The organism is Bradyrhizobium sp. C9, from assembly GCF_002532045.1.
GTDB lineage: Bacteria > Pseudomonadota > Alphaproteobacteria > Rhizobiales > Xanthobacteraceae > Bradyrhizobium.
In genome coordinates this window covers 169,691-227,361 of sequence record NZ_NWTG01000006.1, presented here as the reverse complement: position 1 = coordinate 227,361, position 57,671 = coordinate 169,691, and the positions used below count along the sequence as shown (strand labels likewise).

Genomic DNA, 57,671 nt, shown 5'->3' with positions numbered 1-57,671 from the left:
CGGGTGCGGTTGCCGTCGCAGCGCGCGAGCGTTTGCAGCACCAGTTCGCGCTCGACTTCATCGACGGTCGCGCCGATCAGCAGTGGGACGATTTCATTTGGAGCCAGCGTCGGCAGCAGAGCTTCCGGCGACGGTACGGTGGACGCGTAAGACATGAACTCCTCCCGATCAACGCCCGCCTCGTCGATGAGGCGCAGACATCGAGAACCAACTACCCCGTAGATCCACGGTGTGCCGGTTTGGTTAACGGTTCCTTAACGCGCGGCTAACTCCCTGCTTTGTAAGCAAAATACCCAGAAATCGCCACGATTGCGGTTCCATCCGTCACAGTGTCCGGTAGCCGCCGTCGACCATCACGATCGATCCCGAGACATAGGCCGACAGGTCCGAGGCAAGGAAGATCGCCGGACCGACGATGTCCTCCGGCTTGCCGGCGCGGCCGAGCGGGGTGTGGTCCATGAAGACCTTCACGAGGTCGGGATTGGAGGCGCGCACCTTCTCGTTCAGCGGCGTCTCGATGAAGCCGGGGCCGATCGCGTTGACGCGCACGCCGTCCTTGCCGAGCTCGGCGGCCAATGCCTTGGTGAAACCGAGCACGCCGTGTTTCGAGGCGGTGTAGGCCGGTGAGCTCGGGGTGCGCAGATGCACGAAGGACTGGATCGAGCCGATATTGACGATCCGTCCCTTGTTCTTGCGCAGCGGCGCGAGGAACGAATGCGTCACGTTGAAGACGCCGGTGAGATTGATCGAGATGATGTCTTCCCAATCCTTGATCACGGCCTCCTCAGTGCCGAGCATGCCGTTGCGGCGCGCGATGCCGGCATTGTTGACCAGGATCGAGACCGGTCCGACCTTGTCGGCGATTTGCTTCGCCATCGCGATACAGGCGTCGAGATTGGTTACGTCGAGCGCAAAGCTCTCCGCCTTGCCGCCGGCGTTCCGGATCTCCTTGGCCGCTTCCGCCGCCGCATCGCCGTTCATGTCGAGCAGCACCACGTGCGCACCCTCGCGGCCGTAGCCCGCGGCGATGGCACGGCCGATGCCCGAGCCTGCACCCGTGATGACGGCGATGTGATTGTCGAGAAGGGCCATGGTGTTTCCTCGTTCTGATTTCTGAGCGTTGCCGACAACACTATTCAAAACTGCGCCAACCGAAACGCCAAGCCGCGTTTGCGCGTTGCTGTTATCCGGATTCGGATGACAGCACGGACCGATCATGGACCCGCAAATCAGACAATGGAAAGTCGCGATCGAGCGCTTCTGCGCGGCGCCTGATCCCGACTATCGCGACATGGCCAGGATGATCGCCGAGATCGCCACCACCGACATCGACGAAACGCTGCGGCATGCGGCCGCACAGGTGCTGCCGATCCTGCGCCAGGCGGCGCTGAAATCGGCCGACCGCCGCACCAGATCGATGGCGCTGCGCCGTCTCGGCATCGTCAGCGATGCGCTGCACATGCTGTCCGCGCCGCAATTCGGCCGGCGCGGCTTGACGCCGAAGACGCTGACGCAGGAAGAGCGCTACCGGCAATTGCTGGGCCTGCCGTTCGGCCGCCGCCTCGCCGCGAACGAGGTCCATCAGGCGTTCAAGCGCGCCGCCAAGACGGTGCATCCCGACGGCGGCGGCAATGGCCCGGCATTCCTCGAGCTCGCCGCCGCGCGTGATGCGCTGATCAAGCATCACTGACGCGCGATCGCGTGCGGCCTGACAGCACGAGGGCGGACGCCGCGCTATTGCTGCGCGTCCACCCTGTGCGTGATCGGGGCGCTCAGAACGAGCAGGTGCCGTTGTTGAGGAGGCCGGTCTTGTAGCTGAACGCGGCGTCGAAGGTCGGCAGCTCCTCGCTGACGACGGCGAAGTTCGCGGGCCACGGCGTGGTCGGAACGCTCTGGTCCCAGATCTGGCAGAAGCCGGTGTCTTGCCAACGGATCAGATGATAGGGCGTGGCGCTGGCCGGGCTTGCCGCAGCAAGCACGGACACAGTGGCGGCCATGGCGGCACAGGCAATTGCAAGACGACGCATGGGAAATCTCCGGTTTGAAAAAGTGAATGCTCCGCGGGAAATCCTGGAGCTCTGGGGCCGGTCGCCCCGGACATGCAGTGAGTGTTACAACCCCGGGAACAGGTTCAACACGGTTCCCGCGAACATTCCCGTCACCAATCGGCGCCGGCTGTGCCAAATTGCGCCGGACGAAGCGCTTGCTACAGTCGGCGCGTTGCGATTCGGGCTCGCGTCGCGACGCGAGCAAATCGACGTGAACTGATCTTGGGGAGACTGCACATGAAATTCTCATCCACCCTTCGCGCCGCGCTGGTCGCGCTGCTGGCCTTCACCGGCCTCGCTGTCTCCACCGCCGCGCGCGCCGACAGCGGCTTCGTGACGCTCACGATCTACAAGGCCGGCTGGTTCATCGGCGGCTCCGGCGGCAGCGGCGTGTTGACGTTCCGCGGCCGCTCCTATCGGCTGTCCACCGGCGGTCTCGACTACGGCCTGGTGTTCGGCGGCTCGAAGACCGTGCTGCGCGGCCGCGTCAGCAACATCAATCGCCCGTCCGACGTCGCTGGCGTCTACGGCGCGGCGGGTGCCGGGCTTGCCGTCGGCCGCGGTGCGCGCGCGATCGTGCTGACCAATCAGAAGGGCGCGGTGCTCGAATTGACCGGCCACCAGGTCGGCCTGATGGCCAACGCCGATCTGAGCGGCCTTGCGATCACGATGCGATAGGGAGACGGGCCTAGAGCATGATCGCCCGTTCCGATTCCATCGGAACGGAAATGGCTCCAGGGCCAGCGTGCGCCTGCGTGATTTCGGAATACTGGAATCGTATCCGTGAGTTGCCCGACGTGTCAAGTCGAGCGCCGGCCACCGCCGGCTACTTTGCATGGGGTTGTTTTCGATATTTTGTCTAGCTGATGGCGCGAGCCGCCTCGGGTCCTGGCCGGGACGGCGCTGCGTTCACCTGAACAGATGCAGCGCTGCGTATTGCAGCAGCATGATGGTCTTGCCGTCGACGATGCGGCCATCACTGATCATGGCGAGCGCGTCGTCGATCGCAAGCTCCAGCACCTCGATGTCCTCGCCCTCGTCGGCGAGCCCGCCGCCGTCGCCGACGCGCATCGCGGCATCGTATTCGGCGACGAAGAAATGCAGCTTCTCGGTGACCGCACCCGGCGTCATGAAGGCCTCGAACACCTTGCGCACATGATTGAGCCGGTAGCCGATCTCTTCCTCGGCCTCGGCACGAATGCGCATCTCCGGCGCGGCATCGTCGAGCATGCCGGCGGCGACCTCGATCAGGAGATCATCATAGCCGTTGGCGAAAGCGGGATAGCGGAACTGTCGCACCAGCACCACGGTGCGGGTTTTCAGATTGTAGGGCAGCAGCGCCGCGCCATTGCCGCGGTCATACACCTCGCGCACCTGGGTCTGCCATTCGCCATTGCTGCGGCGGTAGTCGAAGGTCGTGCTCTTCAGCTCGTAGCGGCGCTTCGACAGCAGCTGGACGTCCTTGACGCGGACGCGGTCGGCGATGCTCATGCGTCGATCCTCAATTCGGTCACGACGTCGCTTCGCGACCGTCGAGCCATTTGGCCAGCATCACCGAGGTCGATTCCTCATAGCCGAGCGATTGGTAGAATGCGCCGGCCTTGGCGTTCTCCCGCCGCACCAGCAATTGCAGTTTCGGCACGCCGGCATTGCGCAGCCAGTCCTCCGCCGCCGCCATGATGGCGCGGCCAAGCCCCTTGCCCTGGCTGCTCGGATCGACGGCGACGTAATAGACCCAGCCGCGATGGCCGTCATGGCCGACCATCGCGGTCGCCACGATCGAGTCCGAGCTGCGGCCGACCAGGATGGCGGAGCTTGGTCCGCGCCGCGCCAGCGCGATGTCGGCAGCCGGATCGTTCCACGGCCGGGTGAGGCCACACGCCTGCCACAGCGCGACGACAGCGGCGACGTCGGCGTCGGTGATCTCTGCAATGGCGAGGGAGGAGGGCATTGTCGCCTGCACGGTCACAGCACCTTGCCCGGGTTCATGATGCCGAGCGGATCGAGCATCGCCTTGACCTGCCGCATCAGCTCGATCGCGACCTTGTCCTTGACGTCGGGCAGCTCGTCGCGCTTGAGCACGCCGATGCCGTGCTCGGCCGAAATCGAGCCGCCCATCCGCAGCACGATCTCGAACACCACGGCGTTGACGTCGTGCCAGCGCGCCAGGAAGTCGGCCGCATTGGCGCCGACCGGCTGGCTGACATTGTAGTGGATGTTGCCGTCGCCGAGATGGCCGAACGGCACCGGCCGCGCGCCCGGGATCAGCTTCACGACCGCAGCATTGGCCTCCGCGATGAAGGCGGGCACCGCTGCGACCGGCACCGAGATGTCGTGCTTGATCGAGCCGCCCTCCGGCTTTTGCGCCGCAGACATTTCGTCGCGCAGCTTCCAGAACGCCTGGCGCTGGCTCAGATTGGCGGCGATGACCGCATCGTCGACGATGCCATCTTCCATGCCCTGGGCGAGGATCGCCTCCAGCGCATCGCGCGCATCGTCGCGCGACGACGACAATTCCATCAGCACGTACCAGGCATGCTTGCTCTCCAGCGGATCGCGGATATCGATGCCGTGGCGGATCGAGAAATCGACTGCGATATCGGCGAGCAATTCGAAGCTGGTCAGGCTGCCGGCCGCCTCGTTGCGCGAGATCGACAGCAGCTTGAGTGCTGCCGCCGGCGACTTCAGGCCGACATAGGCAGTCTCGACCGCGCGCGGCTTCGGAAACAGCTTCAAGGTTGCGGCGGTAATGATGCCGAGCGTGCCTTCGGCACCGATGAAGAGGTTGCGCAGATCGTAGCCGGTATTGTCCTTCTTCAGCTTCGACAGCGCGTTGAGCACGCGGCCATCCGCGAGCACGACCTCGACGCCGAGCGCCATCTCGCGCGCCACGCCATAGGCGAGCGCGCCGGTGCCGCCGGCATTGGTCGAGAGGTTGCCGCCGATGGTACAGCTGCCCTCCGCGCCGAGCGACAGCGGGAACAGCCGGTCGACGTCGGCTGCCTTCTGCTGGGCGATTTGCAGCACCACGCCGGCCTCGCAGGTCATGGTGTTGGATTCGACATCGATGTCGCGGATCTTGTCGAGGCGCCGCAGCGACACCACGACCTCGCCATTGTGCGGCGTCTGGCCGCCGACGAGGCCCGTGTTGCCGCCCTGCGGCACCAGCGCGATCCTGTGCTCGCTGGCAAGCTTGCAGATCGCGGCGACTTCGGCCGTCGAGCCCGGGCGCAGCACCAGCGGCGAGCGGCCGTGAAACAGGTCACGCTCCTCGGTGACGTAAGGCTCGATGTCGGCGGCATCGGTCACGGCGTATTTGTCGCCGACGATGGCGCGGAATTTTGCAAGCAATTCGGGCGGAAGCGGCGGCACCGCTGATTGGACGATGTTCATTTCTTCTTGGTCTTTCGCTCAGTCGGGATCTTTATTCTGGCATGACCTCGGCGCAAACGCGTCGCGTCTGTCGCAGGCGAAACCGGCTCGCAGCTTTCCGGGTCATGCTAGCTACCGCCCAACCGCTGCGCGGCGCAGCCGGTCGTTGATGGCTTCGCCCAGCCCGTCCTCGGGGATGGGCATCACTGCGATAGCATCTGCATTTCTCTTGTCGAGCGTGCGAAGGTAGCCGAACAGATTGGCGGCGGCCTCGGCGAGATCGCCGCGCTCGGACAGGTTCATCTCCACCGAGGCGCATTCGCGCCGTCCGACCTTGACCGGCCCGAACGCCAGCAAGGCTTCGCCGACATGGACGTCGCTGGCATTGAGCCGGACCGGTGTTCGCGGCGCATAATGTGACGCGAGCATGCCCGGGGCGATCGGCTGAGCGTCGCTCTCGGCGTCCTGCGGCGGCGATTTCAGCGGATGGCCGAGCACGCGCTCGATCTCGGCGCGCGTCAGCCCGCCCGGTCGCAGCAGCACGGGATCGGAGAAGCAGCCGACGATGGTGGATTCGACGCCGACCTCGACCGGGCCGCCATCGACGATCATGTCGATCCGGCCCGCCAGGTCGCCGTTCACGTGCTCGGCCGTGGTGGGCGAGACATGGCCGGAGAGATTGGCCGACGGCGCTACCACGGCACCGCCGAACGCCTTGATGATGTCGCGCGCCACCTTGTGGGCCGGAATGCGGATCGCGACCGTATCGAGCCCGGCGGTCGCGAGCTCAGCGACCGGGCAGGACAGCGCCTTTGGCAGCACCAGGGTCAGGGGACCGGGCCAGAACGCTTCCGCCAGTCGCAGCGCCTGACCGTCGAACAGGGCGATCCGGCGTGCGGCGCCGAGATCGGCGACATGGGCGATCAGCGGATTGAAGGCCGGCCGGCCCTTGGCCTGGTAGAGCCGGGCGATCGCGGCGGCGTTGCCGGCGTCGGCACCGAGCCCATAAACCGTCTCGGTTGGAAACGCCACCAGGCCGCCCTCGGCCAGAACCCCGGCCGCGGTCGCCGTGGCGGCTGCGCCGGCGGGCAAAACATGCGTTTTCAGGCCTGTATCCACTGTGACTCAATTCCTCAATTGGTTGCCTGTGGTCCCTTGCGGTCCCCGAAACGCGACGCTATAAGCCGGCCTCTTAGTCGGAGTGTGGCTCAGCCCGGTAGAGCACTGCGTTCGGGACGCAGGGGTCGCAGGTTCGAATCCTGCCACTCCGACCATTCTTTCAAGCGCTTATAGGTTCTGTGTTTTTTGTGCGCAACGAAATGCGCAACGATTTGAAGCTCGGCAGCCATGTCTGTCGCCCTCGAAGCACCCGTCAAGGACGTCGAACGGCGGTCCGCGGCGGACTTGTACTGTTCTAAATCGGAAAAAAGACGATCGGGAAGCGCGAGGGAACTAGCCCCTGTCGGGATGTTACATCGAACACCATCGAGCACCACAAGTCCTCCCTTCGGACCTACGAGCTGATTTGGCGGATATCAAAGCACGAATAGCTCGCGCAGAGTAGTGGTCAGCTCAGCGCCTTGCCCCAAAAGCTTCCGCCGCCTCTTCCTGAAAGTCCGGGTGGTGATGGCCATAGTTGGCCTCTAATTGCTCAACGGTCATGCCGAGCCAGCCAGCGGCTTCCCACATGTCGACGCCCGCCTGCATCAACCATGTCGCCGCTGTATGGCGCAGTGAATGCCGGACGACGTCGTCGCCCAGCCCGGCGTCCTCCAGAATACCATTCCAGGCTGACCTGATCTTGCCGGCAAGCGGCTGGCCGTCGTGCATGCGGTTCACGACGAACCGGATTTGTTCACCGTCTCTCATAACCCCTGAGGCGCGGAGTTCTGCAGATCGAGCTTGGTCGATCCTGCGCCATCGAATCAGATGCGGACGCAGGCGGCTAGCGATCTTTGCCGGCGGCCGCCGTTTCTTGGTCGACTGCTCCAGCGCCCCTTTGCCCTGGTAGACCATCGCGTCAAGGTTCATCCATGGATGGGTCGTTGTTGGCAGCCACTGGGTGCGCCGGATGGTCTCTTCGCGACGAGCACTGTAGATACCGATCAGGCAGAAGCGCGCCGCGGGATAGCGACGGCGAATGATCCACCGCTCCCGGCGCGCGAGCTCGCCATCCTCGCTGCGCTTCCACGTTTCCTGCTCCGTGTCCCACACGTAGCCGATTGTTGCTCCGAGTAGGCGCGCTGCCTCGTTGCGCGTTAGCCATCGGTGTCGTCCTTCGGCTTTAGGAGGAAGAGTGACCTTTGGAACGACGGTGAGCGTATGCTCGGCGTGGTAGGCGTTCACGGCAGCGCGTAGATCTTCGAGTCGGCGTCGTGCGGTTTGATCAGAGACTGTCCCGTTGCGTGGCTTGATGCCGGCTTTCCTATGATTGTCGTTCGCAGTACCGGTGGACCAATCGACAAAGTCGCGACAAAGCTGAGCTTTGAGCTGACTGACGGTTTTATCGCCAAAAAAGTTGTTAAGATCGAGCAAGCGAATGAGCAGCAGGTCATGTTGTGCCCACGCGCGTTCATCGCTCGTGTCCTTGGGCCGCTTTGAAATTTCGTAGGCTGTGAGGACGTCGGCTATCGCGAGGACGTTCGGGTCAGTTGCCCCGATGGTGCTGGTATGTCGCTCGCCGATATAGGTCTCGAGCGCCTTCGCAGCTCCGTCAATGTCGTCGCGGCTGCAGCCTGTGCGGATTTGCCGGCCACGATCGAGGATGATCCAGGTTTCATCGTCCTCTCTAAACCAGAGTCGTGGCGGCTTGGCTCTGCGGCCCGGCATGACGGCTTGACCAATTTGCAGATCGCTCGAGGGGTTGTCAGATCCTTGCCCGCAACTTTGGCGATTTCAAGAGTCCCGGTGGCCGCGGCTCTGCGCAACGATGATATTGTCAACGGACCGAGTGGGAAGAACACTGCCGCGGCCTCGACAAGGGTCATTACTTCATCCTCACCCCATTGGGCAGGATCGGGCCGCGCTTTTGCGCGAGCGAGCTTGTCGATCTTGCGCTTCGGCATTCCTTGAACGCGTTGCTCGTGGGGGCGCGCTGCCTTTGGATCAGAGCGTTAGGTCCTAAGTGTAGACGAAAACCACTCGTCGAGCAGTCCTACCGGCGCGTGGATGGGGTAATCGGCGGCTTACGACTGCGAATCGGACAATTTTGCTTGCAGTCCTGAAGCGCAGTGGAGTGGCGGCGGCCCTTTGCTCCGGGGACAGTGGGGAGCAGCTCAATAGCCGGAAGGATCTTATTCGAACTTGAGGTGGCGCCGCCTTATCGCAGGTTCTGCAATCTCAACAACCTGTGACAGCCGAAGCTATCCTCTCGGCTGTCTGACATCACACTCGACTGGATGGTGGAATTCAACACCGAACCGCATTCCGTTGGTCGAAAGTAGTCCGCGACGTGCTAGAAAACGCGCTACTTCACGAGACGGCCTATCAAAGGCTTGCGATGAGCTCGGTCCGCAACTTTACGAGCTTTGGCCCGTACAGGCCAGTCGCTCTGCGAAATCATCTAAAGGCAAAGGCGTTCTTCGAACCAGCCTCGACGGAGAAGGATCTCACCGCGAGATAGCATACCAAATGAAAAACAAACGTGCCTCGCTGTATGAGGGAGATTCAGCGGCGAAGTAGACCCTCGCTGCCCGACAGCGCCGATCATTTCGTTTCTGAATAGAGGGGGTCAACGTAATCTGTCCAATCCAACCTATCGATCGACGGCGGCCGCAACCTCCTATTGGATAAACTATGCCAGCGACACCGCATCGCAAGGAACTGCTTGGATTTGGCAAATGGATAACCACAGTCTTCGCGCTTGTGTTATTCCGACGGCAGGAAATTCAACTGCTGATGCAATGGAGGTCCAGCGATACACTTGTTGGACGGCTCTCGATTTTGCTATCAAAACCGCTTGCCATTAACTTCAGCAGGTGAGTATTCGCAGCCGAGTTTTCGCCCGCATGGCAACAATCGTCGCGTTTCGCGTCAACAAAAGAATACCGCTTTCCCGGACGCGCTGAAAAAGAGTTTGGCTTGGACTCGCTGGTCCCAACTTTCTCTGAGAGTATTGGTTGCTCGCCGATGATGCTTGCGAGGGGAACGCGGATGACTTTCAGGGGCCTCTTTGACCGATCTCGAACCTGCGTTGCGCAGCTGATGTCGTATCGCGCACCGTGTTGTTGACGCACCGATTGCGCGCCGGCGCGGATCAGGGCTGATCGCGCAAAGTTTCCCATCATCCCGATCTCAGTGACGGCTTGAACGAGCTGTGTCGTAACCCGCTGACCAGCCGCAGCGTGAATGCATCGTGCTGCTTGCGTTACACTTGCAAATCCAAACTTCAGAAGGACATTCCTATGACCGCGAACCATGATCAGATCAAATTCGCCTATTGGGTGCCGAACGTTTCCGGCGGCCTCGTGATCAGCAAGATCGAGCAGCGAACCGGCTGGGATATCGATTACAATCGCCGACTGGCGCAGATCGCGGAACAGGCGGGGTTCGACTATGCCCTGAGCCAGATCCGCTTCACGGCCGGCTATGGCGCCGAGTTCCAGCACGAGCCGGTCGCCTTCAGCCACGCGCTGCTCGCGGCGACCACGAAGCTGAAGGTGATCGCGGCGCTGCTGCCCGGGCCTTGGAATCCGGCGGTTGCCGCCAAGCAGATTGCCACCATCAGCCAGCTCACCGAGGGCCGCGTTGCGGTTAATATCGTCTCTGGATGGTTCCGTGGCGAGTTCACCGCGATCGGCGAACCTTGGCTCGATCACGACGAACGCTACCGGCGCTCGGAAGAGTTCATCCGGTCGCTGCGCGGGATCTGGACCCAGGACAGCTTCACCTTCCGCGGCGATTTCTATCGCTTCAGCGACTACACGCTGAAGCCGAAGCCGGCCCAGCCGCTGCCCGAGATCTTCCAGGGCGGCAGCTCACGCGCGGCGCGCGACATGGCCGCGCGGGTGTCGGACTGGTACTTCACTAACGGCAATTCGGTCGATGAGATCAAGAAGCAGGTCGATGACATCAGGGCCAAGGCAAGGGCCAACAACCATTCGGTCAGGATCGGCGTCAATGCGTTCGCGATCGCGCGCGACAGCGAGGTTGAGGCGCGCAGCGTCCTCAACGAGATCATCGCCAAGGCCGATCCGGAGGCCGTCAATGCCTTCGGTCACGAGGTTAAGAACGCCGGCAAAGCCTCGCCGGAAGGTCAGGGCAATTGGGCCAAATCGAGCTTCGAGGATCTCGTCCAGTATAATGACGGCTTCAAGACCAACCTGATAGGCACGCCCGAGCAGATCGCCGAGCGCATCATCGCGCTCAAGAAGATCGGGGTCGACCTGGTGCTGCTCGGCTTCCTCCATTTCCAGGAAGAGGTCGAGTATTTCGGCCGCCGCGTCATTCCGCTGGTGCGTGCACTGGAAGCGGACGCGGCGCGGCACGTCCAGGCCGCCGAGTGATTCGGGAAACATTGGCGTGACCATGATCGCAGCAAGCGCGGGTGTGCTTCCATTGGATGGCGCCCTTGTCGAGCCGGCTCTCTCTGCGCCCTTGTCCGCGCGCGCGGACGTCGCGGACCGTGCGCTCGTGAAACGAGGCAGTGGCGAGATCCAACCGGTGCTCGCGCTTGCTGACATCTCGCTCTCGTTCGGCGGCGTCGCCGCACTGCGCGACATCGATCTCGAGGTCGCACAAGGCGAGATCCGCGCGGTGATCGGCCCCAACGGTGCCGGCAAGAGCTCGCTGCTCAATGTCATCAGCGGGCTCTACCGGCCGGACCGGGGCCGGGTCTGGCTCGGCGAGCATTCCTTCGGCCATGTACCTACGGCGCGGCTGGCGCAGCATGGTGTGGCGCGGACGTTCCAGAATCTCGCTGTGTTCAAGGGCCTCTCCGTGCGCGACAACGTCCTGATGGGAGTGGCGCACCGGGTCCGCGCCGGCTTTCTGCGCCAGATCGCCGGCTCGCCTCTGGCACGGCGGATCGAAGCGGAGAACCGCGCCGCCGCAGAAGACGTCATCGGCTTCCTGCACCTTCGCGAGGTGTGCGACCGCGCCGCCGGAACCTTGCCCTATGGTTTGCAGAAGCGCGTCGAGTTGGCGCGTGCGCTGGTGGCGCGGCCGTTGCTTTTGCTGCTCGACGAGCCCTTTGCGGGCGTCACGCTCGGCGAGAAGCACGAATTGGCCGCGCATGTCCGCAACGCCCGCGACAGCTATGGCGCCACCATCGTCCTAATCGAGCATGACATCGGTGTGGTGATGGGGCTGTCCGATCGCGTCGCGGTGCTCGACTATGGCCGCAAAATCGCCGACGGCACGCCGGACCAGGTGCGGTCCGACCAGGCGGTGGTCGATGCCTATCTCGGCGTCGCGCATGCGGACGAAACGGAGTTCGCACTTTGATGTTTGACTATCAATTCCTCATCGAAGTGCTGGTGGGCGGCCTGCTGTCGGGCGTGATGTATTCGCTGGTCGCGATCGGCTTCGTGGTGATTTACAAGACTTCGGGGGTGCTCAACTTCGCGCAGGGCGCGATGCTGCTGTTCGCGGCGCTGACCTTCGTCAGTCTGGTCGAGCGCGGCGTCGCGCTTCCGCTTGCGCTGCTGGCGACACTCGCGATCATGGTCGCGCTCGGTGTCGCGGTCGAGCGCACGGTGTTGCGGCCGCTGGTCAACCAGCCGCCGATCACCTTGTTCATGGCGACGCTGGGGCTGTCCTATGTGATCGAAGGCGCGGCGCAGCTGTTGTGGGGCACCCAAGTCCACGGTCTCGACATCGGCATCAGCGACGTGCCGCTCGATATCGTCGGCGTCTTCATCAGCCGGTTCGATCTGTTCGCGGCGGCGGTGGCGGGCAGCCTGGTTGCGCTGTTCGCGCTGTTCTTCCGCACCACGCGGACAGGGCTGTCGTTCCGCGCCGTCGCCGACGATCCGTTTGCAGCACTTGCGGTCGGCCTTCGCCTGCCGCGGGTGTGGGCCATCGTGTGGACGGTCGCCGGCATCGTTGCGCTGGTCGCCGGATTGCTGTGGGGCGCGCGGCTCGGCGTGCAGTTCTCGCTGTCGCTGGTGGTGCTCAAGGCGCTGCCGGTGCTCGTGCTCGGCGGCTTCGATTCGATCGCCGGCGCCATCGTCGGGGGCCTCCTAATCGGCGCGATCGAGAAGCTCGCCGAGGTCTATGTCGGCCCGTTGGTCGGCGGCGGCATCGAGGCTTGGGCGGGCTATGTCGTCGCGCTGGTATTCCTATTGGTGCGGCCCTCGGGACTGTTCGGGCAGAAGCTGGTCGAGAGGGTCTAGCACATGGACGCAACCTCGAACCCGCGCCAGACCCTCCCCGTCATCGACCGCATCCTGATCGGCATCGGCGCAGTGATTACGTTCGGCGTGATCCCGCTCGCCGGTTCGGATTATTTGATGGACGCGGTTCTGACGCCGTTCCTCGCGCTGGCGCTCGCCGCGGCCGGGCTCAACGTCCTCACCGGCTATGCCGGGCAGGTGTCGCTCGGCTCGGCCGCGTTCCTCGCGGTCGGCGCCTATGCCGCCTACAATCTGCATCTCCGTTTGCCCGAGTTGCCGCTGCTGCTCGACCTGGTGCTGGCCGGCCTCGTCGCGGCCGCGATCGGCATCGTGTTCGGGCTGCCGAGCCTGCGGCTGCGCGGGTTCTATCTCGCGGTCTCGACGCTCGCGGCGCAGTTCTTCGTACAATGGGCGCTGACCAAGTTCGGCTGGTTCTCCAACGACAATCCGTCCGGCGTGATCGATGCGCCAGCGCTGACCATCGCCGGCTATTCCTTCACCAGCGCGGCGGGCCGCTACCTGTTCTCGCTGGCCGTCGTGACGGTGGCGACGATCCTGACCTTGCTGCTGCTGCAATCGCAGACCGGCCGCAACTTCATCGCGGTCCGCGATCACGAGATCGCGGCAAAGGTGATCGGTGTGCCGCTGCTACGGACCAAGCTGCTGGCGTTCGGCGTATCCTCGTTCCTGATCGGGGTCGCTGGGGTGCTGTGGGCCTTTGCCTACCTGCGCACAGTCGAGCCGGCCGGCTTCAATCTCGATCGCTCGTTCCAGATCCTCTTCATCATCATCATCGGTGGATTGGCATCGCTGCGCGGCGCGTTCCTCGGCGCGGCCTTCATCGTGGTGTTTCCGCTGATCCTGTCGCGGCTCGGCGCGGCTCTGCTCGGTGGCGTGTTCGACTCCGGCGTGCTGGAGATGAGCCAGCGCATCGTGATCGGTGCGCTGATCATCGCCTTTTTGATCGCGGAGCCGCGCGGATTGATCGCGCTGTGGGACCGGTTTCGCGCGGCGTCGGCCGCGTGGACCGGCCTCCGCAAGACGTTTCCTGCAACTGACACATCAAGGAGCTGACGATGAGGTTTCGACACTTGAAATTCGCGCTGGGGGTAGTGGGCGTCCTTGCATTTGCTGGAGCACCGGCGGTCCACGCCGACGAGCAGTTCTTTCCGCTGCAAAGCTATCGGGTTGGCCCCTATGCCGCCGGCGGCACCGGCTTCTTCGGCGGCTTCATCGACTATCTGAACCTAATCAATATCCGCGACGGCGGCGTCAACGGCGTAAAACTGACCTGGGACGAGGGCGAGACCCAGTACGAGGTCGAGCGCGGCGTCGAAGTCTATGAGCGGTTGAAGAACCGGCTCGGCGTCGCTGCCTGGAATCCGCTGTCGGTCGGCATCGCCTACGCCATGATCGACCGCATCACCAAGGACAAGGTGCCGCTGATCACCGTCAACCATGGCCGGACCGATTCGACCGACGGTCGCGTCTTTCCCTACGTCTTCCCGCTGCTGCTCAATCCTTACAGCGAGACCTCGGGTATCGTGAACTACATCGCGAGCCGCGAAGGCGGCGTCGACAGGCTCAAGGACAAGAAAATCGTCGTGCTCTATCACGGCTCGCCCTACGGCAAGGAGACGATCCCGATCTACAAGCTCCTCGCGGACAAGTATCATTTCAGCGTCGAGCAGATCGAGGTGCCGCATCCCGGCAACGAGCAGCAGTCGCAGTGGCTCTCGATCCGGCGCGCCAAGCCCGACTATGTGGTGCTGCGCGGCTGGGGCGTGATGAATCCGGTGGCGCTGAAGACCGCGCAGAAGGTCGGCTTCCCGGCCGACCACATCATCGGTAATGTCTGGTCCAATTCCGAGGAAGACGTGATCCCAGCGGGCGACGCAGCCAAAGGCTATATCGCGATCACCACGCAAGCCTCCGGTGCCGAATATCCGGTGCTGCAAGAGGTGATCAAGACCGTCTATGGCGCAGGGAAGGGCAATCTCGACGACAAGAAGCGGATCGGCAGCGTCTACCACAACCTCGGCATCGTGAACGGCATCCTCAACGTCGAGGCGATCAGGATCGCGCAGGCCAAGTTCGGCGAGCGCACGCTGACCGGCGACGAGGTGCGCTGGGGCTTTGAGCATCTGCAACTGAATCCGGCGCGGGTCGAGGCGCTCGGCGCCAAGGGGCTGTTCCATTCGATCAACGTCACTTGGGACAATCACGAGGGCGACGGCCGCGTCACCTTCCAGCAGTGGGATGGCGCGAAGTGGAAGGTGGTGTCGGACTGGATCGCGCCGGACCGGGCGTCCCTGCGGCCGATCATCGAGAAGTCCGCGGCCGCCTATGCCCGGGAGCACGGCATCACGCCCCGCACCTCCGGCGACGATCCGGTCAGCCAGTAATCGATCGCGCCGCTGCGGGAGCCTTGTGCCTCCCGCAGCCGGTAACTCGACGGATCGAACCATGAGTGAAGTCCTGCTCTCAGTCGACGGCCTGGCCGCGACCTACAATCACGCCATCCGCGCCGTCAGCGACGTGTCGCTCGTGGTGCGGCCGGGCGAAATTGTCGCCGTGCTCGGCGCCAACGGCGCCGGCAAATCGACCACCTTGCAGGCAGTGTCGGCGCTGCTGCCCGCCCGTCGCGGCCAGATCACTGCGGGCCGCATCCTGTTCGACGGCCACGATCTTGCCGGCATATCGGCCGCCGCGCTAGTGCGGGCCGGCATCGTGCCGGTGCTCGAAGGGCGGCACTGTTTTGCGTCGCTGACGGTCGAGGAGAACCTCTTCACCGGCGCGATCGGGCGCGATGCGACCCGCGCCGAGACCGCAGATGATCTCGACCGCGTCTACACGCTGTTTCCGCGGCTGAAGGAGCGGCGCCGTTCGCTGGCCGGGCTGACCTCCGGCGGCGAGCAGCAGATGACAGCGATCGGCCGCGCCCTGATGTCGCGGCCGCGGCTGCTGGTGCTCGATGAGCCGTCGATGGGGCTGGCGCCGCTCGTCGTGGAGGGGATTCTTCGCGCGCTCAAACAGCTCAATGCCGAGCAGGGTCTGTCGATCCTGGTCGCGGAGCAGAACTCGACGGTGGCGCTGCGCTTCGCCGACCACGCTGTCGTGCTCGAGAACGGCCGCAGCGTGCTCGCGGGTGCCGCCGCCGAGCTGCGGCGGCGCGGCGACATCAAGACGCTCTATCTCGGCGGATCGTCACAAGTCAATCCGAGCCGGCAGCCGACCCAGGCTGTCGCTTGACATCAACCCGGACAGGAGAACGACCATGGCCCAAGAAAATCTCGCCCGAAAGATCGACGACGACGTCTATGCAAGACTCGACGCCGCGATCGACGCCACCGTGAAGGTGAACGCCGATCGCAACGACAAGGAGAGCCGGTTTCCGCGCGAGAATCTGCGCGCGCTGTCGGAGGCCGGATGGACCGGCGTGCTGAACGAGGTGCAGCATGGCGGGCTCGGCCTCGCTCACGTCGACTTCGCCGAAGCCGCGTATCGCATCGGGCAAGCCGATGCCTCGACCGGCCTCGTCTATGTGATGCATGTCGGCGCGGCCCAAACTATCAATCTGTTCGGCAGCGCCGACCAGAAGGAGCGCTGGCTCAAATCCAACAATGGTGGTCTGCTCGGCACCTATTCGACCAGCGAGCGCGCCACCGGCGGGCACTGGTGGTACAATCTCTCGGAAGCCTTGCGCGACGGCGAGGATTATATGGTCAATGCCGAGAAGTCGTTCACGACCAGCTCGGGTCAGGCCGACTACTATGTGGTACAGACGCGCACGCCCGGCGCAAAGGACCAGGCCGATATCGTGTTCTTCATCGTCGACGGCAAGGCCCAAGGGATCGAATCACGGCCTTGGGATGCGCTCGGCGTGCGGGCCAATCATTCAGGTCCGATCCGCTACAGCAATGTGCGGGTGCCACGGCGCGACCGGCTCGGCACCGAGGGGCAGGGCAAGGAGATCATCTATGACGGCGTGTCGCCGGTTTATCTGATCGGGCTCGGCGCGGTCTGGGAAGGCGTGGCGCGCGGAGCGCTGAACGCGGCGGTGGCGCACACCACGAGCTTCGTGCACAAGGATCGGAATAAGAGCCTATCGGATTACCAGGCGATCCGGCAGGAGCTCGGCGCCGCCAAGGTGCTGGTCGAGACCTTGCGGCCGTGGCGCAACGAGCTCGCAGCGCGACTCGACGTGCTGTGGCGCGCGGGCAGGCCGCAGAGCGAGATCCTGATTCCGCTGACCGAATTCAAGGTGCACGCCGCCGAGGTCGCCAACAAGGTCGCGGCCACCGCGCTGACCGTGACCGGAGGCTATGGCTACCATCGCGGTCCGATCGAGCGCTCCTATCGAGACGCGCGCGCCGCGATCGCGATGGGCCCATCCAACGTGATCGCACGCGACTGGATCGGCAAGGCGCTCGTCGGCTTGCCGTTGGAACTGTTCTACGAGGGCGGAGAGTAAAGCCTCGCGGCCTGCACTCCACAGGCTCGGAAATACCGTTCCCTACCGTCGCTAGTCGACCGCGAACCGTGAGTTGTGCAAGCTTAGAGGCCTTTCAGAAGGCGTTGGCAGTCTTTGGTTCGCTCGATCAGCTTTGCGGCAAGGCGCTGGATAACGGCGTTATCTAGCCCTTCCGCTTGCGCGGTAGCGCACACGCCGCTTACGCTGTCCGGAAGCAGATCGGCCAAGGAGTTCAGTCCCGCAATGACTTTTTCCGCATCGAAACGGATTTCGCGGGCGAATTTCCGCCACCTATTTGACCAAGCTTGTATTCCCCACCAATCTTCATCGCGAGCTTCATCTTTTGCAGATCAACATCGTCGTAGGGAAGGATGCTGGCGATATCGTAGAGTGGCGCAAGCCGCACCGTTGGGCCGTTGGCTAGCAGTAATGAGTAGTTCTTGGCGTGCGCATCGGTCCCCCCGATGAGCCAAGGGCGAGCGAGAATTGGCCTGTCGAGGAGATAGCGATGCCTGTCGCCATATATGAAAGATCTGGGTCCGAAAGGATTTTCGGCCGAAGGTTAGAGGTCCCGAGGGCGCAGCCGATGGCTACGAAAAAGTCTCACGCCATCGCAGAGAAAGCAGGCAAGTTAAACCGTTCCGACCTCGTCGAAGATGCCAGATATCCATATTTGGTGGGGCACGACAAAGATGCACCACAAGTACATCGGTATGTAATCAAAGCCTCGTAGGAGCTCTACGCCGTCCTCCAAAGCGCACCGGACGATCAGACGGCGCCATTCCGTCCGCTCATTGGCGCGCGCCTACTCCGACTACAGCAACGTGCTCGATCGCCCGCAGCGTCTCCTACAGAACCAACGTCAGCAGCCGCTGTGGTCGGGATCGATCCCGAGTGATTAAAAGACTCCCGACTAAAGGCTGTCGAGACCAGAGCCGACGAATTCTGCTGCTACCAGGAAATCGCCATTGGCCCAAGCTGCCAATTGAGTATGCGCCGCGCAATAGAAGGCGCGCGACGTGATCTTAAAAAATCGGCATTGGGGCGATTCTCTAGGCGAAGGCCTCGTGCAGGAAGAGCGTATCTCTTCCGCTCCGTGTCCGGGAGCACCACGATCATGTTGTCTGGCAGTCCCAAGGCGGTGGCCTGCCGATACGTCTAACGTGCAGTGGTGTCGTTCTCGAATACGGCTACGAGGCCAACGGTGCCGGCGCTGCCGCAAATGCCTTTAGGAATTTCACAAGATAGGCAGCGCCGCCATCCACGCTCAGTTCGGCATGGTTGAAGAACGAGAAGTAATCTTTTCGCTCTGGAAATAGCGCCGTGAGCGAGCGTTGTAATATCCGAATGTCCGTGCTGCCCTCGGCAAGAATGACCGTTGTTGCCAGCCGACGGGGATCAAGGGGAGCGGAAGCTCTCTTGTCAGCGCAAATGCTGGCGCCCGACTAGATCCAACCGCCGCCGATCAGCGCCGTGATGTCGAGAGTGACGTGCCGCACGTCAGCGCAGGCATCCAACAAAGCCCGAAGGCTCATCAAGGATCCATAGCCGTCGAACCAAAGCCGGCCTTCGTCGTCGCGATCACGCATCCGGCGATCGATCTCGTCCGTCGCCTCCTCGCGCGTGTAGAGGGTCGCCAGCACTTCGGGTGCCCGCGCCGATATCAATCCTCGACAAAGAATGAGCGCAGTGCCGCGGCCGTCTCCTCTGCCCAATCGCCATCGGCGCAGTATTCGTCCCAGTCTCGCGCGTCGCTGCGAGCTAAGCCTCCAGCCGTTCACGCGCCGTACTGGCCGTGGCAGCCCAAGAGATCCAAACGCGACAAGACGACCGGTCTGGGCGCCTTGTAGACGACGTTGGAACTTTCCGCCTCTTCATCGACCGACGGCCTGATGGCTCGGTCGCTTTCCTAGAAGAGCGCAGAAATGATCGGGAACGACGGACTTTGCGCCATAGACCTCGGTCCGATCGAAATAGATTTTGCAGTAACTTCCTATCCACCGCTCCTACAGGCCAATGTCCAGCATGGTGGTGCGATCGGCGAACGGTCGGCGGCCCTTTGAACTCCGCCATGTCGGCCTCCCAACCGCACATCGACTCACAATCCATTCTAGCCGATCAGCCACCGCACTGTGACGGCAACGACGTTCCAGCCGAGAGCCATGCAGCCCTGACAACCACGCGACTGGTGCCTGTCGGGCGGGGATGGTCCCCGCCTCAGAACAGGAGCCGGATAGATGTCTCAAAGCCTTGCCTTCGCCAATGCATGGAACCTCGCCAACACCCTCATGGTCTGCGTCGTTATCTTCCGCACCGGCAGGGGCGGATACGGCGTCATGCCGGCCACCGAATACGACGGCAGGCGTCAGTGGCAGCCGTACGGGGAGGCCATTGCCATCTACAAGCGCACGAATCTTGCTGGTCTGCCGCGTAACCGTCCTATCGATTGCCTCTGGTTCTTGGCGATGCACGCTCCGTGCTGATGAACGGGGACAATAGAGGTGTCGATCATCTGGACCGCCGCATCGTGAGCAGCGGCGAGTGCATCTATGATTCGGCTCCAGAGACCGGCCCACGCCAGCGAACAAAGCGGTTATAGCAGTAGTGTAAGGACCAAAATGATCCGGCAAATCGCGCCAAGGTGCCCCAGATCGCACGACGCAGAAGATGAGGACGCGTCAGTCGTTTACCCGAGGAACTCCACGCGTCTTGTTTGGTAGCATAGACTTGATAAGTGCCCATTCGTAGTCCCTTAGTTCATGGCGCATGATTCGAAGCCCCAGTTTGGGAAGTTGAATCACGGGCGCCGGGCCGAGCACAATGCTTTTGCCATGTCAGGCCGACTTGTCCTCACGGCTGCCCTCAAGCTTATCTCGCAAGGCCGTGATAACGCGATGGACAATCCGTATATCCTTGACCGACAGCCCTTCTGAAAGATCGTTGATCCAGGGAGCCTGCAATTCCATTGCGGCTTCGAAGGCGCGCTGTCCATTCGCAGTGAGCACGACCAGCTGCGCCCGTCGGTGATGCGGGTTGACCTCAAAAGATACGAGGCCCTCCCTGTGCAGATCATTGATTATCCGCTGCACGTTTTGACGATTGCCGCCGAGGTCGCGTGCGAGCCAAGCGACCGGTTGGGGACGTTCGGCGGACACAATGGCGCCAAGCACCTGCCAGCGTGCACTTGTTAGGCCAAGCGGGGCGACCAGACGGTCGCCGGCCGTCAGAAGTAGGCTGTCGAGCCTGAATAGATCGAGAATAAGGTCGGTAAGGGCGTCGGCCTCGGGGGTTCGCTTGGCTCTTTTCATTTGTCACCATTGATTCATATTGACATTATGATGTCAATCCGGTATGTAATCATAATACCAATTAAGCACCATATATCAAATAGCAATGGAGCCACTCATGTCGGTGCTACGCCCACTCGACCCTTCCTTCCCGATCGACCGCCAAATCGCTATTGACGCAAATTCGGTCGTCCTGGTGAATCCATTCACTCTCGCCAAAGCCGATGAAGCGGCTTTTCTCAAGACTTGGCAGGATGACGCAACGTTCATGAAGCGACAGCCGGGTTTCATTTCCACTCAGCTGCACAGAGCTCTCGGTGACGGCTCGACCTATCTGAACTACGCCGTCTGGGAATCCACCGCACACTTCCGCGCGGCCTTCACCCATCCTGACTTCCTGGCAAAACTCGCCAGCTATCCGACCTCCGCGATAGCTTCCCCTCATCTGTTCCAGAAAGTTGCCGTGCCAGGCATCTGCGTTGCCTAGCCCTGCTGTTTTTAGGAAGGGAAGATACTCATGATCAAGTTGATCCATCCTGTCGCTGGCGCCTTGGCTATCGCAACGATCGGCACATTTTGGCTATCGACGGCACTCAGCGAGCTGTTCGCCTCCCATGCCACGATTGCAGCGGTTAAGAGCACCATACCGTGGGGTTTCTTGTTGCTGATTCCGGCGCTCGCTGCCACCGGTGGTACAGGTGTCATTTTGGCGAAGGGGCGCCGGGCCGGACTGATCGGGGCCAAATTCAAGCGCATGCCGTTCATTGCAGGAAACGGCATCCTGATTCTTATTCCGTCTGCGCTCTTCCTTGCGTCGAAGGCTCAGGCGGCAGAATTCGATGCCACGTTCTATGCTGTGCAGGCGATTGAGCTCGCCGCGGGCGCAACAAACATTACACTTCTTGCTCTCAACATGCGGGACGGTCTCAAAATGAAGGGATGGTTGCGCCGCAAACCCACTTAATCACCTGGATCGGAACTGCGCGGACAACTGACCTGACGCGCCCGGTATTGTCATGATTTTACGAGTACGCGCCCAAAGAGTTATAGCTCTCCCGCCGGAGAACAGGCCGGACGGTATCACAATGCGTAGCCAAATCAGCGGTTTAGAACGTTCAGCCCTTCAGTTTGCCTTCGGCAGCATAACGCTGGCCGTGGTAACACTGGCCTGCTTGTACCTTCAAGCGCACTTCGCCGCGACGGCGTTCGCCTATTTGTTAGTGGTCTTGCTGTTTTCGCTGATGGGCAGCTTCATCGCGTCGTCCGCGCTTTGCATCGTAACCTTCGCTGCTCTCGCTTACTACTTTGCGCCGCCGGCATTCAGCCTACGAATCGATGACCCCCAAGATCTGCCGGTGATCGTTGCATTCTTTATTGCCTCGATTGTGGGAGCGCACCTTATCGGTACGCTCCGTCAGGAAAGAGAGGCTGCGCGTGTGATTGCGGCCAGGCTCCAGCGGAGCACGGCCGATTTGGAGGATCGCGAAAAGCGATGGCGCGCCATCTTCGAGCACAATCCGGCCATGTACTTCATGGTCGATGAAGCGGGCACTGTCCTCGACGTCAATACATTCGGCGCGACGCAACTCGGCTATGCTCGTGCTGAACTGATAGGTCAAACCGTGCTGGACGTATTTCTCGAGGAGGATCGCGCGTTCGTTCGGGAATGCGTTCGGACGTGCCTGGAGGATGTCGGACAAACGCGCACCTGGGACGTCCAGAAGGTCAGGAAGGAGGGCTCGGTCTTGTGGGTACGTGAAAGCGCCAAAGCCATGCTCTGGGCGGATGAGCAGCCGATTGTCCTTATCGCCTGCGAAGATATCACGGAGAGAAGGCGGACCGAACTTGCCCTGCAGCGGAGCGAAGCACATTTGACCCAGGCGCAGGAGTTGAGTCACACAGGCAGTTTCAGCTGGAACCCCACTACGGGCGAGGCCTTCTGGTCAAAGGAGACATTTCGGATTTTCGAATTAGATCCTCAGACAGTGCCGCTGGGGCCACAGCTCGTCGTTGAACGCACTCATCCAGATGATAGGACTTCGGTTCAAGAAACTATCGATCGCGCGATGCGAGAGCCGAGCGATTTCGAGCACCAATACCGGCTTCTGCTACCGGACGGCTCAGTAAAGCACATCCATGCGCAGGCGCGAGCTGCGAGAACAGCCTCTGGTGAGATCGAGTTTGTTGGGGCAGCTACGGATATTACGGCGGCTAAGCGAGCAGAACAACAGCTGCGCCGCAGCGAGGCCTATCTGGCCGAAGCCCAGCATCTCAGTCACACGGGTAGCTGGTCCTGGGACGTCTACGGTCTAGATTTCGTGTATCGCTCCGCCGAGGTCGATCGTCTGTTTGGCTTTCGCCCAGAAGAGCCGGTATCGATCGAGACCATTCGATCGCGCATCCATCCGGACGACTTGCCACGGCTGGAGGAGGTGCAGCGCCAGGCGATTGAAAACAAGGCTGAGCGGTTCGAATATGATTTTCGTGTCCTTCCACCTGATGGCGGGATACGACGCATACACTCCGTTGCGCACGTGGTGGTCGGCAACGATGGTAAAGTCAGCGAGCTGATCGGAACACATATGGATGTCACCGAGCAACACGCAGCTAGGGAACGCCTGGAAAACACACTTGCCGCGCTGCGCGAAAGCGAACAGCGCTTTCGCGACTACGCCGAAACAGTTTCCGACTGGCTCTGGGAAACTGGGCCGGATCATCAGGTCACTCGTTTATCCGAGCACACCAGCGCTGCGGGACTTTTGGAGATAGGATTGATCGGCCTGCTTCCCTGTGACATTGCGTGCGACGTCGAAGAGGAGCCGGAGAAGTGGCAGCAGCATCGGGCGACGTTGGAGGCCCATCTCCCGTTTCGGGATCTCGTCTACCGCACCGTGAATCGGACAGGCTCTCCGATCTACGTCCGCACGAGTGGCAAGCCTTTTTTCGATGGAAACGGGACCTTTCTTGGCTACCGTTGCGTCAGCACTGACATCACCGCGACCATTCGCGCCGATCAAGCCGAACAAGAACTACGAAAGGCACAAGCGGAGCTCGCGCATGTAACGCGTGTAACGACCTTAGGAGAGCTGACAACTTCGATCGCCCACGAAATAAGCCAGCCACTCGCCGCTATTATCAGCAACGCCGATGCGTGCCTTGGTTGGATGGGGCGGAAAGCTCCTGATCTTTCCGCTGCGCGCTCTTCGGTGGAGTGGATCATCGAAGACGCAAGCCGGGCAAGCGAGGTGATCCGTCGTATTCGCGCGCTCGCGAAGAAAGGCGACATTGAGATGGCGCCGCTCAAAATCAATGAGGTCGTCAGGGACGTCATTGCGCTGGTAACACGAGAGCTGGTGAGCCACCGAGTGACGCTACGAACCGAGTTGACGGCAGGGTTGCCTACGATCCTCGGCGACCGGATTCAGCTACAACAGGTTATCATTAACCTGGTGATGAACGGAATCGAAGCCATGGACACAGTTACCGACCGGACGCGCGAACTGCTGATTCAATCATCAAAGAACGATGTGGGGCACATCCAGCTTGCCGTGACCGATTGCGGCGTCGGCATCGCCGAGAACGACGCAGACCGCGTCTTGGATCCTTTCTTCACCACTAAATCGAGTGGCCTTGGAATGGGCCTCTCGATCTGCCGGTCGATCGTGGAAGCCCACGGAGGACGGCTGTCAATCGTCCACAAAAATGGACCGGGCGCGACCTTCCAGTTCACCCTACCGCTGCATAAGGAGGCCGTCTCGTGACAGGACGATTTGACTCGCCAGGTGAAGTCAGCAATGCTGAGTCCTCGACAAAGGCGATTGTCTTCGTCGTCAAGGATGACGTCTCCATGCGTCGCTCGCTTACGACCTTTTTCAATCGGTAGGGTTAGACGTCATTGCATTCGGATCGGCGCGCGAAACGCTACAGAGCACAATTCCGGACGTTATTAGCTGTCTAGTTCTTGATGTCCAGCTTCCAGGCTTGAGCGGCCTTGACTACAGACCGAGCTAGCGAGGTTGAACATACATATTCCGATCATTCTCATTACGGGCCATGGTGACATTCCCATGACCGTCAGGGCCATGAAGGAAGGAGCGGTCGATTTTCTCAGCAAACCGTTTCGCGATCAGGAACTGCTTGATGCCGTGGTTGCAGCGACCGAACGCGATCGCAAAAGACGAGAGGCTCAGCAGATCGTCGCGAACCTCCAGTCTCGATTTGAGAGCTCAAGCCCCGCGCGAGCAGGGGGTGATGAAACTGGTCGCTACCGGCATGATGAACAAGGCAGCCGCCGAGCTTAGGCTCGCCGAGATTACGGTCAAGATCTACCGGGGACACGTAATGAGGAAGATGCGTGCACGGTCGCTGGCCGACTTGATCAGAATGACTGAGACGTTGGGAATTCGCGCCAATCGTCCTGAACAAACCGAAGTATGATTTTACAATTTTCATCAGTCGAGCTCACTTTTCGCCAAAGGCGGCTAATGCTTGCAGCCGCTATTCCTCCTTCAGGAGGCTCGTCTTATCCATGCCTGTGATTTCCGTTGTTGACAACGACGCCCCAGTCCGTGCGGCGGCAGAGAATCTTTTGAAATCGCGTGGCTACATCGCCGCGACATCTCCCTCCCTCTCTCCCGACCGACCCTGAGGAAGCGCTCGCCGGTGTCGTAGCTTTGCGCCGACTGGCGGACAGGATCGAACGCCAAGCCGTCCGCTCGGCCCTATGCCAAGGTTTGTCGTGGTCGACGATCGCCCAAGCTTTAGGGATCACCAAACAGGCCGCCCACAAACGACTTTCAGACGTGGCGACACGCAACAGCTCTATATAAGAGGATTGTCATGTTCAAAGGCATCGGATCGAAGCTCAACGACATGGGCACCATTAAGTTTCTTTGCGAGAGGGCGGAAACTTACGCCTTGCAGGATCAGCAGCGGGAGCCTGGGGCCGAACACTTCTTGCTGGCCTCACTCGATCTTCCGGACGGCACCTCCCGCCTTGCCTTTGACCGGGCGGGGGGAGCCCGATGCCCTGAAGGGCGCGATCGAACGGCAGTACGGCGAAGCCCTTCGTTCCATCGGTCTGAAAGCGGATGCCCCGCGCGATATACCGATGCGGGCAAGTCCCGGTATCTATGATGCCGCCCCCTCTGGTCGGGAGATCATGCAAGAGCTGGCCGCAATCCGGAAAAACCATGGTCCGTTGCTGGTGCTCATGTCGCCGGAATCGTCGCTGGAATGTCGCATGGCGTGGCCGCGCGAGCACTTCGCGCCCTCGGCGTTGATTCCTCGCTCCTGAAATCGACCGCCGATCCGATATCGGCGGTCGGACACGTTCACCGAGACGAGGCCTAGGGGCCGCCAGCTATCGGGACAGTAGGTTTGAGCGGCTCCGTCAGCACGTCGCTGAAATGGAGCGGCGGGCGACCGAGGCCGAAGCGAAGTTGAAGCGCCTCTATGACGGGATCGAGAATGGCGTGAGCGATCTGTCGCTCAAGGATTGAATCGCCGAGCTAAAGGCGGTACGGGATCGGGCGAGCGGCGACGCCGGTCGCGCTCTCGCGCATATCGAGCGTATCGGCCCCGCGATCACGCCAAAAAGTCTGCGCACGTTCGCCGATGCGGCCCTACGCAAGCCGCGGAGTGACGATGGTAGCTTTGCCCGCGCTCACCTGCGCGCCGTCGCGCAAAAGGACGCCGTGTCGAGCAAGCAAGAACTGGGCGATGCGACCCGTCGCCGCCACTGATTCCTGCAATATTAGTTACGAAAAAAGTCTACGTTGCCTTTCGTAGCCGAGTCTTTTCTGACACTTCTTGACGTTCGCTAATGCCCTCCCTTCTGCTCCTTTGCTTCCGTTGACGTGGAATGCGGCGCGCCTCAGGTTAGCTCGTTCTATTATGGAGGAGACGTAATCTTGATACGGCGTGGTCAGGACTTCGAAAGCAGTGTCCAAGTTGAACGTAGTGCGGTCGCAGATATGCCGGTGCCTAGCCATCTGCGTCGCCTCCCGTTTGCGCAGCGGTTGACCTGCACCGTCGCGGAGGCCTGTGAAGCGACAGGTCTTGGGCGGACCAAGATCTATGAACTAATCGGGGATGGTCGAGTTACCACGACGACGGTCGGTCGCCGTCGTCTGGTCATTGTGCAATCTCTGTTGGCTCTGGTGGGTGTCGATACGATACCAGCCGACACTGGACAGGTTCGCAGCTCCTCATGACGGCCACGCGAGCAGGTTAGCTGATACTATGGCACGGCTACCGTATCGATCGCGAATTGGCTCCTACATTGGCTCAGTCCGGAAAAGCCGCGAGTCTTGAAGCCTGATACTATCAGGCGTGTGGTGGAAGCCACTAAGAGTGAGCGTTCGCTGGCGATCGCGTCTCATTGATCATCCACGCCCAACGGAATTTTCGGCGTGCCGCGGTACTAGGGGGACAACTGCCGCCCGCGCGAGATCTTCCAACGCCGTTGAGATATATTTCGCGTAATGTCGCTCGATCATTTTCACGGAAGTGTTGTGCAGCTTAGCAACGTGTTGAATAGGGAGCCGGTTTCGTAAGCCGCGAACGATGCTGGAATGTCGCAACGCATAGGGAATGGCTCCTGGTAGCGCTGCGCGATCGCGGATGGCGTGCCACGGACGAGTAAGTTCTGCCGTCTTCCAAGGACCGCGTTCTGACTTTCTCCAAACGATGCTGCCGGCCTCCTGCTCGTAGCTCCATCGCTCGAACAACGGCGCCTCTTTTGGGCGATCTAAAATGACTGGCGACAGGAGTTCGATGACATCTTCGCCCACCGGAACTGGAACGGAGCCACCGTTGCCACCACGTCCCTTGTAGGAACCTGGTACCATCAAGCGCTGCTCTTCCCGTTGTGCATCACTGACGCGCATCCGCCTCGCCTGCGCAAATCGCGCACCCGTGGCTGCAAGGCACACGACAATGCGATGTAGGTCGCCTTCAAATCCCTGCTCATCGTCGATCTCGCGCGCGGCTCGAAGTAGGGTGCCGATTTGCGCATCCGTAAGGACTTGGTTATCTCGGGCGACTGATGCCTCATCATCATCATCGATGCGCTCAGCTTTAAACCCGTCTTTCACAATCGAAGGGAATGTCGGGTTCAGCTTCTTTTGTTCCGCCGACAGGCGAGGCCATGCTGCATTCAGCCCGGCCTTCAGGTCGTTTATGAGCCGCTGTTTTGTCGTCGCCTTTAATTCTACAGGAAGGCCCTCGCGCCACGTCAAAAGATCATCTTCCTGTAGCGCGTGTAGATGGACTGCGGCGAGAGAGGCGGCCTCAACGGCTTCCTGGCTACCACGCTGCTCTTGACCAAGAACGTAACGCCGTAAGCGGTGACCAGCATCGGATCGAACCTCGCGACCGGCCCGTCGGCTATCACGGGCATTACGTTCCCTGATGTATGTCTCTACAGCCGTCCGCACGGTGGGTGCCGGTCCGGCGGCTTGGGCCGCCGCTTCTGTTCTGGACCGGGTGACGTGTTCCCGCGCTTGTGTCACCGCCTGCTCGAAAGTCAGCGTGCCTTCGGCAAGTTTGTCGTTGACGTCGTTGGCGATGCCGACCGGCGCCTGCTTGTAGTTGGCTCCTTCATGGTGATTGCGCCAGCGCACGAACCAAACGCCGCTCCGCTTGCCCTTGCGATAGCCAAGATGCGCCCCGGCATCGAGGCGGCGCCAATGTACGCCAAGTTCCAGTTTCGAGCGCGCCTTGGCAGTCGTGATCTGAGCCTCAGTGAGCGTCTTTGTCATGGCATCCGAACCCGGAGTCGTCGAATATCCGTCGAATAAGCATCGGCGTACAGAGCCGAACAACGAAGAACAATGTCTATCTAAACTATTGAAAAGGCTATATTATGACGAACGACTGCGAACTCCGGCGGAAACTGTTTCCAGCCCTCTCAAGGCTGAAACAGGGGTTCGATTCCCCTAGGGAGCGCCAGAATTCAACAACTTAGAGCCACTGTGGAGGAGTCGTCGAATATCGGACTCTCTCTGAACGAAATTCGCTTCATGGAAGCGAACGGACGGACACTAAGCGTTGACGTATAAACGAGCGCGGCCAAAACGAATCGACCGAACGGTTGGGTCTTCGATGCTGGATGCTTCCATGCAACGTCATTGTCCAGGAAGTTGGTGGCAAAGCTGAAGTCGCTGCCGTGGACCCGGTCGCTTCAATGCAGGCGATTCAAAACCCGGCACTTGAGGCGATCGCTGCTAAAGTCCGGGAGGAGCTCAAGGCAGCCGTTCAGGCGACCTAACTCGCTACTTGCGACAAATCTGGACCCTGCCGGAGCGGTCCTCTCCGGCAAGAGAAATGATTTGGGTCAATATGGCCCACGGCGGTGCCGGTATCTTGTCGCATATGACCGAGATAACGTCGACCCGCCCCCAGCTCAAATCACGCCGCGTCAATCTCGACACTGGGCGCGAAAACGTAGCCGTGATTTCGCGGCGCTCGACTGCCCTGCGCCCGGAAGTATTTCGTGGCTTCAGCAGGGTCGAGCTGCGTAGCAATTCGAAGGTGCTACTGGCGACCCTGCTGCTGACCGACGACGATAGCATGGTGGGGCCAAACGAGTTCGGGCTTGCGGAGCCAGCCTTTCACCGCTTTGCAGAACCGGTCGGCACCTACGTCTCAGTCACGCCCGCGCCGTCCCCGGCAAGCCTGGACGCCGTGCGCGCAAAGATTCAGGGACGGACGCTTGGGTCTTCTGATATCGACGCAATCGTCGATGATCTCGCGCACTATCGTTATTCGGACATGGAGATTGCCGCGTTTCTGGTCAGCTCGGCTGGTTTCATGACATCAGGAGAACTGCTCGCGCTCACCAGCGCCATGTCCAAAGCTGGTACACAGCTCAAATGGAATGCGAACGTCATCGTCGACAAGCATTGCATCGGCGGTATTCCCGGCAATCGCACCTCCATGATCATCGTACCGATCGTGGCAGCGCATGGCCTGACCATACCCAAGACCTCATCTCGCGCGATCACTTCGCCCGCCGGAACCGCCGATACGATGGAGGTGCTGGCGCGAGTTGATCTCAGCGTGGAGGCCATGAAGGAGGTCGTCGCCGCTTGTAACGGCTGCCTTGTTTGGGGAGGCCACGTCAACCTGTCGCCGGCCGACGATATTCTGATCGGCGTCGAACGGCCGCTCTCGCTCGACACTCATGAGCAAATGGTTGCTTCCATCCTGTCCAAGAAGCTCGCGGCAGGCTCGACCCATCTTCTCATCGATCTGCCAATCGGGCCGAATGCAAAGCTCACCAGCGCGTCGGAAGCAATGCGGCTCCGCAAGCTGTTCGAGTTCGTCGGCGATCATTTCGGCATTGAAACGGAGGTAGTGACGACCGACGGCCGGCAGCCGATAGGTAGCGGCATAGGCCCGGCGCTTGAGGCCCAGGATGTCATGGCGGTGCTTGCCAACGAACCTCTCGCGCCGCGCGATCTGCTCGAAAAGTCGTTGAGGCTTGCTGCCCATCTTCTAGAGCGTGACCCGGCGCTGCGGGGCGGCGCCGGCTACGCCCGCGCGCGCGAACTGCTGGAAAGCGGCGCTGCACTTCGACAGATGCAGAAGATCATCGAAGCCCAGGGGCCCACGCCGTATCGAGCCGAAGTGGGTACCCTGACAGCCGACATTCGCGCCGCGGTCGATGGCGTTGTGTCCACCATCGATTGCCTGCGCCTCAACCAGGTGGCGCGTACGGCCGGCGCGCCCCTGGACAAGGGAGCCGGGATCAAGCTGTTCAAGAAGATCGGCGACCGCGTCGATCAAGGCGAGCCACTGTACCGCATTCACGCGTTTGAACCGTCCCAGTTTGAGCTTGCGGTTTCCATGGCTCAGAACGACCCTGGCTATTTGATCGACGGTCACGACTTGCCTAGCGGGGCGAAAGCATGACCTGCGCCGCTGTCCAGTGGCTGCCGGCCTCCGTCGGCATTGGCAGACAGCTCGCCGAGCGGCTTGGCGTTCCCGGGCATGAGATTGCCGTGCATCGATTTCCCGACGGAGAGCTGCGCGTTACCGTTGGATCGGCCGCCCCGACGACCATCATCTGCTGTTCGCTCAATGAGCCGAACGAAAAGCTGATCGCACTGTTGTTCGCGGCGGAAGCATTGCGTCGTGGAGGAGCCCGACGGCTGGTGTTGATTGCGCCGTATCTCGGCTACATGCGTCAGGACGCCGCGTTCCACGCCGGCGAAGCCATCAGTCAGCGCGCCATTGGCGATCTCTTCGCGAAGACCTTCGACCGTGTGATCACGGTGGAAGCGCATCTGCACCGCACCGCGACCTTGAGCCAGGTATTTCCAGGAACTGAGACCCACAATCTGTCCGCGACGTCGGCGATCGCATTGGTGCTTCGGGCTGATGCGCTCGACCCCACCACTCTCGTCGTCGGTCCCGACGCAGAATCGCGGCCCTGGGTGAGCGATCTCGCCGGTCGGCTCGAGCTGGCTTTTATCGTAGGCGAGAAGCTCCGCCGCGGCGATCGCTCGGTGGAGATCGCCTTCTCCGATCCCGCACGGATTCTGCATCGTCCAGTGGTCCTCATTGACGATATCGTCTCCTCGGGCGGTACGCTTATCGCCTGCGCCAAGACGCTTGCGTCATCCGGCGTCAGCTCGATCGACGCCGTGGTGATTCACGCGCTGTTCCCGCCAGAGCTGTTGAACGAGTTCGATCGCGCCGGCATCCGCTCACTACGGTCCACCAACAGCGTGCCCCATCCGACCAACGCCATTGCCCTGGACCACATTCTCGCCGACGCAGTGCGGCGAGAGGTGGTCGGCACATCGATCGCGGAGAATAGCGTGTGAGCATCACCGTCCAGTTTTGCGGCGCAGCCCGCACAGTCACCGGTTCCTGCTACCTTTTCGACACGCCCACAGGGCGCCTCCTTGTCGATTGCGGCCTGTTTCAAGGGCCGAAAACGTTGAAGGCACTGAACTATGCTCCGTTTCCGTTTCGTCCGAAGGAGATCGACGCGGTGTTGCTGACGCACGCGCATATTGACCACAGCGGCCTGTTGCCGAAGCTCAAGCGCGAGGGTTTTCCCGGCCACATCATGGCAACACGCGGCACCATCGACCTGTGTTCGTACATGCTTCCCGATGCAGGAAACATACAAGAGTCCGAGGTCGCCGCGTTGAATCGGCGAAACACGGCTCGCGGTCGTGACGAAGTCAAACCCATCTACACCCAGGCCGACGCAATGGCCACGCTCGATGCTTTTCGGCCGGTCGAATACCAGACATGGTTCGAAGCGATGCCGGGCGTCCGCGCCCGTTACTGGAACGCCGGCCATCTGCTTGGCTCTGCCTCGATCGAGATCGAATTTGCCGAACACGGTGCGGGCGGAGCGCCATTGCGCATACTCGCATCCGGCGATCTCGGGCCGGACGCCAAGTTACTGGAGCCGGACCCGGAAGCTCCGGCCGGTTTCGACTATGTGATTTCGGAGTCCACCTATGGCGACAGTGACCGCCCGTCGACAACCGCTTCGCTCAGGCGCGCTCACCTGGCACAGGAGGTGCGCGACGCCGCGGCCGCCAAGGGCGCGTTGCTTATTCCGGCCTTTGCCGTTGAGCGAACGCAAGAGCTGATTGTCGATCTTGTTTACCTGATGGAACGAGGGGAGATACCGACCGCGCCCATATTTCTCGACTCTCCGCTGGCGATCCGCGCGACTGAGGTGTTCCGCAGACACGCGGCAAGTCTCGATGCCGAGGTCGACGTGGATCGGCTCCTGGCCTCGCCGCAATTGCGATTCACCGAGACCGTCGACGAGAGCAAGTCGATCGCCAGACTGTCCGGATTTCACATCATCATCGCGGCTAGCGGCATGTGTGAGGCCGGTCGCATCCGGCATCATTTGAAGCGCTGGCTGTGGCGGCGTGAAGCTACGGTGCTGCTGGTCGGATTCCAGGCGCAGGGCACGCTTGGGCGATTCCTGCACGATGGCGCAAAGGCCGTCCGAATACAGGGCGACGAAATCAAGGTCGCTGCGCGAATAAGGTATCTCGATGAATATTCCGGCCATGCCGACGGCCCCGAACTGGCTCGCTGGCTTGCCGCGCGGCGACCGATTCATCGCGGAGTGTTCATCACCCATGGCGAGGAGCCCGCGCTCAAAGGTCTCGTTGAACGAATAGCCGAGCGAACAATTCCGACGGCCAGCATCTTCAATCCGGTGCTCGATGACATTTATGAGCTTTCCACGGCCGCACCGACGCCTCTCGACGTCATGCGCCGGCGCAGGCTGGCGCCCGATGCCGTTGTCAATCTCGACTGGCACAACGATATGTCCAGGCTACTTCTCGATATCAACGAGCAGATCGAGGCAGCGGCGGATGACCGGGCGCGTGGCGTGATCATACGGAGACTGCGAAGAGCTTTCGAACAGGTATGAAGCGCGCACCTGCAAACACATGTCGACTGAGATCCATGGCTCTCTACGCGATCGTCACTTTTACGCTCACGATACCTGCTCTTGCCACTATGCCGGTCAACCCAATCGCCACCTGACAAATAGCTGACATAGATCAACAGCCTCCCGTAAGCCGGAGAGTAGTATGCCTCGGTCCTGCCGGTGCAATGGCTGCAGCGCTTCACGGAGGCCTTCCGCGCTGGCTGCGTGGAGAGACTAATGACAGAATATTGTCGCATGGGCCCGCGTTTGACGTCGTGGTCGAGCCGAGCTCGAATGATACTCGCATTGGCGCTTATCGGCTCGCCGTCCATCGCGGTGGCCGAGGATGCCATAAAGCTCACCCCCGAGCAGGCAACGAGCCTCGGTGTTCGCGTCACTCATCCGGTTGCGAGTCCGACCGACAAGACGCTGCCCTATCCCGCGCAGATCGTAATTCCCACGCCGCAATTGTGGGTCGTGAGTAGTCCGGTAGCCGGCATGGTGACCGGCCTCTCGGTCGCGCGAGGGGACCGGGTGAGCGCGGGCCAACCGCTCGTTGTCATGGAGAGCCCAAGTTTCGTGTCGCAGCAACGCGATTACATGCAGGCAGTTGCGCAGGACATTCTGGCCACCCAGCAACTCAACCGGAATACCCAGCTTTTCCAGACAAATGCTGTCGCGCAACGAGTTCTTGAGGCCAGCCAGACCGAAGCCCGGCAGGCCAACATTCTGGTAGCGGAGCGGCGGCAGATGCTTCGGCTCAGCGGCCTTTCGGATGACGCAATCACGAAGCTGACCAGCGAGGCTGCGATAAACGCGACCCTTTCGGTTGCGGCGCCGCGATCGGCGACCGTCGTCGACATCCTGGTTTCCCCGGGCCAGCGAGTGGAGCAAACGGCTTCGCTCATCAAGCTCGCACAGTTATCTCCGCTATGGGTTGAGATCGCGGTTCCTGCATCGAACATCCGCGCCGTCAGGCCGGGCGCGAAAGTGGAAGTTGATGGCTATACAACGCCGGGCCAGGTCGTGCTGATTTCGGAAACCGCCGATGCAGCGACCCAGACCATCCTTGTCCGCGCCGAAGTCTCCAACACGGGCGAGCTGCGGCCCGGACAGACAGCTCAGGCGCGGATAGGTTTTGCCTCCTCGAATGAAAGCGCATGGGAGCTTCCCTATACTGCGTTGATCCGGCGCGGCGAGCAGGCTTCGGTATTCGTCGCAACCCAAGGCGGCTTTCGTCTGGTGCCGGTCACGCTGCTCGAGGAGGACCAAGACCATGTCGTGGTCTCCGGCCCGATCAGCGACAAGGATGAGATCGCCGTCGGCGGGATCTCCGCGCTGCGCGGAATCCTGCTCAAGCTCGGAGCCGGCTAGTCATGCTCGAGCGGCTTGTCGCATTTGCGCTCTCTCAGAGGCTGTTCGTCACCCTCGGCGTGCTTCTTGTGGCCGGAGCCGGTTTGGTGCTCTTGCCGAGCCTGCCGATCGACGCGTTTCCGGACGTCTCGCCCGTCCAGGTCAAGGTGATCATGAAGGCGCCAGGCCTCACCCCGGAGGAGGTCGAACAGCGGATCACGGTTCCGATCGAGCTTGAACTGCTTGGGCTACCGGACAAGAAGATCCTTCGCTCCACGACCAAATACGCGCTTGCAGACATTACCGTCGACTTTGAAGACGGCACTGACATCTACTGGGCGCGCAACCAGGTGTCGGAACGCCTGTCCAACATCTCGCGCGACCTTCCCGAAGGAGTGACCGGCGGGCTAGCCCCGATCACAAGCCCCCTCGGTGAAATGTTCATGTTCACCATCGACAGTCCGGATCTGTCGCTGGCCGAGCGACGCAGCCTGCTCGATTGGGTAATCCGCCCGGCTCTCCGAACGGTTCCCGGTGTCGCCGACGTCAATGCGCTTGGCGGATATGTTCGTGCTTTCGAGATCGTGCCGCTCAGCGATGCGCTCGCAGCACGCGGCATTTCCTATGACATGTTTCGGCGCGCGATCGACGCCAACAGCCGCAACGACGGAGCCGGTCGCGTTAACCAGGGCGAAGATAGCGCGCTGGTGCGGATCGAGGGCAGTATTCGCACGATCGAGGACATCAGGCAGATCGTCATCGACACCAAGGATGGCATTCCGATCCGGGTCAAGGACGTTGCCCGGGTCCAGCTGGGAGCACTAACGCGCTATGGCGCCGTGACGACCGACGGTCGCGGCGAGACGGTCGAAGGACTCGTTCTTGGCCTGCGCGGCGCCAATGCCCGCCAGCTCGTCAGTGACGTGCGCGCCCGCCTCGACGAGCTCAAGCCGTGGCTGCCGCAGAGCGTCAGCATCAATGTGTTCTATGACCGCAGCGGACTGGTCGACCGCGCGGTCGGAACGGTCATCCGCGCGCTCGGCGAGGCAACCGTTCTGGTCATTGTCTTGTTGCTCCTGTTCTTGGGCAATTGGCGGGCATCGCTGGTGATCGCTCTCAGCCTGCCGCTGGCGATCGTCATCGCCTTGATTGTCATGCGTACCGTCGGCATGTCGGCGAACCTGATGAGTCTGGGCGGCCTTGCCATCGCCATCGGCATGCTGATCGATGCGCTGGTCGTGGTCGTCGAAAACGTGGTGGGAAATCTCAGCAAGGAACGGCAAGGAAAGGCCGCGCCGCTCGTCCATATCATCTTTCGCTCGGTCTGCGAGGTGCTCCAGCCGGTTGCGTCGGGCGTGCTGGTCATCATGATCGTGTTCGTGCCGTTGCTCACGTTACAGGGGCTCGAAGGAAAGTTGTTCATCCCCGTCGCGCTCGCGATCATATTCGCGCTCGGCGCCTCTCTTCTTCTGGCACTCACCGTGATCCCCGTCGCGACCTCATTTCTCCTCAAGAACGCCTCACATCACGAGCCGTGGCTGATCCGGATCGCATCACGCTTGTATGCACCAGCTCTCAACTGGGCGCTGAGGAATGAGCGCAAGGTGATCATCGCAGCGTTGGCCGCGCTGATTGCCGCAGGCTTCGCCTATACGCGGCTCGGCAAGACGTTCATGCCGACCATGGATGAAGGTGACACCATCGTCAGCGTCGAGGCGCTGCCATCCATCAATCTCGACGAGATGATTGCGATCAATGCCAGGCTTCAATCCGCCCTCCTCGCGAAGGTGCCCGATGTCAAGGGCATCGTCGCCCGAACCGGATCAGACGAACTCGGGCTGGACCCGATGGGACCCAATCAGACTGATACGTTCCTGGTTCTGAAGCCCGCAGAAGAGCGGAAGACGACCGACAAATCCGCCCTGATTGAAGAGCTTCGGCGAGCACTGGGCGATTTTCCAGGGCTTTCGCTCAGCTTCACGCAGCCGATCGACATGCGGGTGCAGGAGATGATCAGCGGCGTACGCGGCGACGTCGCGGTGAAGATCTTCGGACCTGACATCGCCAAGCTCAACGAGATTGCGAGCAAACTGTCGGGCATTCTGTCCAGTATCGACGGCGCCGAGGATGTCTACACCACCCTCAATGAGGGCGCGCAATATTACACGGTTGCCGTGAATCGCATGGAAGCGGGACGTCTCGGCCTGACGGTCGACACGATCTCCAACTCGTTGCGTACCCAGATCGAAGGCCGCGCGATCGGCACGGTACTGGAAGAAGGCCGCCGCACTCCGATCTTGATTCGGGGCAGCGAAACGACGCGCGAAGCGCCCACGCTTCTGGCGAGCCTGCCGCTAACACTCGCCAACGGCCAGCACGTCGCGCTCTCGCAGGTGGCGCGAATTCATCGCGTCGACGGCCCAGTCATCGTCAGCCGGGAGAACGGATACCGAATGAGCATTGTGCGGGCCAATGTGCGTGGCCGCGATATGGTCGGCTTCGTCGACGCGGCCAAGCAGAGGGTCTCGGCGGAGTTGCCGCTGCCCCAGGGCTACCGGCTCACCTGGGGCGGCCAATTCGAAAACCAGCAACGCGCTGCCGCGCGCCTCTCGATCGTCGTGCCGGTCGCGATCGGACTGATCTTTGTACTGCTGTTCACGACCTTTGGCTCGATCCGACAAGCGCTGTTGGTGTTGGTCAATATCCCGTTTGCGGCGATTGGTGGCGTGTTTGCGCTGGTGCTGACCGGTGAGTACCTCTCCGTTCCGGCATCCGTCGGGTTCATCGCGCTGCTCGGCATCGCCGTGCTTAATGGCGTCGTGCTGGTGTCCTACTTCAATCAGCTCCGCGCCCATGGACTGCCAGAAGGGCGGATCGTCGTGGAGGGTGCCACGCGAAGACTCCGGCCGGTCTTGATGACGGCAAGCATAACCGCGCTCGGCCTCGTCCCACTGCTCTTTGCGAGCGGTCCGGGCTCGGAGATCCAGCGTCCGCTGGCCATCGTGGTGATCGGTGGTCTCGTCTCGTCGACGGCTTTGACACTGATCCTTCTGCCGATCCTGTATCGCCGGTTTGGCGGCATCGCGAAGGGGGCCAAATGAGCACCGAACGGGTCTGCCTTACGCTCATCGCCGCGCGATCGCTTCGAGACGAGCTTTTCGACTATCTGAGCGAGCAGCGCGATCTCGTGCCGGGCTTCACGGCCTCCGACGCCGCGGGGCACGGTCCCGACGTCCGATTGCAGACATCGGCCGAGCAGGTCAAGGGGCACGCCGATGAGCTCATGGTGCGGACAATTCTTCATGCGGAAGAGGCCACACAGCTCCTGGAGCGGCTCAAGATGGCATTCGCGGGATCGAGAATGGTTTATTGGATCATGCCGGTATCGGAATTTGGCGTGATCGATATCCCCAATCGATGAGCCAATCGTGCGTCGCTTACAGTCAGCAGTTACAGCCGTAATATGCCTTCTATCGCCCGAGACCGCTCAGGCAGAAACTTTCAACAGGGCGTGCACTTCGGTCCCGCGCCATTTGTGGCTTTCACTGCAGGCGCTGGAAACGAAAGTCGAATCGCAAGGTTACAAGATCGAGAAAGGCCGACTGACGAGCACTTGCGCCGCATTCGAATCGCTCAACGCGGACAATGCGAGAGTCGAACTATTTGTCGATCCCACCAACGGTGAGATCAAAGGCACCGTAAAGCTGGCACGCCGCCAACGCGACCTCAACGGACGGCCTTAATGTGACATCAAGAGGCAACATGGTGCCTCGTCCAACAGGCCTCGGGTCATTCCGCCGAATATCCACTCACCGAACCGGCTATGACCATATGCTCCGGTAACGATCAAATCCGCACGGTCGTTTTTCGCCACGCCAATGAGGTGACGTGCGTCAGATTCCTCCATGTGGACTCGGACGTCAGCTTCGCATTTCACGCCGTGACTCTGCAAATATCTGACGACATCGCGGACACGCCGTCGCGCCAGATCCTGTTCATTCGACGTGCAAATCTCGAGAATCGTAACGTGCGACGCCTTTCCGAGAAACGGCAGAGCGTCACGAACCGCAAGACGGGCCTCTCTCGTGTCCTTCCAGCCCACGACGACCCGATCCGCGTGCAATTCGTGTGCATGCTCGGGTACCAAAACGGTCGGTCGCCCCATTCGCAAGACTGCTCCTGCAGAATCGACCAAGTGATACTGGTCTGCCTTGCCCCTCTTATTCTTGATCACAATCAGATCAGCCGACCTAGCCTCGTTGGCAAGAAAGACGGTTGGGTACTCGACGCCCCAGCGCCACTCGACTTTTTCCCTCGGAAGCCTGACGATTTCCTGAAACCATTGTTCCTTCCGGGCGAGAGCATCCTTCATCCGCTCGAGGTCCTCCGGCGTGGTTTCCTCTATGATCACACCTTCGGCGACGAAAGCAGGTTCGACGGCGAATGCAGAGACGCCGATGATTGAAGCGCCGAACCCAGTCGCGATAGTTTGCCCAACCCGCACCTGTTTGTCATAACTTGCTCTCCAGACAAGCCATTTTGCTGAGGAGTCGTGTCGGTCGGTTGACGCAGATCAACCTGGGGCCTGGATCGATTTGCTCGCCAGTCACTCAACCCCAAAGCACAGGTCACCGACAAACCGACGGAGATGCTCAAGGCAGCTACGTCGTCCAGCACTGGCCGTGAGGTAAACGACCCCGACTGGGCGCGGTTAGTCGCGGCGAAGAGGTGCTTCATCGCCTCGTTCGCGACGAGGAGAGAGTCGCAAATCGCGACCCGGCTTGCGGTGGTCCCAATCCATGCCAGGTCCCATCCGCTCCATTATCCGTCGCTCGTAATTTTCGTCGGATTGCGGATCGGCAGGTTTAGTCAAGCCATCTTGGGCTCGCGGCGGCTGCGACTCGGTCGCCGTGGCCTTCCCTTGATCTTGAGCCAGCGAGCAAGATGGACCGAACGACACCAGTAGGACAATCGTGACGATGAGTGCGCGCATGGAGTGATCTCCCGTTGCAAGCCGCCTTGATCGCCCAGTCTACCTTGGTCCGTCACCAGCTTTGCCGAACAAGACGGCACTGCGTCGTGCTACCAACTAGAATGATCGCCGAAACGAATGGCCGGTTTGATCTTCGTCAACGCCTTGGCGAAATGACGCACGAACATTTGGGTGTGAGAGCAGAGAAACGAAAATGCTGCCGTTTACTCCCGAGCAATTTCTCGCTGTCTTCACCAGATACAACGCTGCCATCTGGCCCGCGCAGGTCGTCGCCTATCTTCTTGGAAGCTTGGTCGTTCTTCTGCTCTTCCGCATGAGCTTGTGGTCGGATCGGGTCATCGCCGCCATTCTTGCATTGATGTGGGCCTGGACGGGGCTCGCCTATCACCTGTTATTCTTTGCGACGCTCAACAAAGCTGCCTATGCCTTCTCCGTCCTCTTTGTGGTGCAGGCGGCCGCGCTCGCTTATGCGGGCATCTATTCTCGCATCGACTTTGGTCTTCCGCGCGGCGCGGCCACATGGGTTGGCGCGTCCTTTGTAATCTACGCTTCGGTAGCCTACCCGCTTATTGGAATGGCCGCGGGGCATCGCGCCTCCGAACTGCCTATATTCGGCGTCACGCCCTGTCCGGTTACGATCTTCACCTTTGGCATTCTTCTCTTGACGTTGCGACGTCCGCCAATCGTTCTCCTGGTCATCCCGACCATTTGGTCCATCATTGGCGGCAGTGCAGCGTTTCTTCTTCACTTGCCCCAGGATTGGCCGCTGCTCTTCAGTAGCGCGGTTGCTGTGCCGATGATGCTAGCTCCAAAGCGGAAAGCGGCCACAATCTAGTTTCGCACAACTAGCTCCTCAGGCTCTGAGTCGCTCGCGCCAGAGAGGCTTCAACAGTTCCAACGCTACAAGGATAAGCAACGCCGATCCTATCGTGATGGCAAGGTCGTCCAGATGCAGCTCGCCAAACCGGAACAGCTCACGCACGGCAGGGACCCACAGACACAGGCCAAGCACCGTGCAAACCGCGAGCAGGATTGAGAGGAGTGCCAAATTGGGGCGAAGTACAGCCAGTTTCAGAGACGAGCTGAAGGAGCGGTTCACAAGAATGAGGCTGAAGATGCCAAGGATGAGCGCCACAAAAGTGAGCGCCCGAACTTCATCGGCCGGCATACCGTTCCCTAACGCGAAGACGAACATTGCGCCGGCCATTGCAAAGGCAAGAGCCCCCTGTAACGCCCCCCAGCCAATCAAGGGGAGTGGCAGAAGAGGTTCCGCGGGTGAACGTGGCGGTCGACGCATGATGTCTTCTTCTTCTTTTTCGGCCTCGAAAACCAGGGAGCAGACAGGATCGATGACTAATTCGAGAAAGGCGATATGGATTGGACTGAAAATGATGGGTAATCCGAGAAGAAGCGGCAGCAAGGCGAGACCCGCAATAGGTACGTGGACCGCAACGATAAAGCCCATCGCCTTGCGGAGATTGTCATAGATGCGTCGGCCAAGCCGGATCGCGGTGACGATCGATCCGAAGTCATCATCGAGCAGCACGATGGACGAGGCTTCGCGCGCGACGTCCGTGCCGCGGCCGCCCATGGCGATGCCGATATGCGCCGCTTTCAGCGACGGCGCATCGTTGACGCCGTCGCCGGTCATGGCGACGATTTGCCCGTCGGCTTTCAGCGCCTCAACGATCCGCAGCTTTTGTTCCGGCACGATCCGCGCGAACACCGACGAGCGCCTCGCGCATGAGATGAGTGCAGCACTGTCCTGCTTGCCGATCGTGTCACCCGTCACCACCTCATTTGTCGAAAGGGAAGCTTGGTGCGCTATGGCAATGGCGGTCGCCGGATAATCGCCGGTGATCATAACGACCCTTATGCCGGCCGACTGACATTGTCGCACCGCGGCCGGAACACTTGCACGCAGCGGGTCGGCGAAGCCAACAAGGCCGAGCAGCGTGAAGGCGAATTCGGTGGGGGCGTCGGGCAGGCCCGGCCCGACAGACTGGGTGCGCGCGACAGCCAAGACACGCAACCCTTCGGCCGCCATGGCGTCCACTGAAGCTTCCAGATCGGTGCTTTCGCTTTTCGAGAGCCGGCACAGGCGACCAATGGCCTCGGGAGCCCCCTTGGCGGCCACGATCAACGGCTCGCTGCCCTCCGGCGCCCAGACTTGCGTGACCGCAAGAAGCTCCGGCCTCAGTCCATAAGTCCTTACCAGCTTTGCGCCGGAAACGCGTGAATGACTTTCCTGTCCGGATAGACTGTTCGCGAGGTCCCGGAGCGCCCTTTCCATTGGATCGAATGCCTCCGGTGCGCTAGCCAGAACGCCAAAGGTTACGACGTCGCGGAAGCTCTGCACGGCCGGAACCGTGTCGCCGCGATGCCATTCACCTTCCGCTGTCCTCAGTTCGGCGACAGACATCCGATTTTCGGTCAGCGTGCCGGTCTTGTCCGTGCACAGGACGGTCGCCGATCCAAGGGCTTCGATTGCGGTAGAGCGCCGGGTCAGTACACGGGCGCGCGAGATTCGCCATGCGCCCATCGCCATGAACACCGTGAGCACTACCGGAAACTCTTCCGGCAGCATCGACATGCCGATGGTAATTCCCGCCAGCAGCGCTTCCAGCCATCCGCCGCGGAACAGGCCGTAGAGCACCATGACGATCACGCTGACGGCGCCGCCGCCCATTGCCGCCACCCGCACGAGCCTGCGGGTCTGGGTCTGCAGCCGGGGCGGCTCCGGCTCGAGGCGATGCAGCAACTGGCCGATCTTGCCCATTTGGCTGTTGGTGCCCGTGGCGACGACTTCGGCAATGCCGCCACCGCGTACCACCAGCGAGCCGGAATAGACGTAAGGCAGATCCTCGCCGCCCGGTGCGACCATCGCGCGCACGGCGTCGGGCGTCACCAGCTTGCGGACTGGAACGGATTCGCCGGTGAGCAAGGATTCATCGGTCTGCAAATCATGCGCTTCGAGCAGCAGCGCGTCTGCCGGGACGCGGTCGCCCTCGACCAAAAGAATGACGTCACCCCGTACCACTTCGCGTCCGGAGATCCGCTTGCGCACGCCATCGCGAATGACGAGAGCGCGCGGGCTCGCCAGATTGCGCAACGCTTCAAGCACGCGCTCGGTCCGCGTCTCCTGAACCACCGTGATTGCGATCGACATCAGGGCGAAGGCAACCAGGATCAACGCTTCTTTGATATCACCTAGCAGCAGGTAAATAGCACCGCCGCCAATCAGCAGCGCGAACATCGGCTCGCGCAGCACCTCCAGCACAATGCGGAGCGGCGTGCGGCGGTCCGGCTGGGGCAGTTCGTTTGGGCCCTCGGCGGCCAGCCGTGCTCGCGATTCGCTTTCGTCAAGGCCGGTCAGGCGCGCAGGAGTGCTGTCATCAGTTTTCATGGCTGAAGATCTGTGATTCATTTAGCTACGGCGCGTTGCTGGATGTGACGCCTGCTCGGGTCTCCCTCCGGTAAAGCTTCCTTTCGATCGTTGCCGTCGACAGCCTGCGGTAAAGATCGCGTCGTCGTGCGATTGGCCACCAGTCATAAAGAAAGATTTCAAGCGGCCGCCAATTGGCGACCCATCCCAAAATCAGGAAGCTTTCCTCGACCATCTTTTTGAACGGCGCCTCGGCGAGGAAACCGGACGCCAGATTTGATCCGAGCAAACAAGCGACGAGAATCGCCACGCCTATTGCAAGGGATCGGCGGCCGATTCGGAACAGCTCGTTGAGGTCTCCCTGAATGACGCCTGCACGACCGGCGAAGTATTTACCGAGAGCTTCCGGTAGGTCTCGCGCCAGATCCGTTTGCGACTGACCCTCCGGAAAGTGGACAACGATCCTGAAAGGTCGGTCCGCGGGCAGTTCTCTGGCCCATCCTACAATATATTCCTCCGCTTCCCGGTCGAGATCCTTCTCGCGAAACGGAAACGGATCAAGCGTATGAAAGAGCTGCGCGATGTCATCGACGCGGATTTCAACCACATTCTCCGCAATCTTCGAGGTCATCGGTTCGTCCGGTCGTCGGCAAAGGGTTTGCGCATCAGCTGTTTCGTATCCTGCGGCTTGCTTGCAGCGTTGGCCGCATCCGGGTGTTGATTGAGGTCAAGAGCCACCTGCCGAATCGCCCACTTTTCGCGGTCCGACACGCACTCCGGAGGCGACGCGATCGCTAGGATAGACGATAACAGCTTCACCTTGATTCAAGCCGGAGCCGACTGCGGCAAAGCGTCCAGAGCGCCGAAGCAGTCGAATCTCGCGGATTTGCGCACGCCCATCCTTCACGACGTAGACGTTCCATTGATCCCCGCGACGAAACAGAGCTCCCGCCGGAACGATCGTAGCCTCGTCCTGCATGAACACGACGATTTGCGCGTCGATCTGATAGGCATCACCCAGCCTCATCCATTGCTCGGCAGGTGAGGTGATGTCGATCAGGACGTTGACTCTTTGCTCTTCCACCCCCAGCGTCGAGATCTTGGTGAAAGCTGCCGGCTCCACCCGCCGGACACGTCCAGACAGCGACCCTTGACCGCCCCAATGGACAATCGACACTTCGGCACCAGGGCGGATTTCGATCGCATCCGTGCTCAGCACGTCCACCACCACCTCCAGGTCGTGGGGATCGCCGATATCCAGGATCGGTGTCCCCGGCCGGACGATTGTCTCGCTTTCCTGCGCCACTTTCAGCACGACGCCGGTGACCGGCGCTCCGACGTTCCAGCTTTCCGGCGGTTCGTCGGGATTGGTACTGCTGCCATATCGGGCCAGCAGGGCTCGCATCTGGCTGAGTTCGTGCTCGGCAGCATGGTCAAGAAACTCTGCCGCGCGGAGATCCCGATCCGCCAGGCGAACCGCCAGCTCAGCATGCTCCAGCGCCTGTGCGGTGGCTGCGCCGCGCTGAGCCAAGGTTCGCGTCCGGCTTAGATCGGCGCCCGCCTGATCGCTTTGTGCACGCGCCCGCTCGACGCCGGCCTTGGCTCGTTCCACATTGGCCTCGGCTGCGCCGAGCTGCTCTTCCACCTGGTGACGGGTGCGTGGGTCCATCAGCGGCGCGGGCGAAGGGATGATCGTCGCCACGGCATCATCAACCTTGATCGGGTCTCCAACCTTGAACCGAACTCGGCCGAGGCGACCGGCCAAGGGAGCAGCCACGACATAGCGCTCGCGAACGCGGGTCTTGCCGTCCTCGTCGACGCTGGCGACAAAACGGCCCTTGGTTACAATTGCCGTCTCGACAGGCACTGGCCCTGGCATCACCGCCCAAACCGCCACCGCCGCGGTCACCAGAACTACCGCGAGGATAGCAATGCGGCGGATAGCGATACGCATGCTCATTCCCTCGTCTTGAGAGCAGCAACCATATCGAGCTTGTCGACACGTTTGCGCACGACGAACGCACTGGCCGCGGCGGCAGCCACAACGACGCCGGCCGCGATCAGGTAGGTCCGCGGTTCGATCACGGGCGGTATCTGAAAGCTTTCGTTGGAATGGAATCTCGCGATCAGCCCGATGATGGCGCGCGACAACCACAGCCCAATCGGAACTCCCAATGCGATCTCGACCGCGAACTCGCCAAACAGGATGCTCGCAACCTCGCTGCGGGTAAAGCCTAGCACACGCAAACTCGCGAGCTCCCAGGCGCGCTCCTGGAGGCTGATGCGGGCGCTATTGTACACAACACCGACGGTGATGATCGCAGCAAAGGCGGAGAGAATGCCGGCGCTGACGAAAACCAGCCCCGCGATCTTGTCCAGAAACGACGATAGCGTGTAGGCCTTCATGCTGACGGATTCGATGGTCGGCAGGTTCTTGAATCTGCGCCCCAGCGCCGGCAGCGCGGTCGGCTCGACATAAAGGCTGGCGGCGGAAACGACCGCGCCTTCACCGGTCAAGCGATTGAGCGTAGCGATGTCCATATAGGACGCCATTCCGATCGATTCATCGACTGTGGCGCTCACTGGAAGTTCGCGCTTCAGGCGCCGCCCCTCCATGGTTTCGACCGTGATGAGATCGCCTGGCCACACATCGAGGCGTTCGGCCAGCCGCCGGGTCAGGGTAATTCCATCCGGCGAGGTGGCGATCGGGCGCAGCGCCGCGTCATGCGGCCGGCGCAATTCGTCCGCGGCCGCAAGACCGATCACCGAGGTCAGATAGCTGCGATGTCCGGCTCGCAGCCGCACCGGGACGATCCGTTGCCCTTCTACCGCGAGCACGCCGGGCAGGCGTGCAAGCTCGCGAACGATGGCGCGATCCATCGGGTGAGGAAAAGTGATGGCCGTGTTGCCCCGCTCAACCAGGTTGAATTGCAGGTCGACCATCTGATCGATGGCATCGCGCCAGAAGATCCCAAGCACCATCATTGGAACGGCGAAGGCGATGCCGATCACCGTCAGCACCGATCGGAACGGTCGCCCGGCCATGTTGCGCAGCATCATCATCCAGCGCGCCGTAATCGCCTTGCCCGGAAAAAACGTCTCGATCCAGGAGCGGCGGAAGCCCGGTGGGGCTGCTGGCCGCATGGCAACGGCTGGCGTCAGGCCGACGACCTCGTGTAACGCGGTCAGAACCCCCAACGAGCCGGCCATCAGGCTGATCGCGATCCCTGCCACGACAGACCACGGCGTCAGCGTAAACGGGAGGTCCGGCAGACGGAAAAAGCCCTTATAACTGGCCATCATCGCTTGCCCGAAGCCAAAACCGCCCGCGACGCCAAGCGTCGATCCGATCAGCACGATGGCGATGACGAGCTTTAGATAATGCAATGTGAGCGTGACTGTCGGAAAGCCGAGCGCCTTGAGTGCCGCGATCTGTTCGCGCTGAGCAGTGACCAGCCTGCCAAGGGCACCGTTGAGCAGGAACGCCGCCACGCCGAAGAAGATGACGGGAATGGTGATCGACATCACCTTTTGTTGGTTCAGTTCGTCCTCGAGAAACCGGTTTGAAGGCTGATCGCGGCGCCCGACGGCGCCAACCGAACCGTAGGGTTCGAGCAGTCGGTCCAGTTCCGCAATGACCGGTTTGGGATCGACGTCCGGTGCCAGCGAAACGACCACATCGTTGAACGCGCCCTTCATGTCGAACGCGGCCTCGGCGGCGCTGCGATCCACCCAAAGGATGGCATAGAGACGGTCGTCCGGAATGGGCAGGCCCGGTTTCACCGCGTAGACATATTCCGGTGACAGCGCAATGCCTGAGACGCGAAAGCCTTGAACCTTGCCGTTGAGCAGCACGCGGATCTCATCGCCGGGCTTGACGTGGTTCGCTTCGGCAAAGGCTTCGTTGATTGCTGCGTCTCTCGGAGAGCCCGGTTCGGGTGCCGTGCCGCGCCGCAGATGCAACTGCACTAGTTGTTCATCGCCAGCATGTTTCAGGGAAACCATATGCGCCGAAACCGGCTGAGACGCCGCCGGCCAATCGACGATGACCTCGCGCACGATGCGCGGCTCGACGGCAATAACCCCCGGAATGACGTCAAGCCGCTGCACAATCGACGACGGAGCGCGCTTGAGCGTCACGAAAATCTCCGGAAAGCGGGCCGCGGCGTAGAACCGCTCGCAGCCGGAACGCAGCGATACGTAGGTGGAGACCGATCCAACAAAGACCGCAACACCCGCGGCCACCAGCAGCGCGATAGTGAGCACCTGGCCACGAATGGCGCTGATGTCGCGTGCAAGTTTGCGGTCCAACAAGCTCACCAATGCACCTCATCGGCAGAGAGCCGGCTGGCGTTGCGCTCCTCACCTACAATCCGTCCACCGCCGAGCCGCAGCACGCGGTCAGCCATGCCGGCAATCGCCGCGTTGTGCGTGATGATGATGATTGTGGTGCCGAACCGCTCGTTGGCGCGCGCGATCGCCGCCAGGACCACCTTGCCGGTCTCGTAGTCCAGCGCGCCAGTCGGCTCGTCGCAGAGCAAGACATCGGGCGATTTCACAATGGCTCGCGCGACCGCGACACGCTGCTGCTCACCGCCGGACAGTTGTGAGGGAAAGTGGTCGACGCGATGCTCGAGGCCTACCAGCGTGAGAATTTCGAGTGGATCAAGCGGCTTCTCGGCAATCTCGTTCACCAGCGCGACATTTTCCAGCACGGTGAGGCTCGGAATCAGGTTGTAGAACTGAAACACGAAGCCGACATGTTCGCGCCTGTAGCGCGTCAATTCGGCGTCCTCGGCTCCGACCAGATTGTGGTCGCGCCAATGGGCTTCACCCGAGGTCGGACTGTCCAAGCCGCCAAGGATGTTCAGGAGCGTCGATTTTCCCGAACCAGACGGGCCGAGCAGCACGACGAACTCGCGCTCGAAAATGTCAAGATCGACGTCGCGCAGGGCGTGCACATCGACTTCGCCCATATGATAGGTCTTCGTCAGACCCCTCGCGTGAAAGACCGGAATCGCCGCCGGCTTGTGCAAGGTCGCAGCGGCGCCTTTGCCTGCCGCGTCCCGCGTAGTCTCCTGACTTTGCTCGGGCGGCGCCACATCCGTCACCGTCACTCAATGCGAAAACAGAATGGGAAGCGGGGGCTTCGACAACATGCTTCTGGTCGCGCCTCCAAGAATGAACTCGCGAAAGCGCGAGTGCCCGTAAGCGCCCATGACCAACAGGTCCGCATTGCAAGAGGCGACCTCCCTCGTGAGAACATCACCGATGGGCCGCCCGGTCGCGTCGACCTCGTCAAGGATCACATCGATCCCGTGTCGCGCCAGGTTCTTGGCAAGCTCCTCGGACGAGTGCTTGGTGTCGATGACCTTTTCGTTGGTCACCGTGACGATGCGAACTCTCTTTGCCTTCTCCAGCACCGGGATGGCGTCGGCAACTGCCCGCGCGGCGGAGCGGCTGAAGTCCCATGCGACGACGATGGTGCCCAATTCGAACGGCCCGGAGGGCGGGCTTTCCGGTAACACCAGGGTCGGCCGCCCCGATCCGAAGATGATGGCCTCGGCGTACCATTGGTCGTAGGATTCCGGCACCGAAACGACCGTCAGATCGCGCAGCCGTGCATACTCCACCAGCCGCTCGGGGACCCGATAGGTCAGGCTGCGCTCGAGGACGGCCTCGTGCAACACGCCGGCCTTTTCAGCGGTTGCCTCAAAGGTGGAGAGCAGCGCTTGGGCTCTGTCGTGACTTCTATGGGACTCGCGGGCAGCGATCGCTCCAGCCGCTCCAAAGGAAATAAGGCTGCCGGGGACCTGGACGTGGACCTCGCACGAAATCGCGGCGATATGCGCATCAAGCGCCGAGGCGATGGACACCGCGCGGTCAATGACAGAAACGGGCGTCGATTCAGGGAAGCTCGTTAAAGTGAGCAGGATATCTTTGATCGCCATAGAACCCTCCGGCTGAGCATCGAAGATAATCCTAGCCTCGGCGCGGTCGGGCGATTTGATCTATCGCAGATCGCCGGGGGTCGGACCCAGCCGCCAAACGAGATCCTTCCGTTGATGCAGATCAACTTCGCGCGCTGGCACCGGTCTATTTTTGTATAAAGGGATAGGGTCATGACGAACGTAGCGAGCGACGACTACGGCCCGGTTGCCAAGACTTTGCATTGGATAACGGTTGTTCTCGTCATCGTGGCCTGGACGTTGGGCATGTTCGGCGAAGAACTTTCTGAAGGATCGGCACAAGAATCTGGATTGCTGATGCATATCTGGATCGGATTGGCCGTTCTGGTGCTCGCAGTTGTGCGAATACCATGGCGCATCGCAAATCCGCCACCGAAGATCGTTCCTACGGAGTTCGGCAGGTGGTTGATCGAATGGACCGATCCGGCGTCGCGGTTGATGCACTATCTGCTTTATGGACTGTTGATCGTGGTACCTGCTTTCGGCATCGCGCTGCAGTTCGCACAGGGCCATCCGTTATCACTATTTGGGCTGGGCGAAATTCCATCGCCGTGGCTTGCGGACAATGCATTCGCGCACAGCCTCAAGGAAGTGCATGAAATTCTCGCTAATCTTCTCGTGATCTTGGCTGCGTTCCATATGGTCGCCGCTCTCGTGCATCACATCGTTTTTGGCGACAGCACTCTGAAACGCATGCTGCCGCGAATGCGCAAACAGATGTAGAAGGCACTGGACCGTGATTCACGAAAAGCCGCTTTGGCTCGCTTCCTGAGAAAAGCTTCGCGGGGTAACCGAGTAACCTAGAGGCGGCCGCCGACAGATCCCGTCTGGCTAGGCCTAGGAACCCGTCGCGCAGCCTCAATGGCAGCGACCAACTCTATGGTGCGCCTTGGCGTCCGAGGCTGAGAAAAAGTTCAAGGCGTGCGAGGCGCCGCTTGAGAAGTATGCGCAACGCGTGTTCGAAGCGCATGAAGAGAACCGGACCATGGAAGGGCTAACGCCGCTCGAATGGGCCGCTGCGCCCCGGGCAGCTTGCCAAGCAGGTTCGTCATTCGCGGCGTCCATTCGTCACCATCAGTCAACGCTCCTTCTGGCGCGGCGGGGCATCGGGCCGTCCATGTTCCGGAGGCCAGGCTAAGCTTGAGTCATACCAAATCTGCGCTTGTTATCCTGGCCCATCTGCTGCAATTCGATCGAGACGTAGCCGGTGCCGATGATCAGTCAGCAGGTGTGCGCCACCCAGGACGGCGGCCAATGTTCCGAGGCCGGTCCCGCCGGCGATCAGGAACATGATCAGCAGTTGATATTTTACCGCATCGATCGGTTCGACGCCCGCAATAATCTGTCCAGTCATCATCCCCGGCAAGGAAACGAGGCCAATCGCGGCCATGCTGTTCATGATCGGCATGAAGCCGCTTCTCAGCGCGTCCCTTATGACTGGTAGCAGGGCCTGATATCGGGTGCCGCCGAGTGCGAGACACGCTTCCACGGCCGCTCGCTCGCGCACTAGACTGTTAGTCAGCACGTCCAAGCCTAGGCTTATCCCGGTCATGGTGTTGCCCAGGATCATGCCCAGCAAAGGCAGCGCATAGCGCGGATGATACCAGGGATCCGGGCGTAGTTCCGTCAGGAGCGCGAACGTCGTGACGGTACCAGCGGCGAGCAGCGTGCATCCCGCACCCAAGCCGTAGCTCCAAATGCCCGGGAGGCGTCGCTTCTGCCGCGCGACGATCTCCCTCGAGGCGAAGAGAACCATGATGGAGGCGGCGACAGCGGTCCAGAGTAGCGACACCGCGGCAAACAGGAACGTCAGCACGTATCCCACGAGGACGAGTTGAAGCACCATCCGCACGCTCGCGATAGCCAGTTGTTTTTCAAGCTTGAGGCGGAGAACAAGCGAGAGAGCACCGTCCATAACGACAAGCAGGGCCGGCAGGACCAAATCGCCGTACGACAGTTGAATGTAGGTCATCGCCCGTTTTCCTCGATCCTGCCATCGGGGCCCATCGTAAATATCCTTGACCCGACGCGGCGGGCTTGAGCGTCGTCGTGGGTGCTCCAGATAACGCTCGTTCCATTCGAAATGCGTTCGGCGATCAAGGATTCCACGCCCGCAGCGGATGCCGGGTCGAGCGCCGAGGTTGGCTCGTCAAGCAGAAGCACCGGCGAGCGCAGCATGAGCGCCCGCGCTAACCCCAATCGCTGTCTCTCGCCGGTCGAAAGTCTTTGGATCGGCCACGGTCCGCAGTCGTCCGGCAACCCCAAGCGCGTGACCAGCGGTATGGCATCACCCCAACCCATGAAGTGCTCTTGCACGGTGTCGGACCACCAGCCGGGTTCGGCGGCGAGGTAGGTCACTCGCTTTCGCCAGGCGGGGGCGGGCATCGCCTCCCTCAGCGTTCCGTCATGCTTAACCGTTCCTTCGTTGGGATCGAGATCCGCGATGGCGCGGAGCAACAAGGTCTTCCCGACTCCGGAAGGCCCTTGCAGGACGACACATTCGCCGTCCTGCAAGTCGAATGACACGGAGATGTGCAAGCGCTTGAGCCCGCTGACCGTCAGCATGCGTCAAAGCCTAAGCTGCAGCCGATCAGCAACGCGCCTGGCGATCTCCGCCGGCGCCTCTCCCGGGTAGGGATGCACCGAGCTGACGTTGATTTCGCCGAGCACGTAGCTGTCGCTCCCGCCGACCTGGGCGGTGCCGAGCATGAAGTCGGCGTCCCAGATCGCTGGCAGGTCGCCTCGCGCTATGTTCAGTAGCGAAGTTAGCTGGGGCGTCCACTCGCCCTCCATCAGCCGACGCAACCGCTGGAATCGGGGATCTGCGTTCGATGTGTATAGTCGCGGTCCGGCTTCGGACCGCGCGGCCGGCGAGTCGACCAGCGCTTTGACTTTGTGATGGCCGAAGCCGGCGCAGCGATCGCCCGCCATGTAGCAGCGGACCACGCCCTCGTTCAGGCGAGGCTGAAACGCTTGGTCGATCACGCTGCCGTTCTCGAAGTACTCCGCGCAACGACGGAGAAAATCATCCAGCGTCAATGTCTCGGACGCGTCCTTGGTCGCGTCGAGCACCCTGATCATGGAGGACATCGGTAACTTCTCCACCTTCCAGACACCTTGGCCGCCGTTCCCCCGGCTGCGCTTGATCACGCGCGGACCGGTGGCGAGCCGCGTTGGCAACTCAGCGCGCATTGCCTCGGCGGTTTGATATAGAGCCGTGTCGCTCCCCCAGCCCATTGAGCGGGTGCGATAGACTACCTCCTTGGTACCCATCTTAAGGATGACGTCTGGATGGGCGCTCACCCAGACGCCCCGCGCGGCGACGTCGCGTAGCAGGGCGTCGAGACCGGCACGGCTTCGGCCGTCTTGGATAGGGTTAACCCAGACAAGCACGCCGTCCACTGCGAGCAGTTGTTCGCGGACCGCGTCGGCGAAGCTTTCGTCGTATATTGCTGGGTGAGCTTCGACGCCGACGGCTCTGAGCGCTTCGAAGACATCAACGAAGCGGCCGCTGTTGGAAGTTGCATCTCGGCGCGCGACGGCATCTCCTCGCGAGAGGATGGCGACGCTACGTCTGCGGGAAGGTTGTCGTTCGGTATCCATGCGCAAGCTCCACGTGTTGCGTGCTGCGCAGAGCTTGGACCGAAGTCTCATCGGGAGCCTGCTTGATCCCGCCGCGGCATTCTACTTGAGACATTCGGAACGTTTCAAGCCTACTGTTTTGGCTCGCCGCCAAGTTCCGGCCCCGCGATGAGGCTCTCGTGCGATCGACTTTGCTTCAATCGAGTAGTCGATAATTTCGGGGAGGCTCAAACGATCGCGAGTTGACAGCTCGGATGTCAGGGCTTCTATTCGAGGCTCGGGGATCTGCGATCTCCCCGCGAGGCGGTATGCCGAAGAATCGCGTCCTGATTACCGAGGACGCAGCATGTCATCATATACCTCAATCCCCTCCGAAAAACTCTCTCGTCTCATCGGCGCGGTCAGCACGCGGTTCGATGTCACAAGAGTGCTGCCGATGTCTCATCCGCAGCGCCGAAGGGCCGTTGTCGCAGCCATGCTTTTCTTCACGGGAGCTGCGGAACCAGTGGCACAACTGCCGCGCGAGCGAGATCTTCCAAGGCTGTAGAAATGTATTTAGCGTAGTGCCGCTCGATCATTTTCACGGAAGTATTGTGCAGTTTAGCAACGTGCTGAATAGGTAGTCGGTTTCGCAAGCCGCGGACGATGCTGGAATGTCGCAACGCGTAGGGAATAGCTTCTGGTAGCTTTGCGCGCTCGCGGATAGAACGCCACGGGCGAGTGAGTTCTGCCGTTTTCCACGGACCACGTTTTGACCTTCTCCAAACCATGGTGCCGGCTTCCTGGTCATAGCTCCATCGCTCAAATAATGTTGCCTCTTTGGGGCGGTCCAAAATTCCCTGCGACAATGCCTCAATGATGTCGTCGCCCACTGGAAACGGGACGGACCCGCCGTTGCCGCCACGGCCTTTGTAGGAACCTGGCACCATCAAGCGATGCTCTTTTACTTGAACATCGCCGACGCGCATCCGTCTTGCTTGCGCAAATCGCGCACCGGTTGCTGCCAAGCACACGACGAGGCGATACAAGTCGCCTTCGAACCCCTGCTCGCCGTCGATCTCGTGTGCGGCTCGAAGCAGGTTGCTGACCTGCGCATCTGTTAGGATCTGGTTGTCTCGCGCGACGGATACTTCATCATCATCGTCGATGCGTTCAGCTTTGAACCCGTCTTTTATGATTGAAGGGAATGCTGGGTTCAGCTTCTTCTGTTCAGCCGATAGGCGAGGCCAAGCCGCGTTCAGCGCAGCCTTCAGGTCGTTTATGAGGCGCTGCTTTGTCGTGGCCTTCAACTCTACAGGAAGGTTCTCGCGCCAGATCAAGAGGTCGGCAACTTGCAGTGCGTGCAAAGCGACTGCGACGAGGGAGGCCGCCTCCACGGCTCCCTGGCTACCACGCTCTCCTTGACCAAGAACATAGCGCCGCAAGCGGTGACCCGCATCGGATCGAATTTCGCGACCAGCCCTACGACTGTCCCGGGCATTACGCTCCCTGATGTAGGTCTCTACAGCCGTTCGCACGGTGGGTGCCGGTCCCGCAGCTTGCGCAGCCGCTTCTGTTCTGTACCGGCTGACGAGGTCTCGCGCCTGGGTAACGGCTTGTTCGAAAGTCAACTTTCCTTCCATCACCTTGTCGTTGACGTCATTGGCGGTTCCAACCGCTGCCTGCTTGTAGTTGGCTCCGTCATAGTGATTGCGCCAGCGCACGAACCAAATTCCGCTGCGCTTGCCTTTGCGATAGCCAAGGTGAGCCTCGGCATCGACGCGGCGCCAATGCACGCCAAGCCCCAGCTTAGAGCGCGCTCTGGCGGTCGTGATTTGGGTCTCAGTGAGTGTTTTTGCCATGGGATTCGATCTTGGAGTCGTCGAATATCTATCGAATAAGCACCGGCGCACGGGGGCGAACGAAGGCGAACGACCTGTGCTTAAGCAATTGATAAAACTAGATTGTGGCGAACAAATGCAGACTTCAGGATAAAAAATTTCCGGCTCTCTCAAGGCTGAAACAGGGGTTCGATTCCCCTAGGGAGCGCCAAATGTTCGCTTTTCCACGACATTGTACCGACGTGACTCCGGTCGCAAGCGTCCCCCTGCTCGATAGCTGATTGATCGCGCCGGCCTGCATCAGCCGAGTTTGGCGCTTGTGCCAATTCGCGGTCCCGGCCACGGAGCTTTGAGCATCCGCGTCGCCCGCCCTGGCGAGCAGTTCGGCCCGTGAATCAAGCGGCGGGCGTCCCTCATTTCCGCTATGATCAAGCCATGACGATCGGGATTACCGGACCCGGCCGGAAGGTACCACGGCAAAGTGGCGTGGTGAGGCTGATCGTTGCGGCCATCGTCATCACGATTGCCCTGATCCTGCTCTCGTTCGCGAGCGAGTTCCTGGTCGATTGGCTCTGGTTTTCCTCGATCGGCTACCTGCAGGTTTTCCTGACGGCGATCGGCGCCAAGGCAATCCTCTTTCTCTGCGTCTTGGCGGCGACCACCGTCGCCCTCTGGCTGAACGGAGTGCTGGCGGCGCGGTTTGCCCTGCAGCCGCCGCCACAGAAGCTAGCCGCGCCGTGGAAGGTGGCGGGTGTTATGTCGCCGCCCGATCTGTCCGTGATGCTGCGCGATCGACTAACACGGCCGTGGTTTATCGCGCTCGGTGCGGGTTTGCTCGCGGTGTTGGTTGCCGCAAGCGAAGCCGGCAACTGGGGCATCTTCCTGCAGTTTCTCTACCACGTGCCCTATGGCGCGGAGGATCCGCTCTACAACAGGGATATCGGCTTCTATCTCTTTGCGCTACCGGCCTATCTCGCGATCAAGAACTGGATGCTGCTCGCAATCGTCCTGAGCGCGTTGTTTGCCGGAGCGATCTACTGGGTGCGCGGCGACATCGAGTACGATGTTCACAACCGATCAATCTCGCCAACGGTCATCACACATGGCTCGGCGCTGGTTGGCATTCTGTTCGCGGTGAAGGCCTGGTCCTATGGGCTCGACCGCTATCTGCTGCTCTACGGCGACAATGGTGTCGTGGTCGGGGCAAGCTACACCGATGTCCATCTGGGGCTGCCGGCTCTGTGGCTGATGATCGGGCTTTCGATTATCGCGGCGTTCATCGCATGGGCAAATTTGCGCGCCCGCACCTACCGGCTGCTTGCCGCCGGGTTCATCCTCGTCGGCGCCGGCTCTGTCGTGCTGTCGAGCCTCGTCCCTTCGTTGTTCCGGCACTTCGTGGTCAAACCGACGGAGTTGCAGCTGGAGAAGCCGTACATTGAACGCAACATCGCGCTCACCAGGCAGGCCTACAATCTCGACCGGATCGCAGCCAAGCCGTTTGCCGCCGAACAGCGGCTTACCTTCAAGACGCTGCAAGCGAACAAGGCCACCATCGACAATATACGGCTCTGGGACTGGCTGCCGCTGTCGAATACCTACGCGCAACTGCAGGAGATCCGCACCTACTACAAATTCCAGGATCTTGACGTCGATCGCTATTGGCTCGACGGCTCCTACCAGAGCGTGATGCTCTCGGCCCGCGAACTGCGGGCCTCCCTGCTGCCGGCAAACGCCCAGACGTGGGTCAACCGCCACGTGCTGTTTACGCACGGCAACGGCGCGGTGATGAGCCCGGTCACCCGCAAGAGCCCGGAAGGACTGCCGTTCTTCTATTTGCGCGATATTCCGCCCGTTGCGGACGGCGGTCCCGAGATCGAGGAACCGCGCATCTACTTCGGCGAAGAGAGCGATGACTACGTCATCGTCAAGGCCAGCATCCCGGAGTTCGATTATCCGAAGGGGAAAGACAATGTCTATTCCGCCTATGACGGCAGTGGCGGTGTTCCGATCGGAGCATTGGGTTGGAGAACGCTGTTCGCCTACTACTTCAATGACGCGAATCTGGTCCTCTCAAGCTACATCACGGCCGACAGCCGGATCATGATCCGGCGCAATATCACGGAACGGGTGCGCACGATCGCTCCATTCCTCAGGCTCGATCATGATCCCTATCTGGTCATCAGCAACGGGCGGATGTTCTGGATGCAGGACGCCTACACCACGAGCTCCTATTTCCCCTCCGCGCAGCCCGTGCCGGAGCTCGATCTCAACTACATCAGGAATTCGGTGAAGATCGTCGTCGATGCCTACAACGGCACCGTCGATTTTTATCTGATCGATTCACGCGACCCCATTGCAGCGACCTACCAGCGTATCTTTCCGAGCCTGTTCAAGCCGTTCACGGCCATGCCGGCAGATTTGCAGAAGCACATTCGCTATCCGGAAGATCTGTTCCTGATTCAGGCGCGGCTCTATCAAACCTATCACATGGAACAGGCCGAAACTTTCTATAACCGAGAGGACTTCTGGCAGTTTCCGCGACAGCCGGGCGGCGATGGCACCTCGGTGATGACCCCCTATTACATCATCATGCGGCTGCCCGGCGAGCCGCAGGCCGAGTTCTTCCTGATGCTTCCCATGGTGCCGAGCCGTCGCGACAATATGATCGCGTGGCTCGCTGCGCGTTGCGACGCCCCCGACTACGGCAAACTGATCGTCTACGAATTCCCAAAGGACAAGCTTGTCTACGGGCCGTTTCAGATCGAGGCGCGGATCAACCAGAATACCGAGATCTCGCAACAACTCACGCTGTGGAATCAGATGGGCTCGCGGGTGATACGCGGTGCGAACCTGCTGGTGATCCCGATCGAGAACTCGATCCTTTATGTCTCGCCGCTCTATTTGCGCGCCGAGCTCGGACACCTGCCGGAGCTGAAACGCGTGATCGCAGCCTACGGTGAGCATGTCGTGATGAAGGAGACGCTGGCTGATGCCCTGGCTGCGTTGTTCGCGGAGCCAGGTGCGGTGCCGACGGCTTCAAACGCAACGGAATCGATGTCCCCTGCGGGCGGGACGGCGAGCCCGGCGCAGCAGGCGCTCGATCGCTACAATCAGGCGCTGGAACGATTGAAGGCCGGAGACTTGAAAGGTTTCGGCACGCAGTTCGATGCCCTGCGCGAGCCCTTGGAGGAAATGAACCGGCGCTCCGTCGGTCACTAATGGCCCCTGGCATCCACATCTTCACATCATCTCTGGCTGAGGGCGTGGAAACTGAGCGGGCGCGCGTACTCAACTGCATGTTGTTGAGGTGATGATGGAATGGAACGAAGGTGCAGTTCAGGATTTTCTGCGCTGTGGTACAGCTTTTCAACGCCGCGCCGCCGCGCGAATTTCCGAAGGCGTTGCGCCGTAACGGCGACGGAAGGTGCGGTTGAAGCAGGGCAAGTCTCCGAATCCGGCTTCGAACGCGATGCTCGAGATGCTGCGCTCGTCCCAGAGCCGATCGGTCAGCAGCCGATGCGCGCTGGTCAGGCGGGTATCCAGCACGAGGTGACAGTCACGCGCGGACCCGCTTGAGAATGAGATGGGGGCACTGTCGTCGTAGCTCCTGCGCTTCAAAGCGCCAGT

49 protein-coding genes, 2 tRNA genes and 3 pseudogenes (1 of these 54 cut by a window edge) are annotated in these 57,671 nt (G+C 61.1%); 28 read left to right on the top strand and 26 right to left on the bottom strand.

Annotated features, from left to right (window positions below):
- Both CO675_RS15940 and CO675_RS15935 read right to left on the bottom strand, forming a co-directional pair.
- A protein-coding gene (locus CO675_RS15940) for a helix-turn-helix domain-containing protein (protein WP_097672849.1) crosses the window boundary here: on the bottom strand, positions 1–155 show its 5' portion. Its footprint begins 106 nt before the window's first position; the window shows 155 of its 261 coding nt (coding positions 1–155); it begins with the start codon at positions 153–155; its stop codon lies off the left edge, out of view.
- Positions 156–324: 169 nt separating this feature from the next.
- On the bottom strand, positions 325–1,092 hold the full coding sequence (locus CO675_RS15935; RefSeq protein WP_097672848.1) for an SDR family NAD(P)-dependent oxidoreductase: 768 nt from the start codon (positions 1,090–1,092) through the stop codon (positions 325–327).
- 124 nt (positions 1,093–1,216) lie between these two features.
- Between CO675_RS15935 and CO675_RS15930 the strand changes: the two genes are divergently transcribed.
- Positions 1,217–1,690 carry a hypothetical protein gene (locus CO675_RS15930; RefSeq protein ID WP_097672847.1) on the top strand — a complete coding sequence of 158 codons (474 nt, stop codon included), beginning with the start codon at positions 1,217–1,219 and terminating at the stop codon, positions 1,688–1,690.
- Positions 1,691–1,772: 82 nt separating this feature from the next.
- Here the strand turns inward: CO675_RS15930 and CO675_RS15925 are convergent, their stop codons facing one another.
- Entirely contained in the window at positions 1,773–2,027 is a 255-nt protein-coding gene (locus CO675_RS15925) for a hypothetical protein (RefSeq protein WP_097672846.1), read from the bottom strand.
- Between the two features lie 258 nt (positions 2,028–2,285).
- Between CO675_RS15925 and CO675_RS15920 the strand changes: the two genes are divergently transcribed.
- Positions 2,286–2,726 (top strand): lipid-binding SYLF domain-containing protein, encoded by a 441-nt coding sequence (locus CO675_RS15920; RefSeq protein ID WP_097672845.1) that lies wholly within the window; start codon positions 2,286–2,288, stop codon positions 2,724–2,726.
- A 231-nt stretch (positions 2,727–2,957) separates the two neighbouring features.
- On the opposite strand, the gene CO675_RS15915 is transcribed toward CO675_RS15920, so the two are convergent.
- From CO675_RS15915 to CO675_RS15900, 4 genes are all read right to left on the bottom strand, one after another.
- Positions 2,958–3,539, bottom strand: coding sequence for an NUDIX hydrolase (locus CO675_RS15915; protein ID WP_097672844.1), 582 nt, complete (start codon positions 3,537–3,539; stop codon positions 2,958–2,960).
- A gap of 19 nt (positions 3,540–3,558) precedes the next feature.
- Positions 3,559–3,999, bottom strand: coding sequence for a GNAT family acetyltransferase (locus CO675_RS15910; protein WP_097672999.1), 441 nt, complete (start codon positions 3,997–3,999; stop codon positions 3,559–3,561).
- Between the two features lie 14 nt (positions 4,000–4,013).
- On the bottom strand, positions 4,014–5,441 hold the full coding sequence (locus CO675_RS15905; protein ID WP_097672843.1) for an FAD-binding oxidoreductase: 1,428 nt from the start codon (positions 5,439–5,441) through the stop codon (positions 4,014–4,016).
- 111 nt (positions 5,442–5,552) lie between these two features.
- Positions 5,553–6,539 carry an L-threonylcarbamoyladenylate synthase gene (locus CO675_RS15900; RefSeq protein WP_097672842.1) on the bottom strand — a complete coding sequence of 329 codons (987 nt, stop codon included), beginning with the start codon at positions 6,537–6,539 and terminating at the stop codon, positions 5,553–5,555.
- Positions 6,540–6,617: 78 nt separating this feature from the next.
- Between CO675_RS15900 and CO675_RS15895 the strand changes: the two genes are divergently transcribed.
- Positions 6,618–6,694 (top strand) — tRNA-Pro (locus CO675_RS15895).
- Between the two features lie 298 nt (positions 6,695–6,992).
- Here the strand turns inward: CO675_RS15895 and CO675_RS15890 are convergent.
- Positions 6,993–8,249, bottom strand: a complete 1,257-nt coding sequence (locus CO675_RS15890; protein ID WP_097672841.1) for a site-specific integrase — start codon at positions 8,247–8,249, stop codon at positions 6,993–6,995.
- Between the two features lie 1,574 nt (positions 8,250–9,823).
- Between CO675_RS15890 and sfnG the strand changes: the two genes are divergently transcribed.
- The 7 genes from sfnG to CO675_RS15855 all read left to right on the top strand — a co-directional run bounded on the left by sfnG (position 9,824) and on the right by CO675_RS15855 (position 17,228).
- The gene (gene sfnG, locus CO675_RS15885; RefSeq protein ID WP_097672840.1) at positions 9,824–10,924 is read left to right on the top strand and encodes a dimethylsulfone monooxygenase SfnG; all 1,101 of its coding nucleotides are present in this window, start codon (positions 9,824–9,826) and stop codon (positions 10,922–10,924) included.
- Between the two features lie 22 nt (positions 10,925–10,946).
- Positions 10,947–11,864 carry an ABC transporter ATP-binding protein gene (locus tag CO675_RS15880; protein WP_097672839.1) on the top strand — a complete coding sequence of 306 codons (918 nt, stop codon included), beginning with the start codon at positions 10,947–10,949 and terminating at the stop codon, positions 11,862–11,864.
- Positions 11,864–12,754 carry a branched-chain amino acid ABC transporter permease gene (locus CO675_RS15875; protein ID WP_018273351.1) on the top strand — a complete coding sequence of 297 codons (891 nt, stop codon included), beginning with the start codon at positions 11,864–11,866 and terminating at the stop codon, positions 12,752–12,754. The genes CO675_RS15880 and CO675_RS15875 overlap by 1 nt, the downstream gene beginning before the upstream one ends.
- A 3-nt stretch (positions 12,755–12,757) precedes the next feature.
- Entirely contained in the window at positions 12,758–13,828 is a 1,071-nt protein-coding gene (locus CO675_RS15870; protein WP_097672838.1) for a branched-chain amino acid ABC transporter permease, read from the top strand.
- A gap of 2 nt (positions 13,829–13,830) precedes the next feature.
- Complete coding sequence (locus tag CO675_RS15865; RefSeq protein WP_245376347.1) at positions 13,831–15,159, top strand: ABC transporter substrate-binding protein; 1,329 nt, start codon at positions 13,831–13,833, stop codon at positions 15,157–15,159.
- A 61-nt stretch (positions 15,160–15,220) separates the two neighbouring features.
- The gene (locus tag CO675_RS15860) at positions 15,221–16,006 is read left to right on the top strand and encodes an ABC transporter ATP-binding protein (RefSeq protein ID WP_097672836.1); all 786 of its coding nucleotides are present in this window, start codon (positions 15,221–15,223) and stop codon (positions 16,004–16,006) included.
- Between the two features lie 25 nt (positions 16,007–16,031).
- Positions 16,032–17,228, top strand: a complete 1,197-nt coding sequence (locus CO675_RS15855) for an acyl-CoA dehydrogenase family protein (protein ID WP_097672835.1) — start codon at positions 16,032–16,034, stop codon at positions 17,226–17,228.
- Positions 17,229–17,460: 232 nt separating this feature from the next.
- Here the strand turns inward: CO675_RS15855 and CO675_RS41445 are convergent, their stop codons facing one another.
- The 4 genes and pseudogenes from CO675_RS41445 to CO675_RS15835 all read right to left on the bottom strand — a co-directional run bounded on the left by CO675_RS41445 (position 17,461) and on the right by CO675_RS15835 (position 20,536).
- The gene (locus CO675_RS41445) at positions 17,461–17,655 is read right to left on the bottom strand and encodes a hypothetical protein (protein WP_245376528.1); all 195 of its coding nucleotides are present in this window, start codon (positions 17,653–17,655) and stop codon (positions 17,461–17,463) included.
- Positions 17,656–18,673: 1,018 nt separating this feature from the next.
- On the bottom strand, positions 18,674–18,871 hold the full coding sequence (locus CO675_RS15845; RefSeq protein WP_097672834.1) for a hypothetical protein: 198 nt from the start codon (positions 18,869–18,871) through the stop codon (positions 18,674–18,676).
- 708 nt (positions 18,872–19,579) lie between these two features.
- Positions 19,580–19,996: pseudogene (locus tag CO675_RS15840) on the bottom strand (IS5 family transposase); the annotation flags it as partial.
- A gap of 66 nt (positions 19,997–20,062) precedes the next feature.
- Positions 20,063–20,536, bottom strand: a complete 474-nt coding sequence (locus CO675_RS15835; RefSeq protein ID WP_097672833.1) for a MarR family winged helix-turn-helix transcriptional regulator — start codon at positions 20,534–20,536, stop codon at positions 20,063–20,065.
- A gap of 85 nt (positions 20,537–20,621) precedes the next feature.
- On the opposite strand from CO675_RS15835, the gene CO675_RS15830 reads away from it, so the two are divergent.
- From CO675_RS15830 to CO675_RS42000, 6 genes and pseudogenes are all read left to right on the top strand, one after another.
- On the top strand, positions 20,622–21,002 hold the full coding sequence (locus CO675_RS15830; protein ID WP_097672832.1) for an antibiotic biosynthesis monooxygenase family protein: 381 nt from the start codon (positions 20,622–20,624) through the stop codon (positions 21,000–21,002).
- A 30-nt stretch (positions 21,003–21,032) separates the two neighbouring features.
- Positions 21,033–21,479 carry a hypothetical protein gene (locus tag CO675_RS15825; RefSeq protein WP_097672831.1) on the top strand — a complete coding sequence of 149 codons (447 nt, stop codon included), beginning with the start codon at positions 21,033–21,035 and terminating at the stop codon, positions 21,477–21,479.
- A gap of 121 nt (positions 21,480–21,600) precedes the next feature.
- Entirely contained in the window at positions 21,601–24,276 is a 2,676-nt protein-coding gene (locus tag CO675_RS15820) for a PAS domain S-box protein (protein ID WP_097672998.1), read from the top strand.
- Positions 24,273–24,952 (top strand): annotated as a pseudogene (locus CO675_RS15815) (response regulator transcription factor). The gene CO675_RS15820 and the pseudogene CO675_RS15815 overlap by 4 nt, the downstream one beginning before the upstream one ends.
- Positions 24,953–25,511: 559 nt before the next feature.
- A complete protein-coding gene (locus CO675_RS15800) occupies positions 25,512–25,811 on the top strand; it encodes a hypothetical protein (protein ID WP_143279021.1) in 300 nt (99 codons plus the stop codon).
- 679 nt (positions 25,812–26,490) lie between these two features.
- The gene (locus CO675_RS42000; RefSeq protein WP_143279025.1) at positions 26,491–26,730 is read left to right on the top strand and encodes an excisionase family DNA-binding protein; all 240 of its coding nucleotides are present in this window, start codon (positions 26,491–26,493) and stop codon (positions 26,728–26,730) included.
- 171 nt (positions 26,731–26,901) lie between these two features.
- On the opposite strand, the gene CO675_RS15795 is transcribed toward CO675_RS42000, so the two are convergent.
- A complete protein-coding gene (locus CO675_RS15795; protein WP_018273347.1) occupies positions 26,902–28,278 on the bottom strand; it encodes a site-specific integrase in 1,377 nt (458 codons plus the stop codon).
- A gap of 118 nt (positions 28,279–28,396) precedes the next feature.
- Between CO675_RS15795 and CO675_RS40560 the strand changes: the two genes are divergently transcribed.
- The 9 genes and pseudogenes from CO675_RS40560 (at position 28,397) to CO675_RS41995 (ending at position 38,038) form a co-directional block, all read left to right on the top strand.
- Positions 28,397–28,468: transfer RNA gene (locus CO675_RS40560), tRNA-Glu, on the top strand.
- A gap of 160 nt (positions 28,469–28,628) precedes the next feature.
- Positions 28,629–28,787 (top strand): annotated as a pseudogene (locus CO675_RS15790) (DUF302 domain-containing protein); the annotation flags it as partial.
- Between the two features lie 104 nt (positions 28,788–28,891).
- Entirely contained in the window at positions 28,892–30,433 is a 1,542-nt protein-coding gene (locus CO675_RS15785; protein ID WP_097672997.1) for a thymidine phosphorylase family protein, read from the top strand.
- The gene (locus CO675_RS15780) at positions 30,430–31,350 is read left to right on the top strand and encodes a ribose-phosphate diphosphokinase (protein WP_097672828.1); all 921 of its coding nucleotides are present in this window, start codon (positions 30,430–30,432) and stop codon (positions 31,348–31,350) included. Before CO675_RS15785 ends, CO675_RS15780 begins: the two co-directional genes overlap by 4 nt.
- Positions 31,347–32,942 carry an MBL fold metallo-hydrolase gene (locus CO675_RS15775; protein WP_097672827.1) on the top strand — a complete coding sequence of 532 codons (1,596 nt, stop codon included), beginning with the start codon at positions 31,347–31,349 and terminating at the stop codon, positions 32,940–32,942. The genes CO675_RS15780 and CO675_RS15775 overlap by 4 nt, the downstream gene beginning before the upstream one ends.
- Positions 32,943–33,236: 294 nt before the next feature.
- Positions 33,237–34,316: an efflux RND transporter periplasmic adaptor subunit gene (locus CO675_RS15770; protein WP_245452772.1), complete on the top strand. Its 1,080-nt coding sequence runs from the start codon at positions 33,237–33,239 to the stop codon at positions 34,314–34,316.
- 2 nt (positions 34,317–34,318) lie between these two features.
- Entirely contained in the window at positions 34,319–37,396 is a 3,078-nt protein-coding gene (locus tag CO675_RS15765; RefSeq protein ID WP_097672825.1) for an efflux RND transporter permease subunit, read from the top strand.
- On the top strand, positions 37,393–37,716 hold the full coding sequence (locus CO675_RS15760; RefSeq protein ID WP_097672824.1) for a DUF3240 family protein: 324 nt from the start codon (positions 37,393–37,395) through the stop codon (positions 37,714–37,716). Before CO675_RS15765 ends, CO675_RS15760 begins: the two co-directional genes overlap by 4 nt.
- Before the next feature lie 7 nt (positions 37,717–37,723).
- Positions 37,724–38,038: a PepSY domain-containing protein gene (locus tag CO675_RS41995; protein WP_158231255.1), complete on the top strand. Its 315-nt coding sequence runs from the start codon at positions 37,724–37,726 to the stop codon at positions 38,036–38,038.
- Here the strand turns inward: CO675_RS41995 and CO675_RS15750 are convergent.
- Together CO675_RS15750 and CO675_RS39960 are read right to left on the bottom strand one after the other, a co-directional pair.
- Positions 38,035–38,799 carry a universal stress protein gene (locus CO675_RS15750; protein WP_097672822.1) on the bottom strand — a complete coding sequence of 255 codons (765 nt, stop codon included), beginning with the start codon at positions 38,797–38,799 and terminating at the stop codon, positions 38,035–38,037. The genes CO675_RS41995 and CO675_RS15750 overlap by 4 nt on opposite strands.
- Positions 38,800–39,006: 207 nt before the next feature.
- Positions 39,007–39,288: a hypothetical protein gene (locus CO675_RS39960; RefSeq protein ID WP_143279020.1), complete on the bottom strand. Its 282-nt coding sequence runs from the start codon at positions 39,286–39,288 to the stop codon at positions 39,007–39,009.
- A gap of 193 nt (positions 39,289–39,481) precedes the next feature.
- On the opposite strand from CO675_RS39960, the gene CO675_RS15745 reads away from it, so the two are divergent.
- Positions 39,482–40,123: a DUF6064 family protein gene (locus CO675_RS15745; RefSeq protein WP_097672821.1), complete on the top strand. Its 642-nt coding sequence runs from the start codon at positions 39,482–39,484 to the stop codon at positions 40,121–40,123.
- Between the two features lie 18 nt (positions 40,124–40,141).
- On the opposite strand, the gene CO675_RS15740 is transcribed toward CO675_RS15745, so the two are convergent.
- The 6 genes from CO675_RS15740 to CO675_RS15715 all read right to left on the bottom strand — a co-directional run bounded on the left by CO675_RS15740 (position 40,142) and on the right by CO675_RS15715 (position 48,624).
- On the bottom strand, positions 40,142–42,694 hold the full coding sequence (locus CO675_RS15740) for a cation-translocating P-type ATPase (RefSeq protein WP_097672820.1): 2,553 nt from the start codon (positions 42,692–42,694) through the stop codon (positions 40,142–40,144).
- A 25-nt stretch (positions 42,695–42,719) separates the two neighbouring features.
- Positions 42,720–43,304, bottom strand: a complete 585-nt coding sequence (locus tag CO675_RS15735) for a hypothetical protein (RefSeq protein ID WP_097672819.1) — start codon at positions 43,302–43,304, stop codon at positions 42,720–42,722.
- Positions 43,305–43,400: 96 nt separating this feature from the next.
- Complete coding sequence (locus CO675_RS15730; protein ID WP_097672818.1) at positions 43,401–44,627, bottom strand: efflux RND transporter periplasmic adaptor subunit; 1,227 nt, start codon at positions 44,625–44,627, stop codon at positions 43,401–43,403.
- A gap of 2 nt (positions 44,628–44,629) precedes the next feature.
- The gene (locus CO675_RS15725; protein WP_198964616.1) at positions 44,630–46,993 is read right to left on the bottom strand and encodes an ABC transporter permease; all 2,364 of its coding nucleotides are present in this window, start codon (positions 46,991–46,993) and stop codon (positions 44,630–44,632) included.
- Positions 46,990–47,649, bottom strand: a complete 660-nt coding sequence (locus CO675_RS15720; protein ID WP_198964615.1) for an ABC transporter ATP-binding protein — start codon at positions 47,647–47,649, stop codon at positions 46,990–46,992. Before CO675_RS15720 ends, CO675_RS15725 begins: the two co-directional genes overlap by 4 nt.
- 141 nt (positions 47,650–47,790) lie before the next feature.
- Entirely contained in the window at positions 47,791–48,624 is an 834-nt protein-coding gene (locus tag CO675_RS15715; protein ID WP_097672816.1) for a universal stress protein, read from the bottom strand.
- 171 nt (positions 48,625–48,795) lie between these two features.
- Between CO675_RS15715 and CO675_RS15710 the strand changes: the two genes are divergently transcribed.
- Positions 48,796–49,365 (top strand): cytochrome b, encoded by a 570-nt coding sequence (locus CO675_RS15710; protein ID WP_097672815.1) that lies wholly within the window; start codon positions 48,796–48,798, stop codon positions 49,363–49,365.
- 442 nt (positions 49,366–49,807) lie between these two features.
- Here the strand turns inward: CO675_RS15710 and CO675_RS15705 are convergent, their stop codons facing one another.
- From CO675_RS15705 to CO675_RS15685, 4 genes are all read right to left on the bottom strand, one after another.
- On the bottom strand, positions 49,808–50,614 hold the full coding sequence (locus CO675_RS15705; RefSeq protein ID WP_097672814.1) for an ABC transporter permease: 807 nt from the start codon (positions 50,612–50,614) through the stop codon (positions 49,808–49,810).
- Positions 50,611–51,207, bottom strand: coding sequence for an ABC transporter ATP-binding protein (locus CO675_RS15700; protein WP_097672813.1), 597 nt, complete (start codon positions 51,205–51,207; stop codon positions 50,611–50,613). Before CO675_RS15700 ends, CO675_RS15705 begins: the two co-directional genes overlap by 4 nt.
- Positions 51,208–51,210: 3 nt before the next feature.
- The gene (locus CO675_RS15695; RefSeq protein WP_097672995.1) at positions 51,211–52,245 is read right to left on the bottom strand and encodes a Cj0069 family protein; all 1,035 of its coding nucleotides are present in this window, start codon (positions 52,243–52,245) and stop codon (positions 51,211–51,213) included.
- A 464-nt stretch (positions 52,246–52,709) separates the two neighbouring features.
- A complete protein-coding gene (locus CO675_RS15685) occupies positions 52,710–54,065 on the bottom strand; it encodes a tyrosine-type recombinase/integrase (RefSeq protein ID WP_097672812.1) in 1,356 nt (451 codons plus the stop codon).
- Positions 54,066–54,479: 414 nt separating this feature from the next.
- Here CO675_RS15685 and CO675_RS15680 point away from each other — a divergent pair, with 414 nt between their 5' ends.
- Positions 54,480–57,263 carry a UPF0182 family membrane protein gene (locus CO675_RS15680; RefSeq protein WP_097672811.1) on the top strand — a complete coding sequence of 928 codons (2,784 nt, stop codon included), beginning with the start codon at positions 54,480–54,482 and terminating at the stop codon, positions 57,261–57,263.
- Between the two features lie 147 nt (positions 57,264–57,410).
- Here the strand turns inward: CO675_RS15680 and CO675_RS15675 are convergent, their stop codons facing one another.
- Positions 57,411–57,590 carry a helix-turn-helix domain-containing protein gene (locus tag CO675_RS15675; RefSeq protein WP_097672810.1) on the bottom strand — a complete coding sequence of 60 codons (180 nt, stop codon included), beginning with the start codon at positions 57,588–57,590 and terminating at the stop codon, positions 57,411–57,413.
- Positions 57,591–57,671: the final 81 nt, after the last annotated feature.

Bases quoted from the DNA above. Each gene is read 5' to 3' on its own strand.
- CO675_RS15935 (WP_097672848.1), bottom strand. From the start codon at position 1,092: ATGGCCCTTCTCGACAATCACATCGCCGTCATCACGGGTGCAGGCTCG.
- CO675_RS15930 (WP_097672847.1), top strand. From the start codon at position 1,217: ATGGACCCGCAAATCAGACAATGGAAAGTCGCGATCGAGCGCTTCTGC.
- CO675_RS15925 (WP_097672846.1), bottom strand. From the start codon at position 2,027: ATGCGTCGTCTTGCAATTGCCTGTGCCGCCATGGCCGCCACTGTGTCC.
- CO675_RS15920 (WP_097672845.1), top strand. From the start codon at position 2,286: ATGAAATTCTCATCCACCCTTCGCGCCGCGCTGGTCGCGCTGCTGGCC.
- CO675_RS15915 (WP_097672844.1), bottom strand. From the start codon at position 3,539: ATGAGCATCGCCGACCGCGTCCGCGTCAAGGACGTCCAGCTGCTGTCG.
- CO675_RS15910 (WP_097672999.1), bottom strand. From the start codon at position 3,999: ATGCCCTCCTCCCTCGCCATTGCAGAGATCACCGACGCCGACGTCGCC.
- CO675_RS15905 (WP_097672843.1), bottom strand. From the start codon at position 5,441: ATGAACATCGTCCAATCAGCGGTGCCGCCGCTTCCGCCCGAATTGCTT.
- CO675_RS15890 (WP_097672841.1), bottom strand. From the start codon at position 8,249: ATGCCGGGCCGCAGAGCCAAGCCGCCACGACTCTGGTTTAGAGAGGAC.
- sfnG (WP_097672840.1), top strand. From the start codon at position 9,824: ATGACCGCGAACCATGATCAGATCAAATTCGCCTATTGGGTGCCGAAC.
- CO675_RS15880 (WP_097672839.1), top strand. From the start codon at position 10,947: ATGATCGCAGCAAGCGCGGGTGTGCTTCCATTGGATGGCGCCCTTGTC.
- CO675_RS15875 (WP_018273351.1), top strand. From the start codon at position 11,864: ATGTTTGACTATCAATTCCTCATCGAAGTGCTGGTGGGCGGCCTGCTG.
- CO675_RS15870 (WP_097672838.1), top strand. From the start codon at position 12,758: ATGGACGCAACCTCGAACCCGCGCCAGACCCTCCCCGTCATCGACCGC.
- CO675_RS15865 (WP_245376347.1), top strand. From the start codon at position 13,831: ATGAGGTTTCGACACTTGAAATTCGCGCTGGGGGTAGTGGGCGTCCTT.
- CO675_RS15860 (WP_097672836.1), top strand. From the start codon at position 15,221: ATGAGTGAAGTCCTGCTCTCAGTCGACGGCCTGGCCGCGACCTACAAT.
- CO675_RS15855 (WP_097672835.1), top strand. From the start codon at position 16,032: ATGGCCCAAGAAAATCTCGCCCGAAAGATCGACGACGACGTCTATGCA.
- CO675_RS15835 (WP_097672833.1), bottom strand. From the start codon at position 20,536: ATGAAAAGAGCCAAGCGAACCCCCGAGGCCGACGCCCTTACCGACCTT.
- CO675_RS15830 (WP_097672832.1), top strand. From the start codon at position 20,622: ATGGAGCCACTCATGTCGGTGCTACGCCCACTCGACCCTTCCTTCCCG.
- CO675_RS15825 (WP_097672831.1), top strand. From the start codon at position 21,033: ATGATCAAGTTGATCCATCCTGTCGCTGGCGCCTTGGCTATCGCAACG.
- CO675_RS15820 (WP_097672998.1), top strand. From the start codon at position 21,601: ATGCGTAGCCAAATCAGCGGTTTAGAACGTTCAGCCCTTCAGTTTGCC.
- CO675_RS42000 (WP_143279025.1), top strand. From the start codon at position 26,491: ATGCCGGTGCCTAGCCATCTGCGTCGCCTCCCGTTTGCGCAGCGGTTG.
- CO675_RS15795 (WP_018273347.1), bottom strand. From the start codon at position 28,278: ATGACAAAGACGCTCACTGAGGCTCAGATCACGACTGCCAAGGCGCGC.
- CO675_RS15785 (WP_097672997.1), top strand. From the start codon at position 28,892: ATGACCGAGATAACGTCGACCCGCCCCCAGCTCAAATCACGCCGCGTC.
- CO675_RS15780 (WP_097672828.1), top strand. From the start codon at position 30,430: ATGACCTGCGCCGCTGTCCAGTGGCTGCCGGCCTCCGTCGGCATTGGC.
- CO675_RS15770 (WP_245452772.1), top strand. From the start codon at position 33,237: ATGATACTCGCATTGGCGCTTATCGGCTCGCCGTCCATCGCGGTGGCC.
- CO675_RS15765 (WP_097672825.1), top strand. From the start codon at position 34,319: ATGCTCGAGCGGCTTGTCGCATTTGCGCTCTCTCAGAGGCTGTTCGTC.
- CO675_RS15760 (WP_097672824.1), top strand. From the start codon at position 37,393: ATGAGCACCGAACGGGTCTGCCTTACGCTCATCGCCGCGCGATCGCTT.
- CO675_RS39960 (WP_143279020.1), bottom strand. From the start codon at position 39,288: ATGCGCGCACTCATCGTCACGATTGTCCTACTGGTGTCGTTCGGTCCA.
- CO675_RS15745 (WP_097672821.1), top strand. From the start codon at position 39,482: ATGCTGCCGTTTACTCCCGAGCAATTTCTCGCTGTCTTCACCAGATAC.
- CO675_RS15740 (WP_097672820.1), bottom strand. From the start codon at position 42,694: ATGAAAACTGATGACAGCACTCCTGCGCGCCTGACCGGCCTTGACGAA.
- CO675_RS15735 (WP_097672819.1), bottom strand. From the start codon at position 43,304: ATGACCTCGAAGATTGCGGAGAATGTGGTTGAAATCCGCGTCGATGAC.
- CO675_RS15730 (WP_097672818.1), bottom strand. From the start codon at position 44,627: ATGCGTATCGCTATCCGCCGCATTGCTATCCTCGCGGTAGTTCTGGTG.
- CO675_RS15720 (WP_198964615.1), bottom strand. From the start codon at position 47,649: ATGGGCGAAGTCGATGTGCACGCCCTGCGCGACGTCGATCTTGACATT.
- CO675_RS15715 (WP_097672816.1), bottom strand. From the start codon at position 48,624: ATGGCGATCAAAGATATCCTGCTCACTTTAACGAGCTTCCCTGAATCG.
- CO675_RS15710 (WP_097672815.1), top strand. From the start codon at position 48,796: ATGACGAACGTAGCGAGCGACGACTACGGCCCGGTTGCCAAGACTTTG.
- CO675_RS15705 (WP_097672814.1), bottom strand. From the start codon at position 50,614: ATGACCTACATTCAACTGTCGTACGGCGATTTGGTCCTGCCGGCCCTG.
- CO675_RS15700 (WP_097672813.1), bottom strand. From the start codon at position 51,207: ATGCTGACGGTCAGCGGGCTCAAGCGCTTGCACATCTCCGTGTCATTC.
- CO675_RS15695 (WP_097672995.1), bottom strand. From the start codon at position 52,245: ATGGATACCGAACGACAACCTTCCCGCAGACGTAGCGTCGCCATCCTC.
- CO675_RS15685 (WP_097672812.1), bottom strand. From the start codon at position 54,065: ATGGCAAAAACACTCACTGAGACCCAAATCACGACCGCCAGAGCGCGC.
- CO675_RS15680 (WP_097672811.1), top strand. From the start codon at position 54,480: ATGACGATCGGGATTACCGGACCCGGCCGGAAGGTACCACGGCAAAGT.